Below are 57,245 nucleotides of genomic sequence, written 5' to 3' on the forward strand. Positions count from 1 at the left end.
GCCAGGCCCTGCGCGCGGTGATCGATGCCTCGCCCCTGCCGCCCCTGCCGCCTCGCTATCCCGATGGCGTGCACATCAACTTCCGCTTCGAGTACGAGCGATGACCCGGCCGGAGGCCGACGCATGAAGCCACGCCCTTCCCGTTCTCCCCTGCTCCTCGCGTTGCTGCTGGTCGTCGCCGCGGCCGTGCCGGCGCGTGCCCAGGAGGGCGGCGAACCGAGCTTCGAGCTCCGCTTCAAACGACAGGGCATCGTCCGGGCACTCGTCGAACTCGAAGAGCTGCGCGTCGAGACCAGCCTCGCGGGAGCGCGCGAGGCCGCGGGCGCGCTGGCGTCCCGGCTGGTGCAGGACCTGATCTGGAGTGGGCACTTCGCGATCGCGTCGCCCCTTCCCGAGGGAGTCCGGCGCCCGCGGTACGTGCCCGACGACTGGACGCGCGGGGAGGACGCGCGCACGAGGCTCCGCCTGACCCTGGCCGGTATCCGTCGCGACGAGATGGTGTGGACGGCCCTGCTCTTCGAGGGTTCGGCCCGGCGTCAGATCCTCGGCAAGCGCTACGTGATCGACCTGGACGCATCGGAGCGGCACGTGCACCACCTCGCCGATCAGATCGTCCAACGCGTCACGGGCGATCAGGGGATCGCGCAGACGCGGATCATCTTCAGCCGCAAGGTCGGCGACGGTCGCGAGATCTTCCTGGTCGACTACGACGGCGAGAACCTCCGGCAGATCACCCGCAACGGCAGCCTGAATCTCCTGCCACGATGGTCGCCGAGTGCCGATCGCGTCAGCTACACGTCGTACTGGCGCGGACGGCAGCGGTTGCTCGTGCTCGACGGTCGCAGCGGCGAGAGCCGCAAGGTGACGGAGTTCGACGGCCTGAACTACGGGGCGTCGTGGGCGCCGGACGGAGCGCACCTGCTCGTGACCTTCACGCGGGACGGCGATCCGGAGATCTACCGTATCGACCTGCAGGGCGACGTCGGAGCCCGTCTGACCTTCGAACCGTCGATCGAGTGCAGTCCGGTGTTCGATCCCACGGGCAACCAGATCGCATACACCAGTGATCGCAGTGGGGTCCCGCAGATCTACCGCATGTCGCGCGACGGCACCGATCGCCGAAGGCTGACCCGCAGCGGTGGATACAACGACGCGCCGGCCTGGTCGCCGCGGGGCGATCGGATCGCGTACGTGACGCGACGCGCCGGGCGCTTCCACGTCATGGTCATGGACTCGAGCGGTGGCGACGCGATCCCGATCACGATCACCGCCGATGGGAACAACGAAGAGCCCGCCTGGGCGCCGGACGGGCGTCATCTCGTGGTCAGCAGTGATCGCGACGGCACGCGGCGGCTCTGGGTGATCGACGTCGACACGGCCTGGGCGCGTCCGCTGACGCGGGGCGACGTCGACGACAACGGACCCGATTGGAGTGCCGCCCCGAGCAGCGGGAGCGGTTCCTGAACCCGGGCGGACGAGACCGTCCGCCCACTCGCACGAGGAGACCGGAGCGTCATGAAGAGTCTGCAGTCCGATGCGAACCGAGCCGATGCCGGCCGCGTGGCCCTGATCACCCTCGTCGCTCTGAGTGCGGTGCTGCTGGTCGGCCTGCTGAGCGGCTGTGGCGGCAAACCCGAAGCGCAGCCCGACACCGGGGCAACGCCGACCGAGGAGCCCCTCGACGAGATCCCCGTCACCACGCCGGACGAACAGCCGGCCTTTCCCGACGAGGCCGACGCCATGGACCAGGACACCGTGGCCGGCGAGGACATGGAGGCCGAGACCCGGCCCCTGCCCGTGGTGCAGGACGTGTTCTTCGGGTACGACTCCTTCGAGCTCGATGCCGAGGCCCAGGCCACCCTGCAGACGAACGCGAGGATCCTGCGTCGGAATCCCGATGTCGACGTGATCATCGAGGGTCATTGCGACGAGCGGGGCACCGCCCAGTACAACATGGCGCTGGGCTGGAAGCGCGCGAACACGACGAAGGACTACCTGGTGTCCCTGCGCATTCCCGCGTCGCGCATTCGTACGGTGAGCTTCGGCAAGGAGAAGCCCTTCGTGACGGGGAGCGGAGAAGACGTCTGGTCGCTGAACCGCCGCGCCCACATCGTACTCGAACGGTCCGGGCGCTGAGCCATGCGACGTATCCTGGGTTCCGTCCTCCTCGTCGCGGTCCTGACCGGTTCGTCGGGGTGCGCCAAGCAGCTACAGCGCATCGAGACCCGTACGGATGAGATCGCGACCATCCAGGCGCGGCTCGCGGCGGAACAACGCGAGCTCGCATCCATCGTGGAGCGTCTCGACGAGCGGGATGCCGAACGCGAGGCCGAGCTCGTGGAGCGCCGCGCCGAGCTGGAATATCAGCTTCGTGCCCTCGACCGCGTCGTCCGACAACTCGATGCCCGCGCGCAGGAGCAGCAGGAACTCCTGCAGAGGATCAGTGCGGCGCTCGACCTGTTGACCCGTCGGACGCCGTCGGGACCCGACGCTCCCACGGCGACGGCCCCGACCGATTCGACGATCGCGGCGGCGTCGGGGGGCGATCCCCTCGAGTCGCCGGGACAGGACGTGTTCGACGCTGCCTTCGACGACTACACGGGGGGACGCTACGCCCTCGCGAGGGAGGGCTTCCAGGAGGTCCTCGATCGGTTCGAGGACAGCGAGCTGGCCGACGACGCGCGGTACTGGGTGGCCGAGACGCACTACGCAGAAGGCGACCACGCGACCGCGCGCGACGGCTTCGCCGAGGTCGTCGAACGATGGTCGGAGAGCGACGTGGTGCCTCCGGCCCTGCTGAAGCTCGCCTACTCCATGCTGGAGCTCGGCGAATCCGAGGATGCCATCGCGACCCTGCAGCGACTCGTCGACGAGCACCCCGACAGCGATGAGGCCCTGATCGCGGAGCACAGATTGAGTACACTGTCGGCCGAGGAGTGATTCCGTCCGCCCCCCCCTCCGTGGTGGATCATGCGATCCTTCGTGCGTCCGCTGACCTGGCTCGTCGTCTGCGCGACCCTGCTCGTGTCGGCTCCGTCCACCGCGGCGGAGCGGTGGTGGGTGGAACTGCCCCGGGACCGGGGGGTCTCCGAGCCGGAGGACCTGCCCTTCCCGCCCGCACCGAACGATGCTGCCCTCGAGCGACGGGCCCGGCGTGGCCGGGCCGAGCGCGTGGCGGTCCTCGGCCGGGGGCCGAGCGAGGAGGCCCTGCGCGCGGTGCAGGCCACCGGAGCTCGGATCGTCCGCGTGAGCCGCTGGCTGAGTGCGGCCAGCGTGGAGGCCGACGCCACCATCCTGGAGCGTCTGCGAGAACGCTTCGGCCGCGCCGCCCTACGACCCGTGAGGAGCTGGGCCGGCGAGCGTGACCCGCGAGTCGTCCGGGTGACGCCCGGCCCGCGCCGGCGGGTCGGCGCCTTCGACTACGGCCGGTCCTTCGACCAGCTCGCGCAGATCGGGATCGATCGTCTGCACGACCGGGGTCTCACCGGGCAGGGGGTCCGGGTCCTCGTGCTCGACACGGGCTTCCTGGTCGACCATCCCGCGATCGACCATCTCGACGTCCTGGCGACCCGGGACTTCGTGAACGACGACGCGGACGTGGGCATCGACGAGGGCGAGGCGATCAACCAGGACCGACACGGGACGGGCGTGGTCGGCACCCTCGCCGGCTACGAACCCGGCTCGTTGATCGGGGCCGCGCCCGACGTCTCGGTGCTGCTCGCCAAGACCGAGGTCGTCGACAGCGAGACCCGGGTCGAAGAGGACCACTTCGTCGCCGCCCTCGAGTGGGGAGAAGCCCTCGGGGCCGATCTCATGACCGCGTCGCTGGGCTACCGCACCTTCTACGACGAGCCCGACACCTTCGCCTACTCGCCGGAGGATCTCGACGGCGACACCGCGATCACGACGCGCGCCGTGGACGACCTGGTGGCGATGGGGGTGGTCGCGATCAGCTCGGCCGGCAACGACGGGGACGACCCGGGAACCCTTCTCACGCCCGCCGACAGCGACAGCGGACTCGCCATCGCCGCCGTCGACTCGAACGGTGCCGTCGCCTGGTTCTCGAGCCGCGGACCGACCGCCGACGGCCGCACGAAGCCCGACCTGGCCGCCCGCGGCGTGCGCGTGGTGTGGGCCGACACCTGGATCGGGGTCGGCCTCGCGTCGGGCACCTCGCTGGCCGCGCCTCTCGTGGCCGGAGCAGGCGCTCTGCTCCTTCAGGCGCACCCGGACTGGGGTCCGCACGAGGTCGCTTCGGCGCTCCGGAGCACCGCGAGTCAGGCCATGGCTCCCGACACGGTCCTCGGATGGGGGATCGTCGACGCCCAGGCGGCGGTCTTCGACGTCGAGGCTCCGCAGGTGCCCCTGCCCTTCGATCTGGTGGCCCCGGAACCCGGAGCCGTGATCGACGGGCCCCGGGTCGATTTCGCCTGGGAGGCCGCAGAGGATCTGCAGACACCACAACAGATCGACTACCGCGTCGAGATCGCGCGGGACGAGGCCTTCGACGAGGTGGCCGCCGTCTTCGAGGTGGGACCCGCGGTCGTCCGCTCCGCCTGGGTCCCGGTGAGCGGGCAGCTGTGGTGGCGGGTGGTGGCCACCGATCCGCAGGGACACGTCCGGACGAGTGCCGCCCGGGCCCTCGAGGTCCCGACGGCCACCGGGGCCCCGACCCGGACGCGCGTGGCCTGGGCGCGCTGGGAAGGTCCGTGGCCCAATCCGACGAGCGACCGCAGCGCGGCGCGGCTGGTGCTGAACCGGCCGGCACGGGTGCGCGCGGTCGAGGTCTTCGACGTCGCGGGCCGGCGGATCCGGACCCTTCGCCGGCAGGTCGAACTGCTGCCCGGCGAGTGGCGCGTGGAATGGGACGGAAGGGACTCCAGGGGGCGCTCCGCGGCCTCCGGCGTGTATTTCCTCCGGGCGCTCGTCGAGGACTCCGACGGCCGCGCGGCCCGGCTGCGCGCCCGCGTGGTTCGCCTTCGCTGAGGGATGTCCGCGGGGCCGCAGCCGTCAGTGCCTTGACCTTCGGTTTTTCCGTCATCTACTCTTTGTACGAATCCCTTGGAGCGCCACGAGGCCTCCGGCCCCTCTCGCCGAATTCCCGGAATGGCCGGCTGATCCTCGTCGACTGCCCCGCATCAGCATGCGCCCCCACTCCGGGCGCGTCGGTTCTGCTACCAGGAGGGTCTCCGTCGTGTTCCTGACGAAGCGTCAGTCGGAGCTGTTGGACTACCTGCGCCGCACCATCGCCGTGCAGGGCTACGCTCCGAGCCTCGAGGAGATGGCGGCTCACTTCCAGCTGTCATCGGTCGGAACGGTCCACAAGCACCTGAAGGCCCTCGAGGAGAAGGGCTTCATCCGTCGCCAGTGGAACCGTTCCCGTGCGATCGAGATCGTCGAGACCCACGACGGACGGGCCCGTCGCGTGCCCATGCTCGGCTCGCTCAAGGGACAGCAACCGATCGAGAACGGGGTCCAGAGCGGAAGCATCGCGGTTCCGGAGGAGTTCCTGAACGGAAACGGTGCCTTCGTCCTGCAGGTGGGTGACGACTCCCTGCGCGACGAATTCCTCGACTGCGGCGATTTCGTGGTGTGCGAGCCGAGCGAGTCGCCCGAACCCGGGGCCACCGTCGTGGTCACGGTCGACGGACGGAGCACGATGGTCCGTCGGTGGGAGCCGACCTCGGACCGGGTCCAGCTGCGCTCCCGGCGTCCGGGGGCCGAGGACTTCGAGGTCGGACTGCAGCGGTGCCGGATCGAAGGGGTGGTCGTCGGCGTGCTCCGCCGCCTGCAGGCGGACCGTCAGGCCGCTTCCTGAATCGTGCCACGAATTTCGCTCGGTTGACGTTTCGGCGTCCGCCTCCCTACCATGCGGCCGGCCCTCAGGGGCCGGCCTTCTTCTTCGTGCTCCGGCGGGTCGTGGACTCCACGGCGGGTACGGAGTGCGCGCCCACCACGCACGGGAAGCCAGACATGATCTCCTCGTCCAGGCCCACACCCGACGACCGGCCGCTCGACGTGACGCGTGATCCCGACGACATGGAAGAGGTGTTCGAGGTCTACTTCACCTCGACGCCCGGTCCGTCCCGCGTCGTTCGTATGGAGGGCGGTCTGGGGTGGCGACCGGCCACCGACGTCTACGAGACCGAGCACGAATTCGTCGTCCAGATGGACCTGGCGGGCATGGACCGCAACGCGATCGAGATCCACGTCGACGACGAGTTCCTGGTGGTGCGCGGCACGCGTAGCAACATCGCGCCCCCGGGCAAGAAGCACTTCCACAAGATGGAGATCCGGGTCGGACCCTTCGAGCGTCACGTCCGGGTTCCCGGACACGTGGACGCCAACACCGCACGGGCCCGCTACGAGAGCGGGTTCCTGTTCGTCGTCATGGAACGGGGCCAGGGACGGTGCGGAGAGCGTCGTAGCATCGCCATCGGATCCTGACCGCAGCCCCCGCCGTCGCGGGGACCGAAGATCTCAGCCCGCCCTCGAGGAGTCGTCGTGGCCGATCAGTCCGAAGCCCCGGGATTCGATCTGGAAGATGGTGTCCGGGTTCCCGACCAGCTCGCCGTCCTGCCGATCAGTGACGCGGTGGTCTTTCCGTACATGATGGTGCCGCTGGTCCTCAGCGACGCCAATCTCATCCAGTTGGCCGACGACGTCCTGGCCGACTCGAAGATGCTCGGGACCTTCACCCAGTTGCCGGAAGCGACCACCAACGGCAGCGAGGAAGAAGAGTCGAACGTCGGCGAAGAGGACGTCTACGAGATCGGCACGGCGGTGGTGATCCAGAAGATGCTTCGCTTCCCCGACGGGAGCATGCGGCTGCTGGGTCAGGGCATCACACGGATCCGCCGCAAGAAGGTCCTGCAGACCGAGCCCTACATGGTCGCCGAGGTCGAGGTCCTCGACGAGAAGGAATCGACCGACGCCAAGACCGTGGCCTACATGCGCGGTGTGGCGAACAACTTCATCAAGATCGTCGACGCGTCCGAGAAGCTCAGCGACGAGCTGAAGGTCGTGGCCATGAACATCGACGAGCCCGGCCGGCTCGCCGACATGGTCGCCACGAACCTGGACATCGACGTGACCGAGAAGCAGAAGGTGCTCGAGATCCTCGACCCGCGGGCGCGGCTCGAGCTGCTCAGCGAGATCGTGATGCGCGAGCTGGAGATGGTCGAGCTCGGCGAGAAGCTGCAGAGCCGCGTGCGCAAGGCGATCGACAAGGACCAGCGCGAGTACTACCTGCGCCAGCAGCTGAAGGCGATCCAGCGCGAACTCGGCGACACCGACCAGAGTTCGGTGGAACTCGACGAACTCCGCGAACGGATCGAGGAGGCGTCGCTGCCCGACCACGTACGCGAGGCGGCGTTGAAGGAGTACGACCGGCTCACCCGCATGAGTCCCGGTGCCAGTGAGTACACGGTGAGCAAGACCTACGTGGACTGGCTGCTCGAGCTGCCGTGGCTGGAGAGCAGTGTCGACAACCTGCAGCTGAAGAAGGCCGAGGAAGTGCTGGAGCGCGATCACTACGGTCTGGAAGACGTGAAGGAGCGCGTACTCGAGTACCTGGCGGTGAAGAAGCTGAAGGACGACATGCGCGGTCCCATCCTGTGCCTGGTCGGACCGCCGGGTGTGGGCAAGACCAGCCTGGGCAAGTCGATCGCCGAGGCCATGGGGCGCAAGTTCTACCGTCTGAGCCTGGGCGGCATGCGGGACGAGGCCGAGATCCGCGGGCATCGCCGCACCTATGTCGGGGCGATGCCGGGCCGTGTCATCCACGGGGTGAAGGTCGCGGGGACGAACAACCCGCTGTTCATGCTCGACGAGATCGACAAGCTCGGCAGTGATTTCCGGGGCGATCCGGCGAGTGCGTTGCTCGAGGTGCTCGATCCCGCGCAGAACAGTACCTTCACCGACCACTACCTGAACCTACCCTTCGATCTCAGCAACGTCCTCTTCATGACGACGGCCAACGTGCTCGACACGATCCCACGTCCGCTGCGCGACCGCATGGAGATCATCCAGCTCCCGGGCTACACCCGGCTCGAGAAGCTCGAGATCGCCAAGCGCTACCTCGTGCCGAGGCAGGTCGCCGAGAACGGCCTCAGCTCCTCCAGCATCCGATTCACCGATGCCGGGCTGAACTCGATCATCTCCGACTACACGGCCGAGGCCGGGGTACGTTCGCTGGAGCGGACGATCGGGCGGGTGTGCCGTAAGGTCGCGCGTGGTGTCGCGGGATCGCGCAAGAAGAAGCGTGTGAACGTGTCCGTGAAGAACGTCCACGACTATCTGGGCGCGCCGGTGTACTCGGACGAGGCACGGAAGTCCCGCCCCGAGGTGGGCGTGTGTGCCGGCCTGGCCTGGACCCCGGTGGGGGGGAAGATCCTCTTCGTGGAGGCGGTGGCGATGCCGGGGCAGGGTGCCCTTCGGCTGACCGGGCAGCTCGGCAACGTCATGCAGGAGTCGGCGCAGGCCGCCCTCAGCTACATCCGGAGTCGCTACAGCGCGGGCCCGCAGGACATCGAATGGTTGCGGACGCACGACCTCCACGTGCACCTTCCCGCGGGGGCGATCCCGAAGGACGGACCCAGTGCCGGGATCACGATGGCCACGGCCCTGGTGTCGCTGTACCGGGGGATCCCGATCAGCAACAGGGTGGCCATGACGGGAGAGATCTCGCTCACCGGCGAGGTGCACCCGGTGGGGGGTCTCGTCCAGAAGATCCTGGCCGCGCACCGGGCGCGGATCTCCCAGGTGATCATTCCCGCCGACAACGAGCGCGACCTCGAGGAGCTGCCCGAGGAGGTGCTCGAGGCCATCGAGTTCCATCCGGTCGAACGGGTGGAGCAGGTCTGGGAGCTCGCCCTCACGCGGCCCCTGCAGTGAGACCACGTTCCCGGTGCAGGTTTGACCGGCCCCCGAGCGGCTGCTAGTTTGCCACGCGTTCGCGCCGGCTGGTGTCCGGCGCGGTCAGGACGACCGATGCCTTCCAGCTTGTTGCGACGTCTCCTGGGGCGCGCCGGTGCTTCCCCCAACGGGGCGGTGGCCGGTGAAGCCTTCTCGCTGCCCGGATCGCTGCAACCGGGCGCGCGCGTTCTCCTGCTCGCGTCCGACGACCTGACGGATCTGCTCTTCGCCATGCCGCTGGTCGAGGCCGTGCACGGTGCGATCGAGGGCGTGGAGTTCGGTCTGCTCTGCGACGAGCGCACCAGTCACCTGGCGCTGAGCACCGACCGCTTCGCCGACGTTCTCGTCGTCGACCCACAGCAGGCCGGTTCCGGGTCGGCGTCCCATCGGGAACTGCAGGAGGCCCTCCAGGGCGAGTCCTGGGACGTGGCGATCCTGCTCGGTCAGGATCCCGATCCCGATCGCGACGAGTTCGCCCACCTGAGCGGGGCGACGCTTCGCATGGGGCCCGATCATCCACTGGCCTTCCCGCGGCTCAACTGTCAGGTCCGGCCCCCGTCCTCCGAGAGCTATCCCTACGGCCGTGCCCAGCTCTGGGGTCGCCTGCTCGGAGTGAACGTCGATGCGCGCCGACTGCACTGGCGCCTGGCCCCGAAGCGCGCGCGCCAGATGGGGCAGTTGGTGCACTTCAACAAGCCGCGGAAGCAGCAGCGGCTGATCGGCATCGACCCCGGAGTGGGCAAGGCCGGCACGCGGTTGGGCGCCGCGAACCTGGGCCTGATCGCGAACCACCTCTCGCGGACGATCGATTCGAGAACGATCGTGCTGACGGCCGACGAGGATCCGACGGTGGTCGACGAGTTCGTCGGTGTACTCGAGAACACACCCCTCGATCTGCCGCGGCCCACGCTGCTCGAGACCGTGCTCCTGCTGAACGAGTGCGACCTGCTCGTGAGCGGGAACACCGATCTCCTGCACTTCGCCGCCGCACTGGACGTGCCCGCACTGACCGTGTTCGCCGACGCCGATGCCGACGCCTGGATCCCGGATCGAGCCGAGCGTCTGGAGGTCGTGAGGGCAGCACGGGGCGAGGCCCTGGACCTGGCCGAGATCATGGATCGGGTGGAAAGGCTCCTGGCGTAGTCGTCGGTGCCCATCGGCACCGGTCGGCATCGCGGCTCATCGCGAAGGATCGAGTGTGCACGACATACCCCGCGTCCTGTCGCTGTTGCGTCACTTCCGCTGGCGGATGCCCGCGCTCGTCGTGTGCATCGTGATCGCCTCGTCGCTCTCGAGTGTCGGAATCACCTTCGTGTCGCCCCTGGTGCGGATCCTCTTCGAGGAGGATCCGGCCCCGCTCGCCGCCGAGGCCCAGCAGGATCCCACGGCGGGCACGCCCGCCGGTGTTCCGCTCGAGCAGGTCGAACTGCCGGACTTCATGGAGCGTGCCCGTACGACGATCTCCCAGGAGGTCGAGGGCTGGCTCTACCGCGGCGACCGCACGGACATGCTCTGGCGGCTGTGCCTTTCCCTGCTCGTGGTCTTCCTCACGCGGAATCTCTTCGCCTTCCTGCAGGAGGCGTTGAGGGTCCAGATCGAACAGCGCACGATCCATCGTCTTCGCGAGGATCTGCACCTGTCGATCCAGCGGCTCCCTCTCCAACAGTTCTCGCGCGAGCGTACCGGTTATCTCATGAGCCGGGTGATCGCCGACGTCGACGCCATGCGCGGGGCCATCATCGGTGTGTGGACCCAGCTCGCGAGCAATTGCCTGATGATCGTGATCGCGCTGACGATGGTCGCGCTCGTCAGCTGGAAACTGCTGTTGACCACCCTTCTGGTCGTTCCGCCGAACATGTTGCTGATCGCGTGGATCAGTCGTCGGTTGCGCCGCGGCAGTCAGCGTGTCCAGGAATCGATGGGCGATGCCGCGGCCGTCCTCCAGGAAGCGATCAGCGGGATCCGGATCGTGAAGGCCTTCGATCCCGAGGGACACGAGAACCGGCGTTTCGACCGGGTGAACGCCAGCTACACCCGCTCCTACGAACGTCTGAAGATCCTGTCGGCGATGAGCAGCCCCGTGAGCGAGGTCCTGGGAATCCTGACCGCCGTCGTCATCATCGTCATGGGGGGACGCCTGGTGCTGACAGGACAGCTGCGCCCCGACCTGCTGGTCCTGTTCCTGGGTGTGATCCTCTGGGTGATCGGACCGATCAAGTCGATCATCCGTGCCAACAACACGCTGCAACAGAGTCTGGCCGCGGCGCGGAGGATCTTCGACGTCCTCGATGCACCGAAGGAGTCGCGCGGACCGGTGGACGCGAGACCCTTCTCCGCGCCGGAACGAGCGCTGCGCTTCGAGAACGTGAGCTTCGAGTACGAGACCGACATTCCGGTGCTGCACGACGTCGACCTCGAAGTCGGTGCCGGACAGGTCGTCGCCCTGGTGGGTCCATCGGGAGCGGGCAAGAGCACGCTCGTGGATCTCGTGCCGCGTTTCCTGGATCCGACCGGGGGCCGCGTGACCGTCGACGGAGTCGATCTGCGCGAGTTCGACCTTGCCTCGTTGCGTGGCCACGTGGGAGTGGTGTCCCAGGAGGTGATCCTCTTCCACGACACGGTGGCGGGGAACATCGCCTTCGGGTCGGGCGAGGTGTCGGAGGAACGCATGATCGACGCGGCGAAGACCGCGAACGCGCACGACTTCGTCGCGGCGTTGCCGCGCGGCTACGACACGTTGGTGGGCGAACGGGGACTTCAGCTCTCAGGTGGGCAGCGACAACGTCTGGCGATCGCGCGTGCGGTCCTGAAGAATCCGCCGATCCTCATCCTCGACGAAGCGACCAGCGCGCTCGACACCGAGAGCGAGCGTGCCGTGCAGGAAGCCATGCAGCGACTCATGGTGGGGCGGACCACGCTCGTGATCGCGCACCGGCTGTCGACGATCACGGCGGCCGACCGCATCGTCGTGTTGCAGCAGGGTCGGATCGTCGAGAGTGGGACCCACGAGCAACTCCTCGCGCACGACGGAGCCTACCGTCGTCTCTACGACCTCCAGTTCGGTCCGGGCACGGGCGACGATGGCGACGCGTCTGTCGGTTCTTCCCAACTGGCTGGGTGACCTCGTCATGGCCACGCCGGCCCTGCGCCGTTTCGGTGCGGGGTCCGAGCACGTGGTCGTGGGGGCGCCCCACCTCGTGGACCTCGTGCTCGATCTCGGGCTCGCCGATCGAGGCGTGGACTACGACCGGCGGGGCGCCGACCGCGGCGTGTCCGGACTGTGGCGGGCAGCGCGAGGCCTGTCGGCGCTCGAGCCCGAGGTCGCGCTGGTGCTCGGACCGAGTCTGCGCGCGGCCGCTCTGCCGGCCCTGGCCGGGATTCCGCAGCGTCAGGGTGTCGGCGGAGAGGGGCGGGAGCTGTTCCTGACCCGGGTGCACCGGGTTCGGGGTGGACTGCGGTCGCAGCACCTCTCGCAGACCTGGTGGGACGTCACGGGAGGCGCCGGGCAGGTGCCGTCGCCGCGCTGGCGACCGGGCCGTCGTGGACAGGAGGGATGGAGGGCGCTGATGGAGCGCCGCCCCGAACTCACGGCTCCCTTCGCGGTCTTCGCCGCCGGAGCCACCTTCGGTCCGACCAAGCGGTGGCCGACGCATTTCTTCGCCGAGACCGCAGGGCGCCTCCACGCCTCCCATGGCCTCCGTCCGGTCTTCGTGGGCTCGGGCGACGCCCGCGAGCGCGAGACCGCGGCGGCGCTGGCGGAAGCAACCGGAGGGGTCTCGCTCGCCGGCGAGACCGACCTCCCGGTGCTCGTCGGCGCATTGGCCGACGCGTCTCTGTTCGTGGGCAACGACAGCGGTCCCATGCACGTCGCGGCCGCGGTGGGGATTCCGACCGTGGGCATCTTCGGATCGACGAGCCCCGTGTGGACGGCTCCGCGCGGGCCCGCCGCCCGGACCGTGGGGCCGGCCCCCGTCGACTGCAGTCCGTGTTTCCGGGCGACCTGTCCCTTCGCCCTGGAGTGCCTTCGCCAGCTCGAGCCGTCCGCAGTCCTGGGCGCGGTCGAGCGGCTCCTCGGTTCACCCCCTCCGCGGGAGGCCCGTCCGTGAACCATCGCGCCGTCGTCTGGCTCGATCGTGACGGGACGATCGTCGACGATCCGGGCTACCTTCGCGATCCTCTTGCCCTGCGCCTCTTGCCCGGTGCCGGAGAGGCCGTGAGCCGTCTGAACAGGGCCGGGATCGCGGTCGTACTCGTGACCAACCAGAGCGGAATCGCCCGGGGGCTCCTGACCGAGCAGGACCTCCGCTCGGTGCACGCGGAGCTGCGGCGCCGCCTGGCGTCGTCGGGTGCCCACCTCGATGCGATCCGTCACTGCCCGCACCTGCCCGACCATCTGCTTCCCGACGGCGCGAGGCCCTGTGCCTGCCGGAAGCCGCGGCCCGGCATGATCGAGGCGGCACGGGACGAACTGGGCGTACCGAGCGACACGCCGCAGTTCGTGGTGGGCGACAAACCGGCCGATGTCCGACTGGCACGTGCCGCCGGATGCCGTTCCGTTCTGGTCCTCACCGGGGAGGGACGAACCACGCGGCGGCACCACGACGCCGACGCCGACCTCGTGGTGCCCGACGTCGGAGCGGCCGTGAGCCACATCCTCGAGCAGCTCTCCCTCGCCGATGGCGGGCCGAGCTGTTAGGTTCCGCTCTTGCTCCCCGTGGGCCGCGGAGGCGGCCAGGAGTCGAACCGCATGCGCATCCTGATCATCGCGGCGACCTACCCGCCGACCCGCTGCGGCGTGGGTGACTACGTCCGTAGGGTCGGCCGCGAACTCCGCGGGATCGACGAAGAGGTCTTCGTCCTCACCGGCGAGGCAGAGGACCTCGACCACGATCACGGGGACCCGACGATCGCCTCGGTGGGCAGGCGGCCCGCGCCACGCCGCGTCGACGATCTCCGCTTCGACACCGAGGACCACGGAGTCCGGCTGTCGCGACGGGTCCCGGCCTGGGACTGGGGCGCGCTCGACTGGATCGAGGCCGCCCTGCGGGACCTGGAGCCCGACGTCGTGAGCCTCCAGTTCCACGGCGAGGACTATCTGCTCCACCCGGCGGTGTGCGCGGTTCCCGACCTGGCGCGGCGTCGGGGATGTCCCGTGGTCACGACGCTGCACAACCTGCAGCGCCCGGTGGCGTGGGCGGAGCCGGCCGACCCACTGGATCACCTCCTGCGCGGGAGTGCGGCCTGGATCTGCACCAACGCGATCGACGAAGCCCGGCTCCGATCGCACGAACTCTCCGAGCGCCTGCACGTGATCCCCACCGGGCCGTGCATCACCGACGACCGCGGACGCCGGACCGCCGATCCCCATGGGCCGCTGCGCATCGGCTACTTCGGCTTCCTGAATCCCTTCAAGGGCATCGAGTACCTTCTGCGCGCGGTGGCGGCCCTGCACACCGAGGGCCGCGCGATCCGGCTCGAACTGGCGGCCGGGATCCACACCGACGCACCCGGGCGCCTGCGCGACTACGCGGACTTCGTCGGCGGCGAGATCGAGCGTCTCGGGATCGGACCGGTCCTCGAACGCCACGGCTACGTGTCCGACGAAGAGGTGGGTGCGCTGCTCGGACGATCGCACGTCGCCGTGTTCCCCTTCCGCGACGGGGTGAGCGGCAAGAACTCCAGTTTCTGGAGCACCATGCACCACGCGACGCCGACGCTGACCACGCGGGGTCCGGGCGTGCCGCCGGGACTCGTCGACGGTCAGAACGCCCTTCTCGTCCCGGCGGAGGACGCCGAGGCCATCGCCGAACGGTTGCGATGGTCGGATGCCCACCGCGCCGAGCTCGAGGCGATCGGCCGGGCCGGGCGGGAGTTCGTTCTCCGTTCGTTCGACTGGAGCGTGATCGCGCGTTCGATGCACGAGGTCTTCGCGGCGTCGGTCGATCGGGGTACCGCCGGCGCGGAGGAGCCGCGGTGAACCTTCGTGCCCCGAAGCTTCGCGACGACGCGGCGCTGGCCGCATGGATCCGGGCCGAGCAGGCCCGGCAGCGGCGGGTGGTCTTCACCAGCGGTTGCTTCGACGTGCTGCACGTCGGACACGTACGTTCGCTGCGCGCCGCCCGGTCCCTCGGCGATCGGCTGGTCATCGGATTGAACTCCGACGATTCGGTGCGAGGCCTCAAGGGTCCCGATCGGCCCTACTTCCCGCAGGAGGAGCGGGCGGAGGTCCTGAGCGAACTCGAGTGCGTGGATGCGCTCGTGATCGTGCCCGAGTCGACCATGGACCGCGTTCTCGACGCGATGCGCCCCGATGTCTTCGCGAAGGGGACCGACTACACGGTCGAGACGATTCCCGAGCGCGAGACCGTGCTGGCCTACGGTGGCGAACTGGCGATCGTCGGGGACCCGAAGACACGGAGCAGCAGGCAGTTCCGTGTGGTGAAGTGAGCACGGTGAGCGGCGAGCACTTCCTCGTGACCCGCCTGCGTTTCCTGGGTGACATCGTCCTGTGTACGCCGTTGCTCGAGGCCCTGCGCGAGGCGCGTCCCGACTCCCGGATCGAATTCCTGGGCGCATCTCCGCACGTGGACGTCCTGCGTGATCACCCCGCCGTGGACCGCCTGCACGTCCTGCCCGGAAGGGCGACGACGGCGGACATGCTCCGGATGGCATTACGCCTGAGACAGTGTCGCTTCGATGCCGTGTTCGATCTGTTCGGCAATCCGCGCAGCGCCCTGCTGACCCGGCTCACGGGAGCACCGTTGCGTGTGGGGCCGGACCGTGGAACACGGGCGCGCCTGTACACGCATCGGCGGGGGCGTCCGGCGGGCGACCGGTCGGCGGTCCGGCACCATCTGGACAAACTGGTTCCCCTGCTCGGGGAAGCGCCGCCGCCGCGCCCGACGTCACTCCGTGTGCATCCCGCGGAGCGGGAGCGTGTCCGCGCTGCTCTCGATCTGCCGGAGCGGGTCCGGGTGATCCATCCGGGCAGCACCTGGCCCGACAAGGCCTGGCCCGGGGATCGCTGGCCGATCCTGGTGCAGCGCCTCACCGAGCAGGGGGGCGCCCCGCTGGTCGTGATCGAGCCGCCGACGCAGCGTGGTCTGGCCGCGAGGGTGGCCGGAGACACCGGGGCCCGTCCGCTCGACGTCCTCGACGTTCGCTCGATCCTGGCCCTGCTGACGCATGCCGACTTGTACGTCGGCAACGATGGCGGCATCCTGCACGCGGCCATCGCCCTCGGCGTGCCCAGTGTCGGTCTGCTGGGCCCGACCGAGCCGGACATCTGGTTTCCCTACGAACACCTCGGTCCTTTCCGCGTGATCCACCGTTGCGACGAAGCCGGCACCGATGCCCGTGGACGTCCCCGGAGTCGTCTGACCCGGATCGACGTCGAAGAGGTGCTGGCGCGTGTGGGTGAGGTCACCGCGGCGACCCGGGACGGCGCGACGTGATCGATCCCGAACGCATCCTGTTGATCCGACGCAAAGCGATCGGGGACGTCCTCGTGTCCATGGACGTCGCTCGCGCGCTGCGTGAGCGCTGGCCCGCGGCATCGATCCATCTCGTGGTCGATCGTTTCGCCGCCCCGGTCGTGGACGGGTCGCCGCTGATCGACGACTTGCTCGTGTACGACCGCAAGGCGCAGTCGACCGGATCCTGGACCGCGCGCGTCGACGCACTGTTGCACTGGGTGGAGAGCTTGCGTGGGGTCCGGGCCGACCTGGCCGTCGACCTGATGGGCACCCCGCAGACGGCGTTGTGGACCCGACTGAGTGGGGCCCGCATGCGGGTCGGACCGCGCAAGCGCTTCCGCACGTGGGCGTACCACCGTGCCATCGAAGCCCGGCGTGATCCCGTGTTCGCCGGCGAGCGCTTCCTGGACTGGGTCCGCGCGCTCGACGTCGATCCTGGCGCGTGGCGGCCGCAGCGCGTGCCGGTGAGCCCTCGCGACTCCGAGCGTGTGGTCTCGATCCTGTCGACACGGGGAACGAGCGACGCCGGGTTGATCCTGTTGAACGCGAGCGCGACGTGGCCGGCGAAGGCCTGGCCGCTCGATCACTTCGCCCGTCTGGGACGTCGACTTCGCGAGGACACCGGTGCCGAGGTGGCCCTCGCATGGGGTCCCGGCGAAGAGGAGGGGATCGACACCGTCGTCCGGAACGCCGGAGGAAGTGTCTGGCCCCTGCCGCCGACCACGCTCCCGGAACTGGCTGCGTGGTTGGATCGCGCCGATCTGCTGGTGACCACCGACAGTGGACCGAAGCATCTGGCGGTGGCCCAGGGCACACCCACCGTGACCGTTTTCGGAAGCACCGACCCCCGCGGCTGGCAGCCGCCGGGGCCGAGACACCGCGCCCTGACGAACCTCGTGGATTGTCATCCCTGCAATCTGCTGGAATGTCCCGTGCCCGGGCACCCGTGCCTCGACGCGCTGGACCCGGAGATCGTGGCCACGGCTGCGGTCGAGCTCCTGGCGCAGACGAGGAGCGCGGCATGACCACGGGCATCGGAGCGCTGGTGATCACGCGCGACGAGGAGCACCACCTGGAGGACTGCCTCCGCACCCTCGACTTCTGCGACGAGCGCGTCGTGGTCGACTCCTTCAGCTCGGACCGGACCATCGAGATCGCCTGCGCGCACGCCGACCACGTGTATCGGCGCACCTTCCGCGACTTCGCCGAGCAGAAGGACTGGGGCCTGGCCCGGTTGTCGACACCGTGGGCCCTGATCGTCGATGCCGACGAAAGGGTGGGTGCCGAACTGGCCCGCGAGATCGTGGAGCGCGTGCGTCGCGACGACCACGACGGGTTCTGGCTCTTCCGTCGCAACCGCTTCTTCGGGCACGTCGTGACGGGGGCCGGATGGCAGCACGACAGGGTGCTCCGGCTCTTTCGCCGAGAGGGCGCACACCACCCTTCGCGTCTGGTCCACGAGGAGGCCCACCTGCCCGAAGGAGCGAGGATCGGGACCTGCCGGGCGCGGCTCGAACACCACAGCTACTCCGACTGGCCCTCGACATTCGGAAGGCTGCTGTCGTACACCACCCGGGGTGCGGCGGAGCGTGCGCAGCGCGGGCGGAGCGGATCCGCCTGGCGCGTGGGCACGAAGCCGCTGGGGCGATTCCTGAAGCAGTACCTGCTGCAGGGTGGTTGGCGCGACGGTGTGCACGGCTACGTTCTGTGCACCTGGAGTGCGATCGGTGTGTTCGTGCGCGAGGCGAAACTGCGCGCGGGGGAGATCGAACGACCAGTGGCACCTTCCGCCGAGGTCCGCGTAGAAGTGATCCGGGGCCGTCCGGTGGACGACGGCTCCGTCCCACCAGGGGGAGGCCGGCAACGATGACGCTCGGGGCACGATCGACGCGAACCGGAAACGGTTGGATCGGCGCCTGCCTGCTGGTCGCGATCGTCTGGGGTCCGGCCATGGCCAGCGCTTCCGGAGACGCCCCCGCGGATTCGTTGCCTCCGGCGCCGAGCGACGACCTTCCGGTCTCCCTGGACGAACTTCCCTACGATCTCGGCGAGGTGTCGACCTTCGAGATCGGGTACGGACCGATCAAGGCAGGGCGTGCGACGATCACGGTCGAGGACACCCTGACCTACTTCGGCCAGAAGGTCGTGCACGTCCGCACCCGTGCTCGGAGCAATCGGTTCTTCGACGCCTTCTTCAAGGTCCGCGACCAGGCCAACAGTTACATCGACGCCGACTCCCTCTTCGCGCGCTACTACAGCAAGACGCTGCGTGAGGGTGGATACGAGCGCGACGTGGAGATCCACTTCGACCAGATCGACGGCATCGCCTACTACCCGAGTGGAAAGGAATCGAAGTTCCCGGCACCGATCCACGACGTCCTCTCGGCCTTCTTCCGCGTGCGCACGCTTCCGCTGCCCCCCGGTGCGAGCTTCCGACTGCCGACCCACGGGGACGACGAGATCTACGATCTTCGGATCGACGTGGTCCGGCGCGAGGTGCGTGACACCCCGCTCGGTCGTGTGCGGTGCGTGGTGGTCCGACCCACGCTCGGCGACGAGGGCCTGTTCCGGCACGAAGGAGATCTCCTGGTCTGGTTCACGGACGACGAGCGGAGGGTTCCGGTCCTGATGCGTGCGACCGTTCCGGTGGGGGCGATCGAGGCCCGGCTGACCGACTACGATCCGGGGGGACGTCGGTGAGCGAAGCCGCATCGTTGCGGCCCCGGGTCGACGTCCTGGTCTTCGGCGGCGGCATCGCGGGGTTGTGGACCCTGCACGAGCTGCTCGCACGGGGATACGATGCCCATCTCTGTGAGACGTCGGCGCTGGGCGCGGGGCAGACGATCCAGTCGCAGGGGATCGTGCACGGTGGAGGCAAGTACGCGCTGCGCTCGGTCGGCGATCTGGACGCGGTGCGTGCGATCCGCGACATGCCGGAACGATGGCGTGCGCATCGCAGTGGACTGCGACGCGATCCCGATCTCCGGGCAGCCCGGTTGAACAGTGAGGGTTGTTGGTTGTGGTTGCCACGCGGCTCGTGGTGGTCGCGCCTCCAGTCGTGGGGGATCGTGCCGCTGCTGCGCCACGGTGGACTGCTGGCCTGTCCTCCTGAGTCGCGCCCGCGCTCCGAGTGGCCGCCGGTGCTGCAGCGCCACGCGCACCTGGCGCTGCGCATGGAGGAGCCCGTCTTCGACACCCAGAGCGTGATGGCAGCGCTGCGCGAGCCCGTCGTCGATCGTCTGCTGCACATTGCACCGATCGATCCGGCCGACGGCTTCGGACCCTTCGAGGACGACCGGGGAACTCGTCGCGTGCGCCTCCGCGCGCCCCACGGTCCGGAGCTCGAGGTGGACACCCGAGCGGTGGTCTTCTCGGCGGGCGACGGCAACGCCGCGCTCCTGCGCTCGATCGGGAGCGAACCGGAGTTGATGCAACGACGTCCCCTGCTGATGACCGTCCTGCGCGGCTCGCTGCCGCCCCTGCATGCGCACTGTGTCAGCGGAGGGCGGACGCGGATCACGGTCACCAGTGTCGGTGCCGGCGACGAGACGGTGTGGCAGGTCGGGGGTGAGGTCTCCGAACGGCACGCGGCCGACGAGGCCGGCCCCGGGGTGCGAGCGGCGGCCCTCGACGAGATCCGGGCCTGCCTGCCGGGTCTGGATCTTTCCGGTGTGCAGATCGCGAACTATCGTGCCGTGAGGGCCGAAGCCCGGGACGGTGGATCGCGACGACCGAGTGGAGCGCACGTGCGGGCGGTCAGCTCCCGGGCGGTCGTGGCATGGCCCACGAAGTGGGCCCTGGCGCCCCTGTTGGCCGAGGACGTGCTCCGAGAACTCCGGGACGCCGGTGTGGAGCCGTCGGGTCCGAACCCCCTGCACGGCGCGGGCCGCTGGCCGCGTCCCGACGTCGCCCCCTACCCCTGGGAGGATGCCGCGTGGACCGACGTGAACTCGGTCGAACCGGCCTGACCGTTCCCGCTCTCGGGCTCGGAACGGTGAAGATCGGACGCAACCGCGACGTCAAGTATCCGCAGGGGTTCGACCTGCCCGACGACGCGGCCGTCGAGCGGCTGCTCGAGACCGCCGTCGAGGAGGGCGTGGTGCTCTGGGACACCGCGCCGGCCTACGGTGCGGCCGAGGAGCGCCTGGGTCCGTTCGTGGCCCGGCACCGGGAACGGCTGGTCCTGTGCACCAAGGCGGGCGAGGAATACGACGGCGAGGGTTCGCGGCACGCTTTCGACCGGGCATCGCTGACCGCATCGGTGCACCGCAGCCTGCGTCGCCTGCGGACGGATGCCATCGACGTCCTGCTGCTGCACTCCGACGGACGGGATCTCGAGATCCTGGATGACAGTGACGCACTGGACACGATCGCCCGGCTGCGCGACGCCGGTGACGTGCGGTTCGCCGGGATCTCGGCGAAGACGGCCCTGGGGATCGAGCGAGGCGGAGCGTGTCTGGACGTCGTCATGGCGCCGTTCGGACCCGACCATCCCGAACTCGGGGACATGCTCCGGAAGGTCCACGGCGGAGGAACTGGAGTGCTGGCGATCAAGACGCTGGGGCAGGGACATGCCGTCGATCGCGGCACCGGCGACACGGCGGATCCGGTCGAGGCTGCGCTGGAGTCCGTCCTGAGACCCGGTTTCGTGGACTGTGCGGTCGTCGGAACCCGGAGCGCTGCACACCTGCGACACGCCGCGGCCGCGGTGCGCCGGATCGTCGGGCGAGCGAGCGGGAGCGCGTCATGACCGTGCACGAAGAGACGTACGACGCACAGGGCCGACCCCGGTCCAAGCTCCTGCCAGACGACAACGTCACGCTGGCGCTGGCCCTGACCACGCTGCTGGCGCTGCTGTTGCGACTGTTCCGGCTGGGCCACCAGAGCCTGTGGGTCGACGAACTGATGACCATCCGCCAGGGCGCCGTGCCCGGAACGACGCTCTGGCAGCAGTTCCTGCACGACACCCAGAATCCTCTGCCGATGGTGATCGTGACCCTGCTGGGTTCGGTGTCGGAGCACGAGGCGTGGTTGCGGATGCCGGGGGCGCTCCTGGGGGCGTTGAGCATCCCGATCTTCTTCGAGGTGGTGCGTCGGATCGCGGACGCGCGGACGGCGCTGCTGGCGGCGATGCTCCTGGCGATCCATCCCATGCACATAGACCACTCGCAGGAAGTACGTGGCTACGCCTTCCTCGTGTTCTTCGGTCTGGCCGCCACGTGGATCGTGCTCGACGCGGGGACGCGCCTGTCGTGGGCCCGCATGCCGTGGCTCGTGCTGACGGGGGTGGCTGCCGGTCTCAGCAATCTGCAGGGTCTCTTCTGGATGGCCGGGCTGGCGCTGGGAATCGTGGTCAGCGGCCGGTATCCGGTACGCACGTGGGGACGCTGGGCGATTCCCTTCGTCCTGATCCTCGTGGTGCTCACTCCGTGGTGGAGCCTGAGCCTGGGAGTGCACGAGACGGGTCGACTGCTGCCCGAGGCCGAGACCGGCGAGCCGCTGCGCGGCGAGAGCACCTTCACGCCGTGGGCCTTTCCGTACGCGGGGCTCGTTCTGTCGATGGGAAGCAGTCTGGGGCCGAGTGACGACGAACTGCACGAGGAGGTGACGACGGGAGGCGGTCTTTCGTTGGACGCCGACGACCTCGCGATCGTCGGGATCGCGGCGCTGCTGGTGGTGGCGCTCGCGTGCCTGGGCCTGCGGGCGTTGGGGCGGCGTTCGTGGGAGCTGTTGGCCTGGGCGTCGGTGGCGATCGTAATGGCAGGGTTGTTGGCGGCCCGCAACGTGAAACCATTCAACCCGCGCTACGTGATCACCGCCCTGCCGGTGTTGCTGGTCTTCGTCGCCGCCGGATTGAATCGCCTGCCCGTTCGTTGGGGTCTCGTGCTCCTCCTGGTGTGGATCGGACTCACCGGGGTTTCCCTGCAGCGGATGTGGTTCGATCCCGAGCACGTGCACGAGGACGTGCGCGGCGCCGCGCGGCTCATCGCGAACCGCGAGGGTCCGGACGACGCGATCCTGGTCCCCACCGTGCGTCACGTCTTCGATTTCTACTATCGCGGCGAGAGCCCGCGTTCGGGCATGCAGTTCCGGCGCGCGATGCCGCCGGACGAGGTCGACGAAGCTCTCGAGCGGGTGGGCGAGGGGCGCCGGTTCCTGTGGTACGTGAAGTCACGTCCCTGGTTCGGCGATCCCGAACGGCGCATCGACGAGAGCCTCCGGCGGCGCCACGAGCAGATTTCCCGGTTCGAGATGCCCGGAGTCGAGGTGTACCTCTTCGACCGGTCGGCGGAGCCGACGGCGCCGGAGGAGAGTTCCGCGGAGGGTGAGAGCGGGAACGCGGTCCCGGATTCGGTGCGGGTCGATTGACCGACCCGGAACGGTGCGCTAGCCTTGATGCGTACACCACGGGCGTCGGCCTCGAGCGCCGTGTCGCCGCCCTCGCCGGCCCGCACACCCTGGCACCGTCATCCATGACCGCCGCGCCCGAGACCTCCAGATCGTCTCCCGTGCCCCGCGAATCCGCGTTGCGGGAGTGCTCCGTGCCCATTCCGTCGCGCTTCGACACGCTGCGCAGGGAGCTCCGGGGCCAGTGGGCCACCGAACTCTGCAAACGGGTCGTCGACGTCGTCGCCGCGATCGCCGGGCTACTGCTGTTCCTGCCCCTCCTGCCCTTTCTGGCCGTCGTGATCAAGCTGGAGTCGAGGGGGCCGCTGCTCTTCCGTCAGACCCGCATCGGTCGCGATGGGCACCCCTTCACCTGCTACAAGATCCGATCCATGGTGCAGGACGCGGAGGGGCTGAAGGACAAGTACGCGCATCTGAACGAGGCCGACGGGGCGGCCTTCAAGATCCGCCAGGATCCCCGGATCACCCGCGTCGGGCGCTTCGTGCGGCGGAGCTCGCTCGACGAATTCCCGCAGTTGCTCAACGTGCTGCGCGGTGACATGTCGATCGTCGGGCCCCGGCCACAGATCCCGGCCGAGGTGGCCGCGTACGAGGAGCGCCACAAGGCCCGGCTGCTGGTGAAACCGGGCATCACGTGCCTGTGGCAGGTCAGCGGGCGCAACGACGTGGACTTCGAGGAGTGGATGCGGCTGGACCGTGAATACGTGGAACGGCGCAGTCTGGCCCTGGACTTCTCGATCCTCCTTCGTACCCTTCCCGCGGTCATCCATCGCCGCGGCGCGTACTGAGCCCGGCGCCTCCCTGCACCGACGAGGTCCGGGTCCGATGAGCAGCTCCACCGGCAACCCGACGCGGCCGTCGCGCTGGCGTGTCTACGTCGACTTCACACGGCCGTTCACGCTGTGGCCTCCGGCGCTCGGAATGGTCAGCGGCGGGGTCACGGCGTGGGGCGCGGCCGGTACCAAGGTCAGTGACGACCCGGTGATCCTCGTGGTGAACGTCTTCGTCGGCGCGCTGATGGCTGCCGTGCTGAACGCCGCGAGCAACGGGATCAACCAGATCTACGACCTGCCCCTCGACGCCATCAACAAGCCGAAGCGTCCACTGCCCAGTGGGACCATGGAGGTCCGGGAGGCGAAGCAGCTCACGGCGATCCTGTACGTCGTCGCCCTTGCGCTGGCTGCCTTCGTCAACTGGATGTGCTTCGTCCTGGCCGCCGCGGCCGCAGCACTCACCTGGGCCTACTCGGCGCCACCGTTCCGCACCAAGCGCGACGCGATCGGAGCCAATCTCACGATCGCGATCCCGCGCGGCCTCATGTTGAAGGTCGCCGGCTGGACCACGGTCAAGGCCTTCGACGCCGTCGAGCCTTGGTACATCGGATCCATCTTCTTCCTGTTCCTGCTCGGGGCCGCCACGACGAAGGACTTCGCCGACATGAAGGGCGACGAGGCCCATGGGTGCATGACCCTTCCCGTGAAGTACGGCGTGAAGAAGGCAGCGTGGATGATCGCACCCTTCTTCGTGCTGCCCTTCGCCATGATCCCGATCGGCGTCGCCACCGGCATCCTGACGGGCAATGCGCTCTTCCTCGATCTCATGGGGCTGGCTCTGGCGGTATGGGGCGTGTACACGGTGTGGTTGCTGGTCCGACGGCCCGAGGAACTCGCCACGACCGAGAACCATCCTTCGTGGACGCACATGTACCTCATGATGATGGCCCTGCAGATCGGGTTCGCCCTGGCCTACGTGGTGTGAGGAGCACGGAAATGATCGTGGGCATCGGAGTGGACGTGTGTGACACCGCACGGGTGCGGGACCTGATCGAGCGTTACGGCGATCGGGTGATCCGTCGCCTGTTCACCGAGGCGGAGGCCGCACGGTGCCGGAATCCGCGGCGCATGCACGAATGCTTCGGGGGCCGATTCGCGGCGAAGGAGGCCACGCTGAAGGCGCTCGGCACCGGCCTCTCGAACGGCATCGGGTGGCGCGACGTCGAGCTGGTGTCCGGGGAAGCGCAACCTCCACGGATCACACTGCACCGGCGTGCCCGCGAGATCGCCGACCTTCGCGGAGTGACGGGCTCGCACGTGACGATCAGTCACGACGCCGGCATCGCGGTGGCCGTGGTCATCCTCATGGGCGAGCCCCGATGAGCGCCTTCCTCGACGATCTGGACGCGATGGCGATCTCGACGGTCTACGTGCTGTCGGTGCTCGGCCTCGCCGAGTTCGCGCGACGGCGTGGAATGCCGCGGACGAACACGCGAAAGATCGTGCACGTGGGGATCGGGACGTGGGTGATCCCGACCTTCCTGCTGTTCGACCACCGTCTGTGGGCGGTGATTCCGCCCGCATGCTTCGTGGTGGTCAACGCGCTGAGTTTCCGCTTCCACCTGATCCGCAGCGTCGAGGGCGAGACCGCGAATGTGGGCACGATCCTGTATCCGATCAGCGTGGCGGCGGCCCTGGGGCTCTTCTGGACTCATCCATGGCCCGCGGTGGGGGCGGCGGCGATCCTCGTCATGGCCTGGGGGGACGCGGCCGCTTCGCTGATCGGGCGGCGCCACGGCCGTCATGTCTACCGGGCCTGGGGCCACCCGCGGACCCTGGAGGGAAGCGCGGCCATGTTGGTGGTGGGAGTGGCCGGCATTCTGGTGGGTTTCGTGTCGTTGGGGCGGCCGATCGACGGTGGCGTGGTCGCGGCTGCCGCGCTGGCCGCGGCCGTGGGAACCGCACTGGAGTCGATCTCGTTGTGGGGCTTCGACAACCTCCTGGTGCCGGCGGGGGTGGCCGCCACGCTCGTGCTGACCTTCGGGAGCGTGTGGGGGTGACCGACGTCGCAACGACCTGGGCGACGGCCGTGGCCGTGAACCTCGTGCTCGGGGGACTGGCCTGGTGGCGAGGTGCCGTCAGCCGGAGCGGGTTCGTCGGCGGTGCCCTGATCGGGACGCTGATCCTCGCACTGGGAGGGGGCGGCGCCTATCTCACCCTGTGCGCCTTCTTCGTCGTGGGAACGGCAGCCACGCGCCTGGGCTACTCGAGGAAGGCCCGTGCGGGGCTGGCCCAGGAGGAGAGGGGACGACGGGGAAGTCGGCACGCCCTGGCGAACTGCGCGACGGGGACCGTCCTCGCGGTGTCCATGGCGTTCTGGCCCGCGATCGCTCCGGCGGTGGGCCTCGTGGCGGCCTTCGCGACCGCCGCGAGCGACACCCTGGGCAGTGAGATCGGTCAGTTGTACGGCCGGCGCCCCTACCTTCCGACCACGTTCCGGCCCGTGCCTCCCGGGACCGAGGGCGCCGTGTCCCTCGAGGGCACACTGGCGGGCGTCCTGGGGTCGACGGCCCTCGGAGCACTCGGTTGGGCGAGTGGGATGTTCCCACCCCTCGGAATCGGTGTGGTCGTGATCGCCGCGTTCGTGGGGACCACCGTCGAGAGCTACGTCGGGGCGATCTGGGGCCGCGAGGCCCGGATCGGGAACGAGGCGATGAATTTCCTGAACACGCTGGTGGGTGCAGCGGTCGCGGTGCTCATCGTGTGGCCGCTGGGCTGGGGGCGTCCGTGAGGACGGAACCGGATCGGCAGGGCTCCGGACGCGGCCGGGGGACGGTTCCCGACGGCGACCGCGCCCGGACCGGCGCGCGGCGCGACGTCCCCGGGCCAGGACGACACATCGGGGGGCACATCGGGTGACGACCCTCCGCAATCGGCCACGGACGACCGCAACTGTCCCAGTGCGAACGGCTTTCGCGAACACACGGGCGCGTTTCCGGGGCTTGTTCGCCTCGGTACGGGTCTGCTAGACTCAGAACTCCACGGGAGAACGACGAAGCCGACGGGGGGACGCGGCGTCGTTCGAGCTACCCACCCGATCCACGCGGTCGCGCGGCACAGAGCCCGCGATCCGTGAGCACGCCAACCCCAACCGGAGGGTCGGCCAGGCACGAGGCGATCGAAATCGACCGGAGCCGCGCGAAGCGCGGTGATGGCGACCGAGAGGACGAGCAGGACCGGGAACCCACGGGTGCCCCCGCTCGTTCACTCGTGCCGAGTGGACGCGAAGTTGCTGGTGACGGCACCGGGCAACCGACGAGGGGATCGCCGGCGTGGATCGGTCGACGACCGGTCGCGGCGGCGCAGGGTAGAAGGTCTTCACGATCATGATCCGGATTCCGCGTCGCGGTCCCCGCGGGGTCTGAACCGGCGGTCGTCGAATCCGATGCAACGGTTCGGTTCCGGCGAGTGCCGGGGCGCGCGAGCCGGATGGCGTCGAGGATCGTGCCAGAGGTCGGCTGATGTACGAACAACACTTCGGATTCCACACCATGCCTTTCCGGGTCGTTCCGAGCCCGTCGTTCCTGTTCCCGTCGGACACGCACGAGGAGAGCCGGGCGCGGATCCTGTACGGAATCCGGGAGAACCGCGGATTCGTGGTCGTGACCGGTGCCGTCGGGCTGGGCAAGACCACGGTCTTGCTGTCGGTGCTGGAGGAACTCGAGGACTCGCTCGAGATCGCGCTCGTGGTTCATCCGGTGCAGTCGTTCCGCGAGCTCCTGCGGCTCGTCTGCCTCGAGTTCGGAGTGCAGTTCGCCTCCGACGACGAGGTGACGATGCTCTGGGAGCTGAATCTCTTCCTGGTCGAACGGTTGTCCGAGGGCAAGAACTGCGTGCTGATGATCGACGAGGCGCAGAATCTGCCGGTCGAGGTCCTCGAGCGGGTCCGGACCCTGAGCAACCTGCAGACCGAGAGTTCGTCGTTGCTGCAGATCGTGCTCGTGGGCCAGCCCGAGCTGAGGACGAATCTCGACGACCCGCGTTTGCCGCAGCTCCGTCAGCGGGTCGGCGTGTGGCACGAGATCGGCCCATTGGACCGCGAGGACACCCGGAGCTACATCCGGCATCGCCTGAGGCTGGCCGGGGCGAGCGCACCCGAGGAACTGGCCCCGGAGTCCGTCTGCGATCGAGTCTTCTCGGCCACCCGCGGAATTCCCCGGCTGGTGAACCAGGTCTGCGACACCGCACTGGTGATCGCCTACGGACGCGACAGGAAGGTCCTCGGGACCGACCACGTCGACGAGGCCCGGCGCGAGTTGCGGCTGGACGTTGCGCCCGCTCCGAAGGCGCCGAACGCGAAGGCGGCGGCGGTCGAGGCACCCGATCCGGCCCCGTCCCCGCCCGAAACGGTCCCGGCCGACTCCCCGACGGCGACACGTCGGCACCAGTGGCTGCCGCCGGTCGCCGCGGTCGTGATCCTGGCACTGTTGGTGCTCGCTGCCTTCCGATTCGGGTTCGTGCCGGACTGGCCGCTGTCGTGGGCCACCGCGTCCGACGAGTCGGGGTCCGAGGTCGAGGTGGTGGCCCCCGATCCGACTCCGGCCGCCGCGCAGAGCGCCGCGACGCGATCCGTGCCGGAGTCCTGGCTCGCGTCGGTGTCCGACGTCCGGTCCTGGCGCGAACAGGGGCGTCCCGTCTACACCGCCTACGTGGCGAGTTTCCGCGACCCCGATGCGGTCGCCCGGTTCGCGGACGACCTCGTCGTCGAGAACGAGGACTGGACCGTCCCCCTCTTCGTCGAGACCACCGGAGACGACCCACCCTGGCACCGCGTCTACGGTGGCGCCTACGCCGACCGCTCGGACGCCCAGCGTTTCGCCAGGAAGATCAAACAGGACGGAAGTGTGGACTTCGCACACGTGAAGAGACTGGCGCCCACGGCCGAGGACATCCTACCTTCGGTGTTCACGGCTCCCGCCGAATCCAACCCGGGAGAGTCGGGATGAGCAGTATCCGTGAGGCCCTCAAGCGCGCCGAGCGAGAGCGCCGCGCGCGCCTGGTGGGCGACGATTCCCCGCCATCGCACGCCACTGCCGTACCCGAGGCCGATCCGGTCTCGGCGGTGCCCGAGGCAGCGCCTGCCCGTCGATCCGATCCCACGCCCGCGGATCTGCGGGTCGTCCATCCGAACCCGGTTCCGCTCGTCGAGGTCCCGATCGAGCTGACCGAGGAGCTCGGACGGTTCCGGCACGCCGTCGAGAGCGCACTGCCGCAGCCGCACCGCACCGTGGCCATGACGAGTGCCAACGGAGGTGAGGGGACGACCACGCTCACGGTGCTCCTGGGAACCAGCCTGGCCGTCCGTGACGGGCGGAAGACCTGCATCGTCGATGCGAACTTCAAGTCGCCGCGTGCGAGCAATGTCTTCGGCCTGCTCGGTCAGCCCGGCTACTCGGACTACTGCACCGGGAAGGCGGAGCTGAGTCGCGTGTTGCGACGTACCGAGTCTCCCGATCTGTTCGTCATGGGAATCGGCACCGACGTCCTCAATCCTTCCCTGGTGCTCAGTCACGAGCGGGCCCGAGGGCTCGCGTCCGAACTCGGACAGCGTTTCGACTACGTCCTGTTCGATTGCGGTCCGGCGCTGACGACCGCCGAGACCACGCAGGTGGCGGCCACGGTCGACGGCACGGTGCTCGTCGTCCGCGCCCATCGGACCAAGCGTGAAGTGCTGGCCAAGGCGGAGAAGATGGTTCGCCTCGGCGGAGGAAGCGTGATCGGCGCCGTGCTGAACCGCCGGCACTTCCCGATCCCGGAACAGATCTACCGGCGCCTCTGATTCCGGAGGCGGCGCTCGCGGCTGCGCTCCGGCTGCTCTTCGTCACCGGGGCCGGGACGACACGTCCGGGCCGCTGACGGCACCCTCGAACGACATCGCGGCGTTCGCCGACGACGCCGCCCCGGGCCGCATCCGGGCCGAGCGGATCCTCCGAGGAGCGCGACGATGAAGCAGCGACGACTTGGCGTGTTCGTGATGATCGATGCGCTGGGCTTCCGATTCCTGCGCGAACACGAGTTCTTGCCGGAGTTGGACTTCCGGGTGGGATTGCGCACCGTCCTCGGCGATTCCGGCGCCTGCCAGCCGACACTGCTCACCGGCCGCCTTCCCCACGCGCACGGCCATGCTGCGATGTTCCAGCGGGCGAACGGCACCACTCCGCTCGCCGTTGCCAGGCGCTACGCCTGGTTGCCGCCGATCGTCCGCGACGACCCCCGCATCCGCCGTCGTATCCACGCGAGGGTCGCCGACCGGATCGACGCCGACTTCTCGCTCTACGAGTGTCCGACGCGCCTGCTGCCCGAGTTCGATCTGGCCGCGCACGGCCGCATGTTCGAGCCCGGCAGCGTGCGCCGAGGGACGAACATCTTCGATCGATTCCGCGAACTGGGAATCCGGTACCGGCACTACGACTCGAGGACCCCGGAGGAGCAGAACATCCTCCGGTCCGAGGACGACCTGCGGTCCGGCGACGTCGAGATGCTCTTCCTGTACCTCCCGGCGCTCGACGGTCTCCTGCACGAGCACGGGACGGCCGGCGACCCGGTGTTCACACACCTCGCATGGTACGAGGACCGGATCCGGCGACTGCGGGAGATCGCCGAGGAAACGGCCGAAGAGGTCGAGCTGTTCGTCTTCAGTGACCACGGCATGAGCGACGTGCACGGCGCGATCGCCCTGGTCCCCGAGATCGAGCGGGTCTTCGGGCGCAACGGCGGTCGCTACCTCGCCTTCTACGACTGGACCATGGCTCGGTTCTGGAGCGACGACCCCGGTCTGCTCGAAGACCTGCGGGCCGCACTGGGCGATCGGCACGATGGGCGCTGCATCCACGAGGACGAGAAGGCGGAACTGGGGATCGCCTTCGAGGACCGCAGCCAGGGCGACCTCCACTTCGTGGTCGACGAAGGCCTTCTGATCGTTCCCAGCTACATGGGGCGTACCATGTTGGCCGGCATGCACGGTTACCACCCCGACGCGGTCGACGCCGATGCGTGTCTACTCGGGAACTTCTCGCCGTCGCTCGATCCGACCCACATCCGCCATGTCTACGACCTGATGGACGCCACGGCGGGCCGGCTGGTCGGGGAACGCGTGTGACGGGCGTCCTGCGCCCCGTCGATTCCCGGAGTCCGATCGCGCGTGGCGTCGAGGTGCGGGCCCGTGCGTCAGAGCAACACGGTCTCGATGTAGTCCCGAAGGGCGTCGCGCCAGTGCGGTTGGGGGCGGAGTCCGATCAGGCGGGCGTGGAGGCCGTCCATGGCCTCCATCCGTGGCCGGGGCGCGGGCAGCGGGAACTCGGCGGAGCTGCAAGGATCGACGCGGCAATCGCGGACGCCGGCGAACTCGACGATCGCGCGGGCCATCTCGTAGCGTGAACACATGCCGTCGTTCGCCGCGTGGAAGGTTCCGTAGTGCCCGGTCTGCAGGAGTTCGAGGCAGCGACGGCTGATGTCACGGGTGTAGCAGGGGCTGCCGAACTTGTCGTCGACCGCCCTGAGGACATCCCGGCCGCGCGCGAGTTCGATCATCTTCGCCACGAACTTCTTGTCCTCCGCGCCTCCGCCGAACATCCATCCGGCCCGGACCACGTAGTGGTGGGGGACCAGCTCGCGGACGGCGACTTCGCCAGCCCACTTGCTGCGAGCGTAGACACTGGCCGGGGCCGGGTCGTCGAACTCGTGGTAGGGCGTCGGTTTGGATCCGGCAAAGATGCTTCCGGTACTGATATAGACCAGGTCGAGTTCGTGGCGACGACACAACAGAGCGACGTTGCGTGTACCCACCGCGTTGATCGCGTAGGCCTCCTCGGGCCGCTTCTCGCAGTCGTCGACCTGCGTCATGGCGGCGAGGTGGAACACGGCATCGGGGCGAAAATTCGCGACAGCCCGGTCGAGACCAGCGGCGTCGGTGACGTCGATCCGATCCTGCGGATCGTGGGCGAGACGCTCGATGTCCGTCGGCCAGACCTCGTGCCCCTGCTCCTCGGCCTGGGCGGACAGGGCGCGGCCCATCATGCCGCGGGCGCCGGTGATGAGAAATCGCATGTCTTCGATGGCCTCGTCGTCGGGGGTCACGCGTGCAATTGGAACGTCGCGGATCAAGATTGCGCGAAGCGCCGATGGTGATCGCGTGGATCGTCGTCGGGGCGGAGCGTTCCGCGGGCGTCCGACGCTGCAACCATCATAGTCACTGGAACTTGCCGTGAACACCGGAAAGGCGACACGAGCGTCGGACATGCTCCGATCCGGTGATTCTGTGGGTTGGGTCGTGTGAATTCCCTGTGCTATACTCCGTCCCATGAGTACCGAAACCCGGACAGTGCGTTTCCTGGACCTCGAGGCCCAGAACGCCCCCATCCGAGACGAGGTTCTGGCCCGGTGGGGCGAGATCCTCGACAGCAACGCCTTCATCCTCGGACCCGCGGTCCGCTCGTTCGAGCAGGCCTTCGCCGCGTACTGCGAGGCGGAGCACTGCATCGGAACGAGCTCGGGCACCACGGCCATCCAGCTCATGCTGATGGGCGCTGGGGTCGGTCCGGGCGACGAGGTGATCACGGCCCCGAACACCTTCATCGCCACGGTCGAGGCCATCGCGGCGGTCGGCGCCACTCCGGTCTTCGCCGACGCCGACCCGACGACCTGGCTGCTGGACCCGGAGGCGACCGAGGCGGCGATCACCGAGCGCACGAAGGCGATCATGCCCGTCCATCTCTACGGAATTCCGGTCGATCTCGACCGGTTTCGTGTATTGGCGGACCGGCACGGCCTGCTGTTGATGGAGGACGCGGCGCAGGCCCACGGTGCGCGCTGGAAGGGTCGGCGGATCGGTCACGGCAGCTACGGCGCCGGCTTCAGCTTCTACCCTGGCAAGAACCTGGGAGCCTTCGGCGACGGTGGTGCCGTCGTGACCAACGATCCGGAACTCGCTGATCAGGTGGAAGCCCTTCGACACCATGGTCAAGCCGAGAAGAACGTGCATGCCGTCCCCGGCGTGACGGGTCGACTCGATTCGCTCCAGGCTGCCGTCCTGGAGATCAAGCTGGGTCGTCTCGACGCGTGGAACGCACGGCGGCGTGCCCATGCAGCTCTCTACCGTGAACTCCTGGCCGGCTCACGGTACTCGACGCCGCAGGCCCCCGAGGGCTGCGAGCCGGTGTATCACCTCTTTGCCATCAATCATCCGGAGACCGACAGAGTACGGACCGCGCTGACGGAGAACGGCATCCAGTGGGGGATGCACTACCCTCGGGCGGTGCACCGCCAACCCGCGTTCGCCCATCTCGGAGCCGAGGGGGCGTTTCCGATCGCCGAGTCGATCTGCGACAACATCGTGTCCCTGCCGATGTATGCGGAGCTCGCGGATTCGGACGTCAGGCGGGTGTGCGAGGTCCTCCTCTCGGTCGATCACGAATGATGTGACGGTGGTGATGCGACGACGCCGAAGTATTCCGGACCAGCGATGAGAGACTCTCGGTTCCTCGACCCGTCAACCTCGTGCTCGAACATCCTTGGACGGCTCCCCAGATGAAGAAAGACGCGACTGCCCTCGATCTCGCCACGATCAACGAGGTCGTCGAAGCACACGAACCGCTCCGCCTGCGCATCGGCTCGCCCCGGTACGCATGGTGGGAGCGTGCCATCAAACGGGCGTTCGACATCGTGTTCGCCCTCACGGTGCTCGCCCTGGGCGCCCCTGCCTTCTTCCTGATCGGTCTGCTCGTCAAACTGAGCAGTCCCGGCCCGGTCCTGTTCTGCCAGACGCGTCTCGGTCGAGACGGTCGACCGTTCGTGTTCTACAAATTCCGCTCGATGCGCCACAACAACGACGACCAGGTGCACCGGGAGTTCTGCGCGGACTTCATCAGCGGCAACGGGCAGGACGAACCGCAGGTCTTCAAGATGGTGGAGGACCCCCGCGTCACGCGGATCGGTGGATTCCTCCGCCGGACGAGCCTCGACGAGCTCCCCCAGTTCTGGAACGTCCTCAAGGGCGAGATGAGCGTGGTCGGACCGCGACCGCCGATCGCCTACGAGTACGAGCACTACCAGGAATGGCACAAGGATCGCTTGAAGGTGAAACCCGGCTTGACCGGGCTCTGGCAGGTGAGCGGTCGCAGCCAGGTCGGCTTCGACGAGATGGTCATGCTCGACCTGCACTACATCAGCCGCTGGAGCCTGCTGCTGGACCTCCGGATCGTGGCCCGGACCCTTCCGGTCATGGTACGGGGAGAGGGTGCCTACTAGAATCCGGAGACCGAGCGAATCCACCCGGGCCGCGACACCGCATCGCCAGCCCGCGAGCATGGGTCCGCAGACGAGGAGCGAAACGCCGTGACGTCACCCGTCCGCGTGGGGGTGATCGGGGTCGGCTACTGGGGCCCCAACCTGCTGCGCAACTTCAACAGCATCAAGGGCGCCGAGGCCACCTGGTGCGCCGATCCGAACGAGGCCCGCCTGCGGCACATGGCCAATCTCTATCCGGGGGTCCGGACCACCACGGACTACGGAGAGATCCTGGCCGATCCGGACGTCGACGCCGTGGTCGTGGCCACTCCCGCCAACACGCATTGCGAGATCACCTGCGAGGCCTTCGCGGCCGGTAAGCACGTGTTCGTGGAGAAGCCCATGGCCGTCTCCACGGTCGAATGCCATCGCATGGTCGAGGCCGGACAGAAGGCGGGCCGGAAGCTCATGGTGGGCCACACCTTCCTGTTCAACAACGCGGTGCACCGGATCAAGGAACTCATCGTTTCCGGTGAACTGGGCGACATCTTCTACGTCTACGTGAATCGGGTGAACCTGGGCCTGTTCCGTGAGGACTGCAACGTGGTGTGGGATCTTGCCCCGCACGACATCGCGATCCTCAACTGGTTGCTCGATTCCACGCCCGAGCGGCTGACGGGCAAGGGGCACGCCTACGTGCAGCCGAAGATCGAGGACGTGGCCTTCATCAACCTGCATTACCCGAACGACGTCATGGCGCACCTGCACGTCAGCTGGCTCGATCCCAACAAGGTGCGCACGATCACCGTCGTCGGGAGCAAGAAGATGCTCGTGTACGACGACGTGTCGAACACCGAGAAGCTGCGGGTGTACGACAAGGGCGTGACCGTGCTTCCCCACTACGACACCTTCGGCGAGTTCCAGCTGAGCTATCGCTACGGGGACATCGTCATCCCGAAGATCGACGGAGCCGAACCGCTGAAGAACGAGGCCGAGCACTTCGTGCAGGCCATCGTCGAGGACGTTCCGCTGCGCAGTGACGGGCAGAGCGGACTGGACGTCGTGCACGCACTCGAACTGGCCTGCGCGTCGATCTGCGACGACGGGCGGAGCCTGGAGTTCGATCCGGCCCGCACCGTGGGCTGATCGTCGTGAGCGACGGAGCGGACCGCCTGCGGGTGGCCTTCGTCGTGGACTCCCTGGTCGTGGGGGGCGCCGAACGCGTCGTCGAGGCACTGGTCACCGGCCTGCAACACGAGGGCTTCGAGGTGGTCGTCGGATGCCTCCGCGGTCCCGGACCGATCGGTGAAGCGCTCCGTGCGCGCGGCGTCCGCGTGGACGAAGGACTCGCGACGCGTCGCGCGGACCCTCTCCAGATTCCCGCGGTGATCCGGTGGCTGCGCGGTGTGGGTGCCGAGGTGGCCTTCGTCCTCGATCACTCGAATGCGCTGTTCTTCGGTAGAGTGGCAGCCCGCTTCGCCGGGATTCCGGCGGTGGTGGGGGTCCACCGCACGCGACGCGCGGACGGATCCCCCAGCCTCGGACGGATCGATCGTCTGCTCGAGCCGTGGACCGCGGCGGTCGTCGCCGTCAGCCACGGCCATGCCGAGTACCTGGCGCAGTTCGAGGGCGTGGACCGGTCGCGGCTGCGGGTCGTGTACAACGGAGTCGACGTGGACCGCTTCGCCGCGAGCGCGGAGCCGGGATCGCGGGCTCCGGCGCGTGGCCGCCTGGGTCTTCCGAAGGCAGCCGTGGTGTTCGCGGTCGTAGCGGCTCTGAGACCCGAGAAGAACCACGAATCCCTGTTAGGAGCCCTTGCAGCGCCAGAACTCGCCGCCGTTCACCTCGCCGTGGTGGGCGACGGCGCGCGGCGGGATGCACTCCGCGTCCGGGCCGCAGAACTCGGTGTCGACACGCGGGTCCATTGGTTGGGTTGGCGCAACGACGTCGAACAGGTGCTCGCCGCTGCCGACGGCCTGGTGTTGCCATCCCACCCGAACGTGGAGACGTTTCCGATGTGCGTGCTCGAAGCCATGGCGGCCGCGCGGGCGGTGGTGGCCACGCGGGTCGGTTCGCTCGACGAGATGGTCGAGGAGGGACGCACGGGCTGGCTGGTGCCGCCCGGTGATGCCGCGGCCCTGCGGGCCGCGCTCGTGGAGGCCGCATCGACTCCACGGGAGAGGCAGCGCCGGGGCGAGGCGGGTCGTGCGCACGTGATCGAGAACTTCACCGAGGCACGGATGGTGGCCGGCGTTGCCGCCGTCCTCCGGGAGGCGGTCCGAGGGTGAGTGCGAAGGAGGGGCGGATCGACCTGTTCGGCGCGCTGGAGGGGTTCCGGCGGCGCTTCGAGCCGCGACTCGAGGCGGCCCTGGAGCGCCGCGAGCACCGGTACACGCCTCGCCTGGTCCAGGCCCTCCGATATACGCCCCTCGCCGGCGGCAAGCGACTCCGTCCGCTGGTCATCGAGCTCTTCGCGCGCCTGGGTGAGACGGGAACCGAGCGGGAGTGGCTGGACGCCGGTGTCGCCGTGGAGCTGATCCACAGCTGTTCGCTGGTCCTCGACGACCTTCCGAGCATGGACGATGCCGCCCTGCGTCGCGGACGTCCGACCTGCCACGTCGTCTACGGACTCGACACCGCGATCCTGGCTGCCAACGCGCAGCTCATGCTCGCCTTCGAGATCCTCGGCGAGCTCGAGACCTGGAGACCGAAGCTCGAGGCGACGTCGCTGATGGCCCGCTCCGTGGGTGTCGGGGGCATGATCGGTGGACAGCACGTCGATCTGCACCTGGCCGACGAGGCCCGCGACCTCGACGCGCTGGAGTACATCCACCGACACAAGACGGGCGTGCTGTTCGAAGCGTCGGCCCGCCTCGGTGTGCGTCTGGGGGGCGCCACCGACGGCGTGGAGGAGTGCGCCGCGGTGTACGCGCGGAACCTGGGTCTGGCCTTCCAGATCAAGGACGATCTGCTCGACGTGACGGCCAGTGCCGAGCAGATCGGCAAGGACACGCACCAGGACCGCGAGCACGGGACCTTCGTGGGACGACTCGGGCTGGCCGAGAGCGAGGAGATCATGCATCGTCTGCTCGCGACGGCCCGTGAGTCGATCGGGCCGCTCGGCGGCCACGACCCCGAGACGCTGGGCCTGTTGCACGCGGTGTGCGACTACGTCGGCGTGCGCCGTCACTAGATTCCCGCGCGCTCCACGAGGTCGGTCCTTGGACGAACCGCCGGTCGACAGTCGGCACGACCCGCAGCGCCTCGAAGAGGGGCTGCAGCGGTTGCGCGAACTCGGCTACCTGCAGACCCCGGCGGAATCCTACGTCGCCGCGCGCGTGGGCCGGGCGGGTTCGCGACGTCGGTCGGCCGCCGCTGCCGGGGTCTGGATCGGCGGCGGCGGTGGTCTGATCATCTCGTTCCTGCTCACGCTCTCGGCCGTGGTGTCCGAGCCGATCCTGCTGGAGCGTCCGCGCAGTCTGCTCTGGCTGTGGTTGGACATGACGGCGGTGCTGGTGGTCCTGGCCGGTCTCGGCACCGGTGCGGTGGCGTGGGGACTCTTGGCCTCTTCGGAACGGGGACGGGGACCGACGGTGGCGCGCGTCGAGCGGCTGTTGCTCTGGTTGCCCGGCCTGGTCGCGTCGTTGTACCTCGCCGATCGTCTCGGGCGGGTGGCCCTGGTCGACCTCTCGGGTCCGTCGTGGTTGCTCGGAACCTCGGCGGTGGCGGTTCTGGTCGGGCTGGTCGGAGCGCTGGTGTCGTGGAGTCTTTCGGGCGCACTGGCGCTGGCGCGTCTGCAGGGTCGCGGGGTCTTCCGCCCCGTGAGACTGCGAGCCTGGGAACGACCCCTGCCGTTCCTCGTGTTCGCGGCGGCGGCGGCCTCGATCCTCACCGCCGGACCCTATCGGGGCCTCGACCCGATCCCACGTCTGGGAGAACTCGAGGTCCGCGTCTCGGGTCCACCGACGCGGATGCTGGTCGTCGCCGTCGACGGTGTGACCGGTCCCGTCGTCTGGCCGGGCGACGATCGGCCCCGGCCCGGCGTTCCCCGCGCCCAGGACGGACGGCAGCATCCGGCCGGGTACTGGAACGAGCTGGCGACCGGCTTTCCACCGTCCGAACACGGGCTCGGCTCGGCGTCCGCTGCGGGCCCGCGCGGCTTCGACCAGGGGATCGGCGGCCTGACCCGGGATCCGGTCCTGGCCCTGCTCGTGCGCCATCTGCTGCCCGGCGTCGGTCTCGGTCGTACCGTCGCGGCCGACCGGCGCGACCTGCGTCGGCCCCCGGTCTGGGAGATCCTGGCGGCAGCGGGCCGTTCCGTCCGGGTCGTCAACTGGTGGGCGACGTATCCCGCCATGGTCGTTCCGGGACTGGAGGTCGTGTCCGACCGTCACTTCCTCCGTCTGCACGACGGGCGCGGCGACGGACCGGGACTCGTGGCACCGCCGGACCTGCTCGTGGAGGACGCCAGAGCCTGGCGGACCGAACTGGAGGCGGCGCGACGACGGATCGAGGGCTACACGCGCGGGCGGGACTGGCTGGACGACCATTCCGCGTCCGAGCCCGTGCGACAGGCCTGGGACCTGGCAACGGGAGCGGACCTCTACCACGTGGCCCGGGCGATCGAGGCCGGGCGGGGAACCGATCTCGTCGTCGTGCATCTCAACGGGATGGACATCGTCCGCCGCGCCCTCGAGCGGTCCGACGTGGAGGCCACGGCGTCCCCGGGGCTGCGCTCGGCGCAGGAGGCCTATGTCCATGCGTTGCTCGAGCGACTCGTCGACGCCTGGAGCGGCGAGGTGGTCACCGTACTGAGAGGCGCCGACGACGGCCGATCGGTGTGGGCGAGAGGACCCACAGCCATGCCACGGCGTGCGAGGGCCTGGGCGCCATGGTTGCTCTGGTCGCAGGGCGTGGTCCCGCCGCTCGACATGGAGCTCCCCTCGCGCCTGCGCGGATCCCCGCTACCGGCCGATCGTCCGGAGACCTACGGCCGGACGGATCCTCCGCGGTATCCGGCCGGCCGATCCGTCGACGATCTGGAGCGACTGCGAAGCCTGGGCTACATTGACGGTTGACCTGCACGAAGCCCGGAGGGCTCCCATGCGACATCGATTCCACGTGACCCTGGCCTTGGCCGCTGCCTGCGCGCTCACGCTCAACGCCTGCAGCCAACCGCCGCGAGAGCCGCGCTCGGACCCGGCCGCGGACCTACCCGCGCCTCCGGCCGACGACACCGACGGGAACGGGACCAAGGTCTACGACCTCGAGTCCGAGGGCGAGTTCCCACCGCCGCCCCGAGACGTGGAATTCGAGGAGGACCAGCTCCCACCGCCGGAGACCTTGCCGTCGACCCCGATCGGCGCGGCCGCGGACACCGTCGCGGGCCAGGACGTGGAGCCCCGGAAGGTGGAGCCCAGCGTGGAGGTCCCCGTCGAGCCGACCGCCGAGGCGGATCGACGCTCCGAGACCCTGGAGACCGCGCGCGGCTGGCGTGTGCAACTGGCCGCGGCCGGTGCCCGGGGCGACGCCGACCGCGTCGCGCGTGAGGCCTCGGCCCGTCTCGGCGTGCCGTGCTACGTGGACTTCGAAGCACCACTGTTCAAGGTCCGGGCGGGCGACTTCGTGGACCGTGCCGAAGCCCTTCGTCTGCGCGACCGCGCCCGGGCGAACGGCTACGACGGAGCCTGGATCGTGACCACCGAGGTCGTGAGCGGCCGCGGCTCTTGACGCGGCGCCGGTCTCGACTACAATTGCGTACTCCGCGGCGATCGCGACGGGATCGAGGATCTGCGACGACGTCCGTGGCCGCCCGGAACACCGGATCGCGAGTTCCGGTACGGGAGCGGGAATAGCTCAGTTGGTAGAGCACCACCTTGCCAAGGTGGATGTCGCGGGTTCGAGTCCCGTTTCCCGCTCCATTCAGTCTTCTAGCCTGAACGGACTTGGGCGGCATAGCCAAGTGGTAAGGCGACGGACTGCAAATCCGTTATTCCCCGGTTCGAATCCGGGTGCCGCCTCCAGCTTCGGCCGTGCCTCCGGCAGGCCACCGACGGTTCGATCGATCGTGCGCGACACCGATCACCGTCGGGCGAGATCGACGGGCGATGCGGAGGCATCGCCCGTCGTTCGTTGTCGGACCCGGGTGCCCGGGTGGCGGAACCGGTAGACGCGCTGGACTTAAAATCCGGTGGGGCTCACGCCCCGTGAGGGTTCGAGACCCTCCCCGGGCACCACGAGTTCGCGTCGGGACCGGCGGCGCGACGGCGACGAGGGGAGCACGGCGCGTGCGTCTGGCCTTCCTGAGCATCGGACGGCACCTGCACACCGAGCGATGGGTGGGCTGGTTCGCCGAGCGTGGACACGAGTGCCATCTCCTGACCGTCCAGCCGGGACCGATCGAGGGTGTCACCGTCCACGACATCCGGTCCGCGGCACCGACCAAACCCCTTCGGTACCTGCGGAGCCTCCGGGTCGTACGCCGCCTGTTGGGCGACATCCGGCCGGACCTCCTGAACACGCATTTCCTGACCGGCTACGGCTACTGGGGCGACTTCAGTGGTTTCCACCCGAACGTACTCACGGTGTGGGGCGACGACGTCTACGTCACGCCGCACGAGAACGCTCTGAAGAAGTGGCTGGCCCGGCGTGCGCTGCGCAATGCCGAGGCCGTCACCGGGGACTCGCTCGACATCCTGCACGGTTGCGTGGATCTCGGTGCCGATGCCTCTCGATGCTACGAGGTCCTCTGGGGGGTCGATTTCGAACGGTTCCGTCCCGACCGTCCGCAGTCCGTCCGCGAGGAGCTGGGCGTTCCCGCCGAGGCACCGGTGATCTTCTCGCCCCGAAGCTTCACGCAGCCCTACTACAACCTCGACGTGATCATCGAGGCCTGCGTGGCGCTGCGGAGGGACCGCCCCGACGTGCACGTGGTCTTCGCCGGGTACGAGGGCGATCCGGCGCCCTTCGTCGAACGTGCGCGAGCCGCCGGACTGTCCGAGAACACCCACTTCGTCGGACGGATCCCGCACGATCGGTTCGGCGAGTACCTCGTGGGGACCGACGTCTTCGTGAGCGTGCCGTCGGTCGATGCGACGGCCGTGTCCCTCCTGGAAGCCATGGCCTGCGGGACGGGCATCGTGGTCAGTTCGTTGCCGAGTTCCACGGAGTGGATCCGGGACGGCGAGAACGGCCTGGTCGTTCCGCCACGCGACGTCGAAGCCCTGACCGACGCACTGGGGCGAGCGGTCGCGGATCCGGACGCACGACGACGATGGGGTGAGGCCGCTCATGCCCGGGCGCGCGCGGTGGCCGACCACGACGCGAACATGCGTCGCGCCGAGTCGATCTACCTGGAACTCGTCGAAGCACGGCCACTGCCCGAGGACCTCTCGAGCCTGGCCGAGCTCCGCGCGCGTCCGTGACCGTGATGTTGAGCGTCGTCGTCCCGACCTATCGCAAGGCCGACCTGCTCCGCCGTACACTGGAGGCGCTGGCGGACCAGTGGCTTCCCGATGCGGTCGAGTGGGAGGTGGTGGTCGTCGACGACGGTTCCGACGACGAGGGGGCCACGGACGCTGTCCTCGAGGATCTGGCTGCGCGCATTCCGCTGGTCGAAGCCGGCTGCGGCCGGAACGAAGGGCGGGCTCGGGCCCGGAACCGCGGTTGGCGTGCGGCACGCGGACGCTGGATCCTGTTCCTCGACGACGACATCGTGCTGCGTTCCGGGGCGCTGGTGGCCCACGTCGAGGCGCAGCGCGCGCGCGAGGGCGTCCACCTGGGGACCGTGGTCACCGCCCCCGAGATCGTGGACTCGGCACTGTTCGACTACCTCGACACGCGAGGGGTGGCGAAGTGCCCTCCGGCCTCGGAGGTCCCGTCCCGGTACCTGCTCACGCAGAACGTCTCGATCCCGCGTGCGGCGCTGGAGCGGGTGGGGGGATTCGACGAGGACTTCGGCGCCTACGGTTTCGAGGACATGGAGATCGCGTTCCGCCTCGAGGACCACGCGGGCATGCGCTTCTACGCGCTCCCCGCGGCAGTGGGAGAACACGTCCACCACCATAGCCTGGACGAGTACCTCCAGAAGAAGGTCGTCTGCGGACGGGAGACGCTTCCGCGCCTCGCCGAGCTGCACCCGCACCGTCTCGCGGAGATGAAGCTCGACGTCCTGCCGGGTCTCTCCGCGAACGCCGCGGCGTCACGCCGCGCACTGGCAGTGGCCCTTGCCGCGAGCTGGTCCCTGGGGTTCCCCGGATTGGTGAGGGCACTGTTGCTGCGGTGGCCGGACGGCGCTTTTTCCGCCCTCCGCCACCGCGCCTACGACTACGCCGTCCTGAGCGCCTATGCGGCAGGTCTCCGGCAGCGCACATCTGCCATTTCGGACCACTGACTGCCGTTATGACAGCCTCGGCTCCGGCCGGCGGCAGGCCGGCCTGTAGGGCCTGAAGCGCAAGTAGCTGCATTACAACGAGTTGAGAGAGTGCGCCTGGGCGGCACGGCGCTTGGTAGAGGGCGGGTGGAATCTCTGCAACCACGCTACGGAGGAATCATGGGCAAGATCATCGGCATCGACCTCGGCACGACGAACAGCTGTGTGGCGGTCGTCGAGGGAACCGAGGTGAAGGTCATCCCGAACGCGGAGGGTCAGAAGACCACTCCGTCGGTCGTCGGCTGGAACAAGGACGGCGAGCGCCTGGTGGGCGTCGTCGCGAAGCGTCAGGCCGTGACCCGGCCGACCGAGACCGTCTTCTCGATCAAGCGCTTCATGGGCCGCGGCTACGACGAGGTCGCGACCGAGATCTCCGAGGTGCCCTACGAGGTCGAGCGCAATGCGAACGGCCAGGTCTCGGTGAAGGTCGAGGCGGGTGAATTCGCCCCGCCGCAGATCTCGGCCATGGTCCTGCAGAAGATGAAGGAGACCGCCGAGGCCTACCTGGGCGAACCCGTCAGCGAGGCCGTGATCACCGTTCCGGCGTACTTCAACGACGCCCAGCGGCAGGCGACCAAGGACGCCGGCAAGATCTCGGGTCTCGACGTCAAGCGGATCATCAACGAGCCGACCGCGGCTGCGCTCGCCTACGGACTCGACAAGAAGCAGAAGAGCGAGACGATCGCCGTGTACGACCTCGGCGGCGGGACCTTCGACATCTCGATCCTCGAGCTGGGCGAGGGCGTGTTCGAGGTCAAGAGCACCAACGGGGACACGCACCTCGGAGGAGACGACTTCGACCAGGTCGTCATGGACTGGCTCGTGAAGGAGTTCAAGGGCGCCGAGGGCATCGACCTGAGCAAGGATCCGATGGCCCTGCAGCGTCTGAAGGAGGCCGCCGAGCGCGCCAAGTGCGAGCTCAGCTCGAGCACCCAGACCGAGGTGAACCTGCCGTTCATCTCCGCCGACGCGAACGGTCCCAAGCACCTGAATCTCACGCTGACACGCAGCCGCTTCGAGCAGCTCGTCGACCAGCTCGTCGAGCGTACCGTGGATCCCTGCCGCAAGGCCCTGGCCGACGCCGGCATGAAGCCGGGTGACGTCGACGAGGTGATCCTCGTGGGCGGGAGTACCCGCATTCCCGCGGTGCAGGCGAAGGTGAAGGAGATCTTCGGCAAGGAGCCGAACCACTCCGTGAATCCGGACGAGTGCGTCGCCATGGGTGCGGCCGTCCAGGGTGGCGTGCTGAGTGGTGAGGAACACCTGACCGACGTGGTCCTGCTCGACGTGACACCGCTGTCGCTGGGGATCGAGACGCTCGGCGGGGTCAGCACCAAACTGATCGAGCGCAACACCACGATCCCGGTGAAGAAGTCGCAGGTCTTCTCGACCGCGGACGACAACCAGAGCGTGGTCGACATCCACGTCCTGCAGGGCGAGCGCGAGATGGCCCAGGACAACAAGACCATCGGGCGCTTCCAGCTCACGGGCATCCCGCCGGCCCCGCGCGGCGTGCCGCAGATCGAAGTGACCTTCGACATCGACGCCAACGGCATCCTGAACGTCAGCGCGAAGGACAAGGCCACGGGTAAGGAGCAGTCGATCGTCATCCAGGCCAGCAGTGGTCTCAGCGAGAGCGAGATCGACGACATGGTCCAGCAGGCCGAATCCAACGCGGAGGCCGATCGCAAGCGGCGCGAGCTGGTCGACGCGCGGAACCAGGCCGACAGTCTGGTCTACAGCACGCGCAAGACGCTCAAGGACCTCGAGGGCAAGGTCGACGACAACGCGAAGGGCGCCGTCGAGAGCGCTCTGAGCGACCTCGAGGGCGTCTTGAACACCGAGGACGTCGACGTCCTCAAGCAGAAGACCGAGAACCTGCAGACGGTCGTGTCGGCGATGTCGCAGAAGGCCTACGAGAGCGCCCAGGGCGGTCCGCAGGCCGACGAGGCGGCGGCCGGAGGCGCCGAGGGAGCCTCGGACCAGCAGGAGAAGTCCGAGTCGGACGACGGGCCGGTGGACGCCGACTTCGAGGTCGTCGACGAAGACAAGAAATAGACGGACTGGCGCAAGTTGTGGTCCGTGACTAGACCATAGCGCCGGAAGCGATCTCGGGTCCTCTTCATGGGGCCCGAGGTTGCATCTCCGGCCGGCCTTGACACGAAATCACAGGTGGACGAGACTCGTGCGGCACTTCGGCGTCCCGGGCGGGACGCGACCGGCGACCGAAGGGCATGAGACGCGGTCGGGCCGGGTCGCAAGAGGCGAAGTCGTGATCGCTGCGCCCGCGCTGGACGTGACGGTCGCCGACTCGACACGCCGGTGCGATGCCGTCCGTGGAAGACCGGGACGGGAACTCCCGTCCTCGCCGGCCGTTCATTCAGAACGACGGCACATCGCCGCAGCGACCCTCGCTCCGGCGACGAGGTAAAGCCCGAACGCGCGGACTCGCAACCCGCGTGCGACGGCGAGCGGGACCGGCGGCCCCGACCGGGGCCCGCTCACGGTGGAGGAAACCAGATGTACGAAGTCGAGCGGAGCCCTGACCGCCGTCAGGACCAGGCTCTCCAGCACTACTTGAAGGTCATCGGACGCTACCCGCTCCTCACGAAGGAGCAGGAGTTCGATCTGGCCCGTCGGATCCGCAGCGGAGACGACCGTGCGCTCGAGAAGCTGGTGTACAGTAATCTCAGGTTCGTGGTCAGTGTGGCCAAGCGCTACGTCGGACACGGACTCAGCTTCCTCGATCTGATCGCCGAGGGGAACGTGGGCCTCATCACGGCGGCCCACCGCTTCGACGAGCGCCGCAACTTCCGTTTCATCAGCTACGCCGTCTGGTGGATCCGTCAGGCCATCCAGAAGGCCCTGGCCGAGCAGACGCACACCGTGCGGTTGCCGATCAACCGGGCCCAGCAGGCGCAGAAGCTGCGCAAGATCAACAACCGCCTCGAGCAGACCCGCGGCGGTTCGGTGCACGAGGAAGAGCTGGCCAAGGAACTCGAGATCACCGTTGGCAAGCTGAACGAGATCAACGCCGTGTTGCGGCCGTTGCTGTCGTTGGACGAGAGCGTCCACGACGACGACAGCCAGCCGCTGCAGGAGATCCTGGCCGATCCCGAGGACACCACACCCGAGGACGATTTCGTCCAGGACGAGCTCCATGGTCAGCTCATGGCAGCCATGGACAAGCTCACCGATCGCGAGAAGGACATCGTCACCCGCTACTACGGCCTGGGCGACGAAGAGAGCACCTCGCTCGAAGCCATCGGTGAGGACATCAACCTGAGTCGTGAGCGCGTGCGCCAGATCCGCAACGACGCCCTGCGCAAGATGCGGCACGCCGTGGCGGGCGCGGGTCTCGGCGACTATCTGGCCTGATGGCGACCGAAGACGGCGCGAGTTGACAAAACGGGGGCTCAGAACTAGAAGTAGATGCCTGATGTGGGCGATTAGCTCAGCTGGTTAGAGTGCTTGCTTGACATGCAAGAGGTCACTGGTTCGAGTCCAGTATCGCCCACCATCCGTTCCGAGCCGCCGCCGAGCCCCCGCGCCCGGCGGCGGCTTCTGTCTAGAGGGGGGAACCGGAGGCGCCGTTCGTAGGGCGCCCCGGCGACCACGACCCGCCGGCCGCCGGACGTGACGGGCCGCGCGGACGACAGGAGGAAGACCATGACGGACATCGCGCTCACCCTGCCCGACGGTTCGAAGAAGGAGGTCGAGAGCGGTTCCACCGTCCTCGACGCGATCAAGGCCATCGGTCCGGGACTGGCACGCGCCGCGGTGGCCGCCAGGGTCGACGGACAGTGGGAGCCCTTCGACGAACCCATCGACCACGACGCGACGCTCGAGGTGGTGACCCGCGACAGCGAAGAGGGCCTGTTCGTGCTACGTCACAGCACGGCGCACCTCATGGCCTACGCCGTCCAGGAACTCTTCCCCGACGCTCGCTTCGGCTTCGGTCCGCCGGTCGACAACGGCTTCTACTACGACATCAAGGTCGACCGCCCCTTCACCGAGGAAGACCTCGAGCGCATCGAGACGCGCATGAAGGAGCTGGCCAAGGAGAAGCATCCGATCGTGCGGGAGAAGCTCGAGCCCACCGAGGCCACCGAGCGTTTCGGCGACCAGCCCTTCAAGGTCGAGCAGATCGACCTGTTGAAGGAGAACAACGAGCTCTTCGCCTACCACATGGGCGACTTCACCGACCTCTGCGAGGGACCGCACGTCCCGAACACCGGCGAACTGAAGGCCTTCAAGCTGCTGAGCGTGGCCGGCGCCTACTGGCGCGGCGACGAGAACCGTGAACAGTTGCAGCGGATCTACGGCACGAGCTGGTTCAGCAAGAAGGACCTCGACGAGTACCTCCACCAGCTCGAAGAGGCGAAGAAGCGCGACCACCGCAAGCTCGGCGGCGAACTCGACCTGTACGGCGTGCAGGACGAGGCGGGCGGGGGCCTGGCCTTCTACTACCCGAAGGGCAGCGCGCTGCGGAGCACGCTCGTCGACTTCTGGAAGCGCGAGCACTTGAAGGCGGGCTACCAGTTCGTCGACACGCCGCACATCTCCAAGAGCGACCTGTGGCACACCTCGGGCCACATGCAGTTCTACAAGGAGAACATGTACACCTTCGGCATCGAGGATCAGGAGTTCGTGGTCAAGCCCATGAACTGCCCGGGGCACATCCTGATCTACAAGCGCAAGCTGTGGAGCTACCGCGAGCTCCCGGTGCGCTACGCCGAACTCGGAACGGTGTATCGCTACGAACGCAGTGGCACGCTGCACGGCATGCTGCGCGTCCGTGGCTTCACGCAGGACGACGCCCACATCTTCTGCACGCCGGACCAGCTCGAGGCCGAGATCGTCGGCGTGCTCGAACTCATGCAGCGCATCCTCACCGCCTGCGGCTTCGAGAAGTACGAGGTCGAGCTGTCGGTACGCGACTCGCAGGACACGAGCAAGTACGCCGGGACCGACGAGGAGTGGGAGGCGGCGGAGCGTTCGCTGGTCCACGCCATCGAGAAGATGGGCTTCCCGTACAAGCGGATGGAGGGGGAGGCGGTCTTCTACGGTCCGAAGATCGACGTCAAGCTGGTCGACGCGATCGGTCGCCGCTGGCAGTGCAGCACCACGCAGTTCGACTTCAACCTGCCCCGCCGCTTCGGCGTGGAGTACGTCGACGCCGACGGCGAGCGGAAGAACTGCTTCATGGTGCACCGGGCGATCTACGGCTCGCTCGAGCGCTTCATCGGGATGCTCACCGAGCACTACGCCGGTGCCTTCCCGCTGTGGCTGGCCCCGGTGCAGGCCACGGTGCTGCCGGTGAGCGAGCACCAGGCGGAGTACGCGAAGGCGGTCGGCTCGCAGCTCCGCCAGGCGGGCCTGCGGACCGAGGTCGACGCTCGCGACGAGAAGATCGGCCGCAAGATCCGCGAGGCCGAACTGGCCAAGGTGCCGGTCATGCTGGTGGTGGGCGGCCGCGAGGCCGAGAGCGGCACGGTCACCGTGCGGCGCCACGGCGGCGAGGACCAGGGGACGATGGAGGTCGACGAGGTCGTCCGTCGACTCCTTGACGAGAACGAGCCCCTCGACTAGCTTCTACCGTCCGTGTGGCGAATGCCGCGCGGACGGCAGACAGACGAAACAGACGAACAAGCAGAAGGCCCGCTTCTCACCGGGCGGAGCGCCGACGCGGCGCATCCTCCCCGGTCCGATCCGCGTCCGACGGCAATGGTCGTCCGGCGGCGGAGCGTGTGACGAGCAGGCCCTCCCTGCTCGTTTTCTTGTTCCCAGGACCCCGGTTCCGACCGGGATCGAGAGGAGAGTTCGACATCGCCAGAGGATTTCCGCGAGATTCGCGGGACCAACAGGACCGGACGCGCGTCAACGAGATGATCCGCATTCCGCAGCTGCGGGTGGTGGACGAGAACGGCGATCAGCTCGGAATCCTGGACCGCAACGAGGCCCTCGACCTCGCGCGCGAGCGCGGGCTCGACCTCGTCGAAGTGGCGCCCAACGCCAGGCCCCCCGTGTGCCGGATCATGGATTACGGGAAGTTCCGGTACGAGGAGAGCAAGAAGGCCAAGCGCGCCAAGGCGAAGCAGCACCAGCAGAAGGTCAAGACCGTCAAGTTCCGGCCCAAGACCGAGGAACACGACTACAGCTTCAAGAAGAAGCACATCGTCGAATTCCTGCGGGCGGGCGACAAGGTCAAGATCGAGGTGCGCTTCCGCGGTCGTGAAATGGCCCATCTCGAGTTGGGCGAGCGCATCGTCGCGCGTCTGCTCGAGGATCTCCAGGACGAGGCCATGATGGACGGAGATCCGAAGATGGAAGGTCGGAACCTGAGCCTGATCCTGTCGCCGAAGAAGAAGGCCTAGACGCCGGTGGCCGTTCCCATGGGGACGGCCACGGTGGGAGCTCCGGGCACGAGCCCGGGCCGAGAACCGAAGTCAGGAGTGACCAACATGCCGAAGATGAAGTCGAACCGCGCCGCCATGAAGCGATTCCGGCGCACGGGAACGGGCAAGGTCCGGCGTCAGCAGGCCTACCACGGGCACATCTTCACGAAGAAGTCGCCCAAGCGGAAGCGGAACCTGCGCAAGACCACGTTGCTGCACCACGCCGACGAGTCGCGCGTGAAGCGTATGCTGGCCGGCAACTAGTCGCCGGGTCATCGATCCTCACCACCACGGAGCAACGGAACCATGTCCCGCGCCACGAACAATTCCGCCAGCCGTCAGCGCCGGAACAAGATCCTGTCGAACGCTCGCGGCTACCGCGGCGGACGCAGCAAGCTTCATCGTACGGCCGCCGTCTCGGTCGATCGTGCCCTGGCCTACGCGTACCGCGATCGGCGCCAGAAGAAGCGGAACTTCCGCCAGCTGTGGATCGCGCGTATCAACGCGGCGGCCCGGCTGCACGGACTCAGCTACAACCGCTTCATCCACGGTCTGAAGGCCGCCGACGTCGAGATCGACCGCAAGGTCCTGGCCGACATCGCCATCCACGACGAGCCGGCCTTCGCTCGCCTCGCCGAGATCGCGAAGCAGAACGTCCAGTCCGAGGCCTGATCCCGCGCCGAGCACGTGCTCGGCCCGGCGGCCCCGCCGTTTCCGCGCGCCTCGGCTCTCGCAAGGGGGTCGAGGCGCTCTCGTTCCGAACCGACTCCGGAGGACCGGACCGTGCAGCAGGAGATCGACACCCTCGTTCGCGAGGCCCGCGCTCGGATCGACGCCACCGAGGACCTCGACGAACTCGACGCGCTCCGCGTGCACTACCTCGGACGCAAGGGCGAGCTCACGCGGTTGCTCCGCGGCCTGGGTTCGATGCCCGCCGAGGACCGCCCGGCGGCGGGTCAGGCGCTGAACCGCGCCAAGGTCGAGCTGCAGGCAGCCGTCGACGCACGGCAGGAGAGCCTCCGGGGACGACGGGACGCCGCACCCTTCGCCGGTGACCTCACCCTGCCCGCGCGCGGCGCGTTGCGCGGGAGCCTGCATCCGGTCTACGAGGTCATCGAGGAGGTCTGCGACATCTTCCACGGCCTCGGCTTCACCCGCGTCGGCGGTCCCGAGGTGGAACTCGACGCGCTGAACTTCACGGCGCTGAACTTTCCCGACGACCACCCGAGCCGGGACCTGCAGGACACCTTCTACGTGAACGAAGAAGTGGTCCTGCGCACGCAGACTTCGCCGGTGCAGATCCGGACCATGCGCGAGACCGAGCCGCCGCTGGCCGTGGTCGTCCCCGGACGCGTGTACCGGCAGGAGCAGCCCGACGCGAGCCATGCCGCCGAGTTCCACCAGATCGAGGGCCTTCTCGTCGACCACGACGTCTCGTTGGCCGATCTGAAGTCGACCGTGCACCACTTCGTGCGCACCTTCTTCGGCGAAGACAAGACCCTTCGCTTCCGTCCGCACTTCTTCCCGTTCACCGAGCCGAGCGTCGAGGTCGACCTGTGGTGGGAGAGCGAGCGCGGCGGGCGCTGGCTCGAGATCATGGGTGCCGGGATGGTGCACCCGAACGTGTTCCGCAATGCCGACGTCGACCCCGAGCGCTGGACGGGCTTCGCTTTCGGTATGGGCGTGGAGCGCATGGTCCTCGTCCGTCACGGCATCGACGACATCCGCCTGCTCCTCGACAACGACATCCGCCTGCTGCGGCAGTTCTGATCGGTCCGCGCGCGACGCCCACCGGAGGATCCACCCGTGAAACTTTCCCTGAACTGGTTGCGTGAGCTCGTCGACCTGCCCGAGGACCTCGACGAGATCTGCGAGCGCCTCACGTTGCTCGGACTCGAGGTGGAAGAGGTCGAGCACTTCGACCTGTCCTTCCCGGACGTCGTCGTCGGGCGCGTGCTCGAAGCCGAACCGCACCCCGACGCCGACCGGCTGCGGGTGTGCCGGGTCGACGCCGGGGGGGAGACGCTGGGCATCGTCTGCGGAGCCCCGAACGTCGCTGCCGGTCAGCGCGTTCCGGTGGCGAAGGTGGGCGCCGTCCTGCCGGGCGACTTCCGGATCAAGAAGAGCAAGATCCGCGGACAGGTCTCGCTCGGCATGATCTGCAGCGAGAAGGAACTCGGCCTGGGCCAGGCCCAGGACGGCATCATGGTGCTCGACACCGAGGCCGCGCCGGGCACGCCCTTCGACGAGTTGTACGGCGTGCAGGACACGGTGATCGAGTTCGAGGTCACGCCGAACCGTCCCGACTGGCTCAGCCACATCGGCGTGGCGCGCGAGCTGGCGGCCTACTACGGCGGCGAGTTGCGCATCCCGGAGGTCGACGCCGACGTGCCCGTGGTCGAGGAGGACTCCGGCTGGCGGATCCGCATCGACGACGCCGAGGGCTGCTGGCGGTTCCGCGGTCGTCTGATCGACGACGTCGAGGTCGGGCCGTCGCCCTGGTGGATGCGCCGTCGCCTGCTGGCCATCGGTCAGCGACCGATCAACGCGATCGTCGACGCCAGCAACTACGTCCTGCACGAATGCGGGCATCCGAACCACTGCTTCGATCGCGACAAGGTCCACGGCGAAACGATCGTGGTGCGGCGCGCGGCCGAGGGCGAACGCTTCACGACACTGGACGACACCGAGCGCACACTCCGCGATCACCACCTGCTCGTGGCCGACGAAGAGGGCGGCCTGGCCCTGGCCGGGATCATGGGCGGTGCCGGAAGCGAGGTCGACGAGAGCACGAAGAACCTGCTGCTCGAGGTCGCGGTCTTCGATCCGCAGACCGTGCGCCGCGGCCGCCGGGCCGAGACCCTGTCGACCGACGCCAGTTACCGCTTCGAACGCGGTGTCGACCACGATCTGGTGCCGTGGGCGAGTGCCCGTCTGGCCGGATTGATCGAGCGGGTCGCCGGCGGACGCGTGCACGAAGTGGTCGTGGAAGCGACCGGTGCCCGGCCCGATCGAACGGAGTCGTTCCCCGTGCGGCTCTCGCAGGTCCGCCGCCTGCTCGGCGTGGACGTCGAGATGGGCGAGGTGACGCGCATCCTGCGTGGGCTCGACATCGGCGCCGACCCGGTCGACGGGGATGCACCCGCGGTGCGCGTGACGCCGCCGAGCTTCCGCCACGACCTGGTCGGCGAGGTCGACGTCGTCGAGGAGATCGGGCGCCACCACGGCTTCGACCGCCTGCCCGAGCGTGCGCGTGTGCCCATGGTCGTTCCGGCGACCCGCGGTCGCGGCGAGGTCTTCCGGCAGCGCCTGCGGCAGGCATTCGCCGCGCGCGGTTTCCACGAGATGCTCGGAAGCGCCTTCTTCCGCGACGACGATCCCGACGCCCTCGGCCTCGCCGACGACGATCGGCGACGGGCGACGGTGGGCGTTCTCAATCCCGTCGCGCAGGACGAATCGCAGCTGCGCACCACGGCCGTCCCGGAAATGGCTCGGACCGTCGAGCGCAACCGCCGGCGCGGCTGGACCGGGCCGATCCGGCTTTTCCAGATCGCGAGGACCTACCGTGCCCGGACCGATGAGCCTCTCCCCGACGAGCGGGAGCAGCTGGTCGTGGCCTGGAGCGGTCCCGCCCGCCCGCTGCACGCCGAAGAGCCGGGCCGCGCTGTGGATCCCTTCGACGCGCTGGGCGATCTGGAGGGCGTGCTGGGGGGGCTGGGCGTGGAGATCACGCGTCGGCCGGGGGCCGACGAGCCCTACCTGCGGGAGGGATCCGCAGTGGATCTCGTGCAGGGCGAGCAGACGATGGGCCGGATCGGAGAGGTCGCACCGGGCGTGCGCCGTGCGCTCGACGTCCAGGACACGGTGCTGCTGGCCGAACTCGACCTCGAGGCCCTCGTCACCGCCCAGGAGGGGGTCGCGCGCTACGCGCCCTTCTCCGCCTTCCCGCCGTCGCGGCGTGACCTGAGCCTGGTCGTGCCCGAGGCCGTGCCCTGGGCCGAGATCCGGGCGACCGTGGCCGAGAGCCTGGATCCCCTGCTGGAGTCCTGCGAGCTCTTCGACGTCTACCGGGGCGAGGACCTGCCCGCAGGAACCGCCGCCTACGGCGTGCGTTTGACCCTGAGGAGCCCCAAGGGCACGCTCAAGGACAAACACGTCGACAAGCAGGTCGCGCGGCTCCTCGACGCTCTCTCGGAACGGCACGGTATCCGACTCCGCTCGAGCGGCGAAGAGGCCTGAGCTTGCCCGCGACCGGCCGCACCGCATAGACTGCGGCCGGGACCGCAATCTGGGAGTGACGACATGATCGACGGGGATGCCTTCGAACACCTCGAGCGCCGCGTGGAGCAGGCGATCGGGCGGATCCGCGAGCTGCAGGAGGAGCGTGACCAGCTCGTGAGGCAGCGCGAGCAGCTCGAACAGCAGGTCGAGGAATTGAGTGGCACGCACACACGCCTGGTCGACGAGCTGGAGCAGGTGCGGCAGAACAGTGTGGGGCGCGAGGAATACGAAACGCGCCGGGCCGAGATCGAGCGCAGGGTCGAAGAGCTCCTGCGTCGTTTCGGCGAGCTGGACGAAGCGCCCGAACACTGAGCGCGGTCCGGGGAGGTCCCGCGTGGAACCGGGGACGACGACCGTTCACATCTACGGTCAACGCTACACCGTGCGATCGGACGACGATCCAGAGCACGTGGAGCGCGTGGCCGCCTACCTGGACAGCCGCATGCGCGAGGTCGCGCGGGCGTCCAGCCAGGTCACGTCGCTGCGGGTCGCGATCCTCGCGGCCCTGAACATCACCGACGAGCTCTTCCGCGAGCGCGAGAGCCGGTCGGAGGGGAGCGACGAGATCCACGAGCGCGCCCGGCGCCTCGCCAGCGAGCTCGAGCGGACCATCGGCGACGCGGAATCGGCGCCGGAGGACGAATCCACGGCGGCCGATGGCGGATCCGGGGCCGCGGACCCACATTCGGAACGGGGGGACGCCTGAGCGGCGACCCCGCGGAAGCTTCGATTCGAGAGGAGTCACCCTGCCGGGTGCGTGATGCGCCAACAGCGCTGAGCCAACACTCCAACCACGGAAGCCCGCCGTCCGGGGCGTGAGAGCGAGTCCGCAAGGGAAGGCTCGATCGTCTCGGTAGGGCATCCACCTGGTCGAAATCGGTTCGAGCCGGTTTCGCGCACACGGCTCGGCGGGGCCTCCTCTCGTACACTTCGACCCGGAACCGCGCGCGACGCGGGGCCTTCCCCCCCTGGATCTCCGGCATGCGCATTCTCCTGATCGGCGACATCGTGGGTCGGCCGGGCCGCGTCGCACTGCGCGAGCTGTTGCCCCGCGTGCGCGAGGAGCGGCGCCCCGACCTCGTGGTCTGCAACGTGGAGAACGCGGCCGCCGGCTTCGGACTCACCGAGTCGATCGGCCGTGAGATCGTCGGCGCGGGAGTCGACGTCATGACCGGCGGCAACCACATCTGGGACAAGAAGGGCAGCGACGAGTACCTGACCGGCGAGGCGCTCCTGGCCTGTCCGGCGAACGCCGCGCCCGGGGCGCCGGGCCGTCGCCACGTGATCGTGGAAGCGGGTGAGATCCGGGTCGGGGTGATCTCGCTGCTCGGTCAGGTGTTCATGAATCCGGTCGACTCGCCCTTCCGGGCCCTCGACCGGAAGCTCGAGGAGCTCGAGGACGAGGCCGATCTCTTCCTGGTCGACTTCCACGCCGAAGCCACGAGCGAGAAGCAGGCCCTGGGGGAGTACGCCGACGGACGCGTCAGCGTCCTGGTGGGCACCCACACGCACGTCCCCACCGCCGACACCCGGATCCTGCCCCGGGGCACGGCCTACCAGAGCGATCTCGGGATGACCGGACCCTACCGATCGATCATCGGGATGGACGTCGACGCGGTCCTGAGGAAATTCTTGACGGGGATGCCGTCGCGGTTCGAAGTGGCCCGGGACGAGGCACGACTCTGTGGGCTGTGCGTGGACCTCGACGAATGGAGCGGCCAGGCGACGGCGGTCGAGCGCCTGGACGTTCCGCTGGATCCGGAGGGTTGGTCATGAGCCAGGCGGTGAAGGTCGACGGCAAGGCCCTCGCCCAGGAGCGGAGGACGGCGCTCGCAGAGCGCGTAGCGCGGCTGACGGATCGTTTCGGTCGTCGGCCCGCACTCACCGTGATCCTGGTCGGCGAGGACCCGGCGAGCCAGGTCTACGTGCGCAACAAGCACAAGGCCTGTGAGAAGACGGGCATCGAGAGTGAAGTCGTGACACTCCCGGCCACCACGAGTCCCGACGAACTGTACGAGGCGGTCCGTCGGGTGAACGAGGCCGACGGCCGCGACGGTCTGTTGGTCCAGCTCCCGGTGCCCGAGCAGATCGACCCCGCCCGAGTAAGGGAGTGGATCGATCCCGACAAGGACGTCGACGGCCTGAACCCCGACAACGTGGGACGACTGGCCAGCGGCACCCCGCGTTTCGTCCCCTGCACGCCGCTGGGCTGTCTTCGCATGCTCCAGCGCTACGACGTGCCGATCGCGGGCCGCCGCGCGGTCGTGCTCGGACGCAGCCTGATCGTCGGGCGTCCCATGGAAGTCCTCCTGTCGACGAAGGGTGTCGACGCGACGGTCACCCTCGCCCACAGCCGCAGCGGAGACCTCGCCGCGCTCTGTCGCGAGGCGGACATCCTGATCGCCGCCGCCGGACAGCCGCAGATGGTCCGGCGCGACTGGGTCCGCGAGGGGGCGGCCGTGATCGACGTCGGAATCCACCGCGTCGAGGATCCTTCGCATCCGAAGGGCTCGCGGCTGGTCGGGGACGTGCACCCCGAAGTGGCCGCGGTCGCCGGACACCTCTCGCCGGTCCCCGGTGGTGTGGGCCCCATGACGATCGCCATGTTGCTCGAGAACACCGTCGACGCCTTCGAGCGTCGGAACGCGGGCGAGGTCGGGGCGGCGTGATCGATCTCGACCCGCTCCTGGCCGAGGAGGCCTCCGCGGTCGAGGCCGCACTGGAGCACCGTCTCCCGCCGGGCGACGGCGATGCGGCACCACGACTGGTCGAGGCGATGCGCTACAGCCTCCTCGGAGGCGGGAAGCGTCTGCGCCCGGTGCTGTGTCTCTGGGTCCACGACGCAGCGGGGGCGGCGCGCGACGAAGCCGTGTGGAACGCGGCATGTGCTCTGGAGATGATCCACACCTATTCGCTCATCCACGACGACCTACCGGCCATGGACGACGACGATCTCCGGCGCGGACAAGCGTCGTGCCACCGACGCTTCGACGAGGCCACGGCCGTCCTCGCCGGCGACACGCTCCAGACCGAGGCCTTCGGTCTCCTGGCCGCGGTTCGCCCGCCGGAACTGGCCGTCCGCCTGGGCCGCCTGCTGAGCGAGGCCTCGGGACGCCACGGCATGGCGTCGGGACAGCAATTCGATCTCGAGGCGACCGGACACGCGGGCGACATGCTCCGGATCCATCGTCTGAAGACGGGACGGCTGCTCGGCGCGGCGGCGGCCATGGGTGCCGCCTGCGCGGGAGTCGAGGACGAGCGCGTGGAGCGGATCCGCGAGGCGGGCGTGGAGCTCGGCGTGGCCTTCCAGATGGTCGACGACGTGCTCGACGTGACCGTCAGCGCCGAGGAACTGGGCAAGAGTGCCGGCAAGGACCCGGCCCAGGGCAAGCTGACGGCCGTGGGGGAGCTGGGGGTCGAGGGAGCCCGCGAGGATGCACGACGACGCCTCGGCGAGGCCGTGGTCGCGTTGGAACGGTCCGGTGTCGCCGACGATCGGGTCCGCGCGCTGGCGCTTCGACTGGTGGAGCGAGGCCGCTGATGGCATCCGGGTTCACGGTCGCACCCTACGAGCTGGTGATCGCCGCCGGGGTCGGCGCCCAGCTCCTGAAGTTCGTCCTGTACGGTGTGGCGAACCGTCGCCCCTCCCTGCGGGTGCTGGTGACCACCAACGGACTGCCCAGTTTCTACGCCGTCACCCTGTCCTGCCTCTGCACCGTGGTCGCGCTCGACGTGGGGGTGCGGTCTCCGCTCTTCGCGGGGTCCATGGTGTTCTCCGGGGTGGTTCTGCACGACATCGTGCGTGTGCAGCGCTCGGTCGACCGGGGGCGCCGTTCGACGGCCCTCGTCGCGCGATCGATGGACAACGGCGAGCGCCCGGAGTGGACGCGCTCGGTGACCGAGATCCTGCGGGACCGCGGGCACCGGCCCCTGCACATCGGCGTGGGAATGGTTCTGGGCCTCCTGGCCGGCCTGGCCTGGAGGCCGGGTTGATCCCATCGGATCCGGGCTCGGCCGGAATCCGTTGTTTTCGTTATCCTTGTGCGAGTGTTCGCCCCGAGGAGCATCGATGACCAAACGAAGTCTACTGGAGCAGATCGAGTCCCCCGACCAGATCTCGGGCCTCGGCCGCGAAGAACTGCAGCAGCTCGCCGACGAGCTACGGGCCGAGATCATCGAGATCGTCAGTTCGGTGGGAGGACATCTCGGTGCGAGCCTCGGGGTCGTCGAACTCACCGTGGCCCTGCACCACGTCTACGACTCTCCGCGCGATCGGATC

At 68.7% G+C, this 57,245-nt stretch carries 53 protein-coding genes, 4 tRNA genes and 1 other RNA gene; 57 read left to right on the forward strand and 1 reads right to left on the reverse strand.

Features of this window, described 5'->3' with window-relative positions:
• Positions 1-123: 123 nt before the first annotated feature.
• From VKA86_15240 to VKA86_15375, 28 genes are all read left to right on the forward strand, one after another.
• Positions 124-1,464: a hypothetical protein gene (locus VKA86_15240; protein HKK72564.1), complete on the forward strand. Its 1,341-nt coding sequence runs from the start codon at positions 124-126 to the stop codon at positions 1,462-1,464.
• Positions 1,465-1,515: 51 nt separating this feature from the next.
• Positions 1,516-2,136, forward strand: a complete 621-nt coding sequence (locus VKA86_15245; protein HKK72565.1) for an OmpA family protein — start codon at positions 1,516-1,518, stop codon at positions 2,134-2,136.
• Between the two features lie 3 nt (positions 2,137-2,139).
• The gene (gene ybgF, locus VKA86_15250) at positions 2,140-2,940 is read left to right on the forward strand and encodes a tol-pal system protein YbgF (GenBank protein ID HKK72566.1); all 801 of its coding nucleotides are present in this window, start codon (positions 2,140-2,142) and stop codon (positions 2,938-2,940) included.
• A gap of 30 nt (positions 2,941-2,970) precedes the next feature.
• Positions 2,971-4,986, forward strand: coding sequence for a S8 family serine peptidase (locus VKA86_15255; GenBank protein ID HKK72567.1), 2,016 nt, complete (start codon positions 2,971-2,973; stop codon positions 4,984-4,986).
• A gap of 208 nt (positions 4,987-5,194) precedes the next feature.
• A complete protein-coding gene (gene lexA, locus VKA86_15260) occupies positions 5,195-5,818 on the forward strand; it encodes a transcriptional repressor LexA (protein ID HKK72568.1) in 624 nt (207 codons plus the stop codon).
• A gap of 155 nt (positions 5,819-5,973) precedes the next feature.
• The gene (locus tag VKA86_15265) at positions 5,974-6,447 is read left to right on the forward strand and encodes an Hsp20/alpha crystallin family protein (protein ID HKK72569.1); all 474 of its coding nucleotides are present in this window, start codon (positions 5,974-5,976) and stop codon (positions 6,445-6,447) included.
• A gap of 57 nt (positions 6,448-6,504) precedes the next feature.
• Positions 6,505-8,895, forward strand: coding sequence for an endopeptidase La (gene lon, locus VKA86_15270; GenBank protein HKK72570.1), 2,391 nt, complete (start codon positions 6,505-6,507; stop codon positions 8,893-8,895).
• Positions 8,896-8,991: 96 nt separating this feature from the next.
• A complete protein-coding gene (locus tag VKA86_15275; protein ID HKK72571.1) occupies positions 8,992-10,059 on the forward strand; it encodes a glycosyltransferase family 9 protein in 1,068 nt (355 codons plus the stop codon).
• 55 nt (positions 10,060-10,114) lie between these two features.
• Positions 10,115-12,037: an ABC transporter ATP-binding protein gene (locus VKA86_15280; GenBank protein HKK72572.1), complete on the forward strand. Its 1,923-nt coding sequence runs from the start codon at positions 10,115-10,117 to the stop codon at positions 12,035-12,037.
• Complete coding sequence (gene waaF / locus VKA86_15285; protein HKK72573.1) at positions 11,997-13,022, forward strand: lipopolysaccharide heptosyltransferase II; 1,026 nt, start codon at positions 11,997-11,999, stop codon at positions 13,020-13,022. Before VKA86_15280 ends, waaF begins: the two co-directional genes overlap by 41 nt.
• Positions 13,019-13,612 (forward strand): HAD-IIIA family hydrolase, encoded by a 594-nt coding sequence (locus tag VKA86_15290; GenBank protein ID HKK72574.1) that lies wholly within the window; start codon positions 13,019-13,021, stop codon positions 13,610-13,612. Before waaF ends, VKA86_15290 begins: the two co-directional genes overlap by 4 nt.
• A gap of 51 nt (positions 13,613-13,663) precedes the next feature.
• Complete coding sequence (locus VKA86_15295; protein HKK72575.1) at positions 13,664-14,893, forward strand: glycosyltransferase family 4 protein; 1,230 nt, start codon at positions 13,664-13,666, stop codon at positions 14,891-14,893.
• Positions 14,890-15,363 carry an adenylyltransferase/cytidyltransferase family protein gene (locus VKA86_15300; protein HKK72576.1) on the forward strand — a complete coding sequence of 158 codons (474 nt, stop codon included), beginning with the start codon at positions 14,890-14,892 and terminating at the stop codon, positions 15,361-15,363. Before VKA86_15295 ends, VKA86_15300 begins: the two co-directional genes overlap by 4 nt.
• Before the next feature lie 5 nt (positions 15,364-15,368).
• Positions 15,369-16,370 (forward strand): glycosyltransferase family 9 protein, encoded by a 1,002-nt coding sequence (locus VKA86_15305; protein HKK72577.1) that lies wholly within the window; start codon positions 15,369-15,371, stop codon positions 16,368-16,370.
• Entirely contained in the window at positions 16,367-17,416 is a 1,050-nt protein-coding gene (locus VKA86_15310; GenBank protein HKK72578.1) for a glycosyltransferase family 9 protein, read from the forward strand. Before VKA86_15305 ends, VKA86_15310 begins: the two co-directional genes overlap by 4 nt.
• Positions 17,413-18,261 carry a glycosyltransferase family 2 protein gene (locus tag VKA86_15315; protein ID HKK72579.1) on the forward strand — a complete coding sequence of 283 codons (849 nt, stop codon included), beginning with the start codon at positions 17,413-17,415 and terminating at the stop codon, positions 18,259-18,261. Before VKA86_15310 ends, VKA86_15315 begins: the two co-directional genes overlap by 4 nt.
• Entirely contained in the window at positions 18,258-19,091 is an 834-nt protein-coding gene (locus VKA86_15320) for a DUF3108 domain-containing protein (GenBank protein ID HKK72580.1), read from the forward strand. The genes VKA86_15315 and VKA86_15320 overlap by 4 nt, the downstream gene beginning before the upstream one ends.
• The gene (locus VKA86_15325; GenBank protein ID HKK72581.1) at positions 19,088-20,359 is read left to right on the forward strand and encodes an FAD-dependent oxidoreductase; all 1,272 of its coding nucleotides are present in this window, start codon (positions 19,088-19,090) and stop codon (positions 20,357-20,359) included. The genes VKA86_15320 and VKA86_15325 overlap by 4 nt, the downstream gene beginning before the upstream one ends.
• A complete protein-coding gene (locus VKA86_15330) occupies positions 20,326-21,141 on the forward strand; it encodes an aldo/keto reductase (GenBank protein ID HKK72582.1) in 816 nt (271 codons plus the stop codon). The genes VKA86_15325 and VKA86_15330 overlap by 34 nt, the downstream gene beginning before the upstream one ends.
• The gene (locus VKA86_15335; GenBank protein HKK72583.1) at positions 21,138-22,760 is read left to right on the forward strand and encodes a glycosyltransferase family 39 protein; all 1,623 of its coding nucleotides are present in this window, start codon (positions 21,138-21,140) and stop codon (positions 22,758-22,760) included. Before VKA86_15330 ends, VKA86_15335 begins: the two co-directional genes overlap by 4 nt.
• Positions 22,761-22,933: 173 nt before the next feature.
• Positions 22,934-23,587: a sugar transferase gene (locus VKA86_15340; GenBank protein ID HKK72584.1), complete on the forward strand. Its 654-nt coding sequence runs from the start codon at positions 22,934-22,936 to the stop codon at positions 23,585-23,587.
• A 37-nt stretch (positions 23,588-23,624) separates the two neighbouring features.
• Entirely contained in the window at positions 23,625-24,557 is a 933-nt protein-coding gene (locus VKA86_15345) for a UbiA family prenyltransferase (GenBank protein HKK72585.1), read from the forward strand.
• Between the two features lie 11 nt (positions 24,558-24,568).
• Positions 24,569-24,955, forward strand: coding sequence for a holo-ACP synthase (gene acpS / locus VKA86_15350; protein HKK72586.1), 387 nt, complete (start codon positions 24,569-24,571; stop codon positions 24,953-24,955).
• Positions 24,952-25,632, forward strand: coding sequence for a hypothetical protein (locus VKA86_15355; GenBank protein ID HKK72587.1), 681 nt, complete (start codon positions 24,952-24,954; stop codon positions 25,630-25,632). Before acpS ends, VKA86_15355 begins: the two co-directional genes overlap by 4 nt.
• The gene (locus VKA86_15360) at positions 25,629-26,363 is read left to right on the forward strand and encodes a DUF92 domain-containing protein (GenBank protein HKK72588.1); all 735 of its coding nucleotides are present in this window, start codon (positions 25,629-25,631) and stop codon (positions 26,361-26,363) included. The genes VKA86_15355 and VKA86_15360 overlap by 4 nt, the downstream gene beginning before the upstream one ends.
• Before the next feature lie 730 nt (positions 26,364-27,093).
• Positions 27,094-28,578: an AAA family ATPase gene (locus VKA86_15365; GenBank protein HKK72589.1), complete on the forward strand. Its 1,485-nt coding sequence runs from the start codon at positions 27,094-27,096 to the stop codon at positions 28,576-28,578.
• Complete coding sequence (locus VKA86_15370) at positions 28,575-29,411, forward strand: CpsD/CapB family tyrosine-protein kinase (protein HKK72590.1); 837 nt, start codon at positions 28,575-28,577, stop codon at positions 29,409-29,411. The genes VKA86_15365 and VKA86_15370 overlap by 4 nt, the downstream gene beginning before the upstream one ends.
• Before the next feature lie 165 nt (positions 29,412-29,576).
• Positions 29,577-30,731 (forward strand): alkaline phosphatase family protein, encoded by a 1,155-nt coding sequence (locus VKA86_15375; protein HKK72591.1) that lies wholly within the window; start codon positions 29,577-29,579, stop codon positions 30,729-30,731.
• A 68-nt stretch (positions 30,732-30,799) separates the two neighbouring features.
• Here VKA86_15375 and rfbD read toward each other — a convergent pair whose 3' ends face one another.
• Entirely contained in the window at positions 30,800-31,678 is an 879-nt protein-coding gene (gene rfbD, locus VKA86_15380; protein HKK72592.1) for a dTDP-4-dehydrorhamnose reductase, read from the reverse strand.
• Positions 31,679-31,952: 274 nt separating this feature from the next.
• Here rfbD and VKA86_15385 point away from each other — a divergent pair, with 274 nt between their 5' ends.
• From VKA86_15385 to VKA86_15525, 29 genes are all read left to right on the forward strand, one after another.
• Positions 31,953-33,047 (forward strand): DegT/DnrJ/EryC1/StrS family aminotransferase, encoded by a 1,095-nt coding sequence (locus tag VKA86_15385; protein ID HKK72593.1) that lies wholly within the window; start codon positions 31,953-31,955, stop codon positions 33,045-33,047.
• A 110-nt stretch (positions 33,048-33,157) separates the two neighbouring features.
• A complete protein-coding gene (locus tag VKA86_15390) occupies positions 33,158-33,877 on the forward strand; it encodes an exopolysaccharide biosynthesis polyprenyl glycosylphosphotransferase (protein HKK72594.1) in 720 nt (239 codons plus the stop codon).
• A gap of 87 nt (positions 33,878-33,964) precedes the next feature.
• The gene (locus VKA86_15395) at positions 33,965-35,002 is read left to right on the forward strand and encodes a Gfo/Idh/MocA family oxidoreductase (protein HKK72595.1); all 1,038 of its coding nucleotides are present in this window, start codon (positions 33,965-33,967) and stop codon (positions 35,000-35,002) included.
• Between the two features lie 5 nt (positions 35,003-35,007).
• Positions 35,008-36,144 (forward strand): glycosyltransferase, encoded by a 1,137-nt coding sequence (locus VKA86_15400; protein HKK72596.1) that lies wholly within the window; start codon positions 35,008-35,010, stop codon positions 36,142-36,144.
• A complete protein-coding gene (locus VKA86_15405) occupies positions 36,141-37,049 on the forward strand; it encodes a polyprenyl synthetase family protein (GenBank protein ID HKK72597.1) in 909 nt (302 codons plus the stop codon). Before VKA86_15400 ends, VKA86_15405 begins: the two co-directional genes overlap by 4 nt.
• Positions 37,050-37,077: 28 nt before the next feature.
• Positions 37,078-38,934, forward strand: coding sequence for a hypothetical protein (locus VKA86_15410; GenBank protein ID HKK72598.1), 1,857 nt, complete (start codon positions 37,078-37,080; stop codon positions 38,932-38,934).
• A 25-nt stretch (positions 38,935-38,959) separates the two neighbouring features.
• Positions 38,960-39,586: an SPOR domain-containing protein gene (locus VKA86_15415; GenBank protein HKK72599.1), complete on the forward strand. Its 627-nt coding sequence runs from the start codon at positions 38,960-38,962 to the stop codon at positions 39,584-39,586.
• A gap of 115 nt (positions 39,587-39,701) precedes the next feature.
• Positions 39,702-39,777 (forward strand) — tRNA-Gly (locus VKA86_15420).
• Positions 39,778-39,804: 27 nt separating this feature from the next.
• A tRNA-Cys gene (locus tag VKA86_15425) sits at positions 39,805-39,879 on the forward strand.
• Positions 39,880-40,003: 124 nt separating this feature from the next.
• Positions 40,004-40,092: transfer RNA gene (locus VKA86_15430), tRNA-Leu, on the forward strand.
• Positions 40,093-40,143: 51 nt separating this feature from the next.
• The gene (locus VKA86_15435) at positions 40,144-41,280 is read left to right on the forward strand and encodes a glycosyltransferase (protein HKK72600.1); all 1,137 of its coding nucleotides are present in this window, start codon (positions 40,144-40,146) and stop codon (positions 41,278-41,280) included.
• 5 nt (positions 41,281-41,285) lie between these two features.
• Positions 41,286-42,248, forward strand: a complete 963-nt coding sequence (locus tag VKA86_15440) for a glycosyltransferase (protein HKK72601.1) — start codon at positions 41,286-41,288, stop codon at positions 42,246-42,248.
• Positions 42,249-42,407: 159 nt separating this feature from the next.
• Positions 42,408-44,345 (forward strand): molecular chaperone DnaK, encoded by a 1,938-nt coding sequence (dnaK, locus tag VKA86_15445; GenBank protein ID HKK72602.1) that lies wholly within the window; start codon positions 42,408-42,410, stop codon positions 44,343-44,345.
• Positions 44,346-44,807: 462 nt separating this feature from the next.
• Positions 44,808-45,665 carry an RNA polymerase sigma factor RpoD/SigA gene (locus VKA86_15450; protein HKK72603.1) on the forward strand — a complete coding sequence of 286 codons (858 nt, stop codon included), beginning with the start codon at positions 44,808-44,810 and terminating at the stop codon, positions 45,663-45,665.
• 65 nt (positions 45,666-45,730) lie between these two features.
• Positions 45,731-45,807: transfer RNA gene (locus VKA86_15455), tRNA-Val, on the forward strand.
• Between the two features lie 149 nt (positions 45,808-45,956).
• Positions 45,957-47,879 (forward strand): threonine--tRNA ligase, encoded by a 1,923-nt coding sequence (gene thrS, locus VKA86_15460; protein ID HKK72604.1) that lies wholly within the window; start codon positions 45,957-45,959, stop codon positions 47,877-47,879.
• Positions 47,880-48,115: 236 nt separating this feature from the next.
• Positions 48,116-48,664 (forward strand): translation initiation factor IF-3, encoded by a 549-nt coding sequence (gene infC / locus VKA86_15465; GenBank protein HKK72605.1) that lies wholly within the window; start codon positions 48,116-48,118, stop codon positions 48,662-48,664.
• Positions 48,665-48,751: 87 nt separating this feature from the next.
• Positions 48,752-48,949: a 50S ribosomal protein L35 gene (gene rpmI, locus VKA86_15470; GenBank protein ID HKK72606.1), complete on the forward strand. Its 198-nt coding sequence runs from the start codon at positions 48,752-48,754 to the stop codon at positions 48,947-48,949.
• Between the two features lie 42 nt (positions 48,950-48,991).
• Positions 48,992-49,357 (forward strand): 50S ribosomal protein L20, encoded by a 366-nt coding sequence (gene rplT / locus VKA86_15475; GenBank protein ID HKK72607.1) that lies wholly within the window; start codon positions 48,992-48,994, stop codon positions 49,355-49,357.
• Positions 49,358-49,468: 111 nt separating this feature from the next.
• Positions 49,469-50,455 carry a phenylalanine--tRNA ligase subunit alpha gene (pheS, locus tag VKA86_15480; protein HKK72608.1) on the forward strand — a complete coding sequence of 329 codons (987 nt, stop codon included), beginning with the start codon at positions 49,469-49,471 and terminating at the stop codon, positions 50,453-50,455.
• A gap of 36 nt (positions 50,456-50,491) precedes the next feature.
• Positions 50,492-52,924 carry a phenylalanine--tRNA ligase subunit beta gene (pheT, locus tag VKA86_15485; GenBank protein HKK72609.1) on the forward strand — a complete coding sequence of 811 codons (2,433 nt, stop codon included), beginning with the start codon at positions 50,492-50,494 and terminating at the stop codon, positions 52,922-52,924.
• 63 nt (positions 52,925-52,987) lie between these two features.
• Positions 52,988-53,278, forward strand: a complete 291-nt coding sequence (gene zapB / locus VKA86_15490; GenBank protein HKK72610.1) for a cell division protein ZapB — start codon at positions 52,988-52,990, stop codon at positions 53,276-53,278.
• A gap of 22 nt (positions 53,279-53,300) precedes the next feature.
• Positions 53,301-53,672 (forward strand): cell division protein ZapA, encoded by a 372-nt coding sequence (locus tag VKA86_15495; protein HKK72611.1) that lies wholly within the window; start codon positions 53,301-53,303, stop codon positions 53,670-53,672.
• Positions 53,673-53,706: 34 nt separating this feature from the next.
• Positions 53,707-53,885, forward strand: a non-coding RNA gene (ssrS, locus tag VKA86_15500) — 6S RNA.
• Positions 53,886-53,947: 62 nt separating this feature from the next.
• The gene (locus tag VKA86_15505) at positions 53,948-54,742 is read left to right on the forward strand and encodes a TIGR00282 family metallophosphoesterase (GenBank protein ID HKK72612.1); all 795 of its coding nucleotides are present in this window, start codon (positions 53,948-53,950) and stop codon (positions 54,740-54,742) included.
• Positions 54,739-55,635: a bifunctional methylenetetrahydrofolate dehydrogenase/methenyltetrahydrofolate cyclohydrolase FolD gene (gene folD, locus VKA86_15510; protein ID HKK72613.1), complete on the forward strand. Its 897-nt coding sequence runs from the start codon at positions 54,739-54,741 to the stop codon at positions 55,633-55,635. The genes VKA86_15505 and folD overlap by 4 nt, the downstream gene beginning before the upstream one ends.
• On the forward strand, positions 55,632-56,507 hold the full coding sequence (locus tag VKA86_15515) for a farnesyl diphosphate synthase (protein HKK72614.1): 876 nt from the start codon (positions 55,632-55,634) through the stop codon (positions 56,505-56,507). Before folD ends, VKA86_15515 begins: the two co-directional genes overlap by 4 nt.
• Positions 56,507-56,959 carry a divergent PAP2 family protein gene (locus VKA86_15520; GenBank protein HKK72615.1) on the forward strand — a complete coding sequence of 151 codons (453 nt, stop codon included), beginning with the start codon at positions 56,507-56,509 and terminating at the stop codon, positions 56,957-56,959. The genes VKA86_15515 and VKA86_15520 overlap by 1 nt, the downstream gene beginning before the upstream one ends.
• A 76-nt stretch (positions 56,960-57,035) precedes the next feature.
• Positions 57,036-57,245 (forward strand): 1-deoxy-D-xylulose-5-phosphate synthase N-terminal domain-containing protein (locus tag VKA86_15525; GenBank protein HKK72616.1); only part of this gene is annotated, 210 nt, incomplete at its 3' end.

The organism is Candidatus Krumholzibacteriia bacterium, from assembly GCA_035268685.1.
Lineage (GTDB): Bacteria > Krumholzibacteriota > Krumholzibacteriia > JAJRXK01 > JAJRXK01 > JAJRXK01.

Excerpts from the sequence above, each read along its gene's own strand:
- rfbD (HKK72592.1), bottom strand. The coding sequence starts at position 31,678 with ATGCGATTTCTCATCACCGGCGCCCGCGGCATGATGGGCCGCGCCCTG.
- dnaK (HKK72602.1), top strand. The coding sequence starts at position 42,408 with ATGGGCAAGATCATCGGCATCGACCTCGGCACGACGAACAGCTGTGTG.
- VKA86_15355 (HKK72587.1), top strand. The coding sequence starts at position 24,952 with ATGAGCGCCTTCCTCGACGATCTGGACGCGATGGCGATCTCGACGGTC.
- VKA86_15320 (HKK72580.1), top strand. The coding sequence starts at position 18,258 with ATGACGCTCGGGGCACGATCGACGCGAACCGGAAACGGTTGGATCGGC.
- VKA86_15370 (HKK72590.1), top strand. The coding sequence starts at position 28,575 with ATGAGCAGTATCCGTGAGGCCCTCAAGCGCGCCGAGCGAGAGCGCCGC.
- folD (HKK72613.1), top strand. The coding sequence starts at position 54,739 with ATGAGCCAGGCGGTGAAGGTCGACGGCAAGGCCCTCGCCCAGGAGCGG.
- VKA86_15365 (HKK72589.1), top strand. The coding sequence starts at position 27,094 with ATGTACGAACAACACTTCGGATTCCACACCATGCCTTTCCGGGTCGTT.
- waaF (HKK72573.1), top strand. The coding sequence starts at position 11,997 with ATGGCGACGCGTCTGTCGGTTCTTCCCAACTGGCTGGGTGACCTCGTC.
- VKA86_15520 (HKK72615.1), top strand. The coding sequence starts at position 56,507 with ATGGCATCCGGGTTCACGGTCGCACCCTACGAGCTGGTGATCGCCGCC.
- VKA86_15335 (HKK72583.1), top strand. The coding sequence starts at position 21,138 with ATGACCGTGCACGAAGAGACGTACGACGCACAGGGCCGACCCCGGTCC.
- VKA86_15245 (HKK72565.1), top strand. The coding sequence starts at position 1,516 with ATGAAGAGTCTGCAGTCCGATGCGAACCGAGCCGATGCCGGCCGCGTG.
- VKA86_15415 (HKK72599.1), top strand. The coding sequence starts at position 38,960 with ATGCGACATCGATTCCACGTGACCCTGGCCTTGGCCGCTGCCTGCGCG.
- VKA86_15295 (HKK72575.1), top strand. The coding sequence starts at position 13,664 with ATGCGCATCCTGATCATCGCGGCGACCTACCCGCCGACCCGCTGCGGC.
- zapB (HKK72610.1), top strand. The coding sequence starts at position 52,988 with ATGATCGACGGGGATGCCTTCGAACACCTCGAGCGCCGCGTGGAGCAG.
- VKA86_15275 (HKK72571.1), top strand. The coding sequence starts at position 8,992 with ATGCCTTCCAGCTTGTTGCGACGTCTCCTGGGGCGCGCCGGTGCTTCC.
- VKA86_15255 (HKK72567.1), top strand. The coding sequence starts at position 2,971 with ATGCGATCCTTCGTGCGTCCGCTGACCTGGCTCGTCGTCTGCGCGACC.
- VKA86_15390 (HKK72594.1), top strand. The coding sequence starts at position 33,158 with ATGAAGAAAGACGCGACTGCCCTCGATCTCGCCACGATCAACGAGGTC.
- VKA86_15440 (HKK72601.1), top strand. The coding sequence starts at position 41,286 with ATGTTGAGCGTCGTCGTCCCGACCTATCGCAAGGCCGACCTGCTCCGC.
- VKA86_15345 (HKK72585.1), top strand. The coding sequence starts at position 23,625 with ATGAGCAGCTCCACCGGCAACCCGACGCGGCCGTCGCGCTGGCGTGTC.
- VKA86_15375 (HKK72591.1), top strand. The coding sequence starts at position 29,577 with ATGAAGCAGCGACGACTTGGCGTGTTCGTGATGATCGATGCGCTGGGC.
- rplT (HKK72607.1), top strand. The coding sequence starts at position 48,992 with ATGTCCCGCGCCACGAACAATTCCGCCAGCCGTCAGCGCCGGAACAAG.
- VKA86_15315 (HKK72579.1), top strand. The coding sequence starts at position 17,413 with ATGACCACGGGCATCGGAGCGCTGGTGATCACGCGCGACGAGGAGCAC.
- thrS (HKK72604.1), top strand. The coding sequence starts at position 45,957 with ATGACGGACATCGCGCTCACCCTGCCCGACGGTTCGAAGAAGGAGGTC.
- VKA86_15505 (HKK72612.1), top strand. The coding sequence starts at position 53,948 with ATGCGCATTCTCCTGATCGGCGACATCGTGGGTCGGCCGGGCCGCGTC.
- acpS (HKK72586.1), top strand. The coding sequence starts at position 24,569 with ATGATCGTGGGCATCGGAGTGGACGTGTGTGACACCGCACGGGTGCGG.
- VKA86_15450 (HKK72603.1), top strand. The coding sequence starts at position 44,808 with ATGTACGAAGTCGAGCGGAGCCCTGACCGCCGTCAGGACCAGGCTCTC.
- VKA86_15240 (HKK72564.1), top strand. The coding sequence starts at position 124 with ATGAAGCCACGCCCTTCCCGTTCTCCCCTGCTCCTCGCGTTGCTGCTG.
- ybgF (HKK72566.1), top strand. The coding sequence starts at position 2,140 with ATGCGACGTATCCTGGGTTCCGTCCTCCTCGTCGCGGTCCTGACCGGT.
- rpmI (HKK72606.1), top strand. The coding sequence starts at position 48,752 with ATGCCGAAGATGAAGTCGAACCGCGCCGCCATGAAGCGATTCCGGCGC.
- VKA86_15265 (HKK72569.1), top strand. The coding sequence starts at position 5,974 with ATGATCTCCTCGTCCAGGCCCACACCCGACGACCGGCCGCTCGACGTG.